Raw genomic sequence first — 57,671 nt, 5'->3', positions numbered from 1 at the left:
GGTATGACATTCCCAAGTGTTTTACCGGAGGTCATGATGGCTCAAACCCGCACCGAAACCGACAGCTTTGGCCCGCTCGAAGTTCCCGCAGACAAGTATTGGGGCGCTCAGACACAGCGCTCGATCATGAATTTCCCCATCGGCTGGGAAAAGCAGCCTGTCGCCATCGTGCGCGCGCTCGGCGTGATCAAACAGGCTTGCGCCATGGCGAACAAGGCCTCGGGCAAGCTCGACGCCACGCTCGCGGACGCCGTCATCCAGGCCGCATCCGAAGTGGTTGCCGGCAAATTTGACGACAACTTCCCGCTGGTCGTCTGGCAGACAGGCTCGGGCACCCAGTCGAACATGAATTCCAATGAGGTCATCGCCAACCGCGCGATCGAAATTCTCGGCGGTGTGATCGGCTCCAAAGATCCGGTCCACCCCAACGATCACTGCAACATGGGTCAATCCTCGAACGACACTTTCCCGACCGCCATGCACATCGCCACCGCGATGTCGGTACGTGACGTGCTGATGCCCGGCCTGACCAAGCTGGCCGAAGGGCTCGAGCAGAAGTCGGAAGAATTCAAGGACATCATCAAGATCGGCCGGACCCACACCCAGGATGCCACCCCTCTCACCCTGGGTCAGGAGTTCTCGGGTTACGCCCATCAAATCCGCCAGGGTATCGCCCGCGTCGAAGCAGCCCTGCCCGGCATCTATGAGTTGGCGCAAGGTGGCACCGCGGTCGGCACGGGCCTCAACACCCAGAAAGGCTGGGGTGAAACCGTGGCGGCCAACATGGCCGAGATCACCGGCCTGCCCTTTGTCACCGCTCCTAACAAATTCGAGGCGCTGGCCGCCCATGACGCCATGGTCTTCATGTCCGGCGCCCTCGCGACCGTGGCCGGGGCCATGTACAAGATCGCCAACGACATCCGCTTCCTCGGCTCTGGCCCGCGCTCGGGTCTTGGCGAACTGATCCTGCCGGAAAACGAACCCGGCTCCTCGATCATGCCGGGCAAGGTCAACCCGACCCAGGCCGAAGCCATGACCCAGGTGGCCGCACACGTCATGGGCAACAACGCAGCCATGACCTTTGCCGGATCGCAGGGTCACTTCGAGTTGAACGTCTACAACCCGATGATGTCTTACAACCTGCTGCAGTCGATCCAGCTTCTGGGCGACGTCGCTGACAGCTTTACTGAACGGATGCTGCTGGGCATTCAGGCCAACGAGCCGCGCATCGACAAGCTGATGAAGGAATCGCTGATGCTGGTCACCGCGCTGGCGCCGACCATCGGCTATGACAACGCGACCAAAGTGGCCAAGACCGCGCACAAGAACGGCACCACTCTCAAGGAAGAGGCCATCGCGCTGGGTTTTGTCGACGCCGAAACCTTCGACAAGGTCGTGCGCCCCGAACAGATGATCGGGCCCAAAGACTGATGTCCGAACCGGTCAACCTGAACCGGTTTCGAAAACAAAAGGCGCGGGCTGACAAAAAGGCCCGCGCCGACGAAAACGCGGTCAAATTCGGCCGCACCAAATCCGAAAAGCAACGCGACAAGGCCGAAGCGGACAAGGCCACCCGCCATATCGACAGCCACAAGCGTGACGACACATGAGCGCCCGGCCCGTCAAACGCTCCCTCACCCTCAAAGGGCACCGCACCAGCGTTTCCCTCGAAGATGACTTCTGGCGCGCCTTCCGGGATATCGCGGAAGAAAAGAACATGCCAATCAACGCGCTCGCCGCCGAGATTGATGCAGAACGTGATCTGGAAACCGGATTGGCCACCGCGATCCGGCTTTATGTCCTGGCCCATTTTCGCGCCCGGCCCTGAGCTTCATTTTGCCAAAAATACTCGCGCCGCAGGCATCCGCCAAAGGCGGATATCAACCCGCCGCCGCGACTGTGCGGATGCGTTCGATCATTGCGCGCAGCCCGTTCGAGCGTTGAGAGGACAAATGCTCGTTCAACCCCAACCGCGTCATCTCGGCACGGGCGTCCACATCCAGAACTTCGGCAAGCGTCAACCCATTGTAAAGTTTGCGCAGCAGCGCGATCAGCCCCCGCACGATCATCGCGTCACTGTCGCCGTCAAACTGGAATACGCCCCCCTCGATACGGGGATGCAACCAAACCTGGCTGGCACAGCCATCAACTTTGGTGGCAGGCACCTTCAGAGCGTGGTCCAACGGTTGCATCTCCTTGCCCTGCTCGATGACATAACGATAGCGGTCTTCCCACTCTTCGATGAAATCGAAATCATCGACAATCTCTTCGAATGCTTCCGTTGCCATGCCCGGCCTCCTTCACTTACCCATCACCTAAGTTGGACTGCGCAAAAGGTCCAGACCTGCCATTGACGCTTTTCAAGATGGTTCCGATGCGCTAACCCATTGAAGCAACGAAAGAGGCCTGATTGATGCGTATTGTCCTGTCCCTTCTGCTGATCTCCACACTGGCTCTGACGGCCTGCCAGTCCCGCTGGAATCCGGTCAACTGGTTCGGAGCAGACGAACCGGCCCCCGAAGGAACGGCGAACCCGCTTTTGCCGGGTCAGGAGGACACCGGCGTCTTCGCCAAGCGGCCTGTTGCGGTTTATAGCGGCATTCCTATCCAGACCGTCAAATCAGTGACTGTTCAGAAGGTGCCCGAAGGCGCCCTGGTCACAGCCGTCGGTGTGCCTCGCGTACACGGCGTCTTCGCGGTGAAACTCAAACCGCGCAATGGTGGCGTGCCGGAAAACGGCGTGCTGACCTACGATCTTCTGGGCGTTCACCCGGCTGGCGCCCCCTATGGCGGCCCGGAACGGTCGCGTGAAGTCACTGTCGGACATGTCGTGACCACGCAGCAGCTCAAAGGCGTGCACACCATTCGCGTCGCAGGCCAGCAAAACGCGCGTCAGGCCCGGCGCCGCTAAAGGCACCGACACAATACCGACGTTTTACCGATGTGATACCGAACCCGGTATTTCGCGGTTTTTCGCGGTTTTTCAGAGCTTGATGATCCGGACGGAACCACCTTTTGCCGCCAGCGCAACCTGACCGTCGCACAGGCGTAGGGCGTCCTCGCCGAACACTTCTTTACGCCACCCCTGCAGCGCCGCCACGTCACGTTCGCCAGAGGCCAGCGCATCAAGCTCCGAAGCCGTCGCAATCAGTTTCGGCGCCACGCCCGAACTCTCCGTCTTGGCCTTCAAAAGAACCCGCAGAAGGTCCGCCAAAGCCGGATTGACCTGCTGCCGATCATTCTTGGCTTCCACCTTCGGCATGTCTTCCGGCGGGCATTCCAGTCCGACCTGGATTGCACTGAGGATGCCTTCGGCAATCTCCCCCTTGCGCGCTTCGCGCAGCAACAGACGAGACCGTCCAAGATCGTTCATGTTACCCGGCTTGGTCGAGGCAAGCTCAACCAGCGCATCGTCCTTGAACACGCGGTTGCGCGGCACGTTGCGACTTTGGGCGTAGCCTTCTCTAAAACGGGCCAACTCCCTGACAATGCTCAGGAACTTGGGGGAAGTTGTCCGTGTCTTGACCCGCTGCCATGCCTCGGATGGCTTTATGACATAGGTATCAGGGTTGGTCAGGATGGCCAGTTCTTCCTCAACCCAGTGGCTGCGCCCGGTTTCCTTCAACTTCGCCGAAAGAAACTCGTAGATCTTGCGCAGATGCGTCACATCCGCCAGCGCGTATTTCATTTGTGCTTCAGTCAGCGGGCGCCGCGACCAATCCGTGAATCGGCTTGTCTTATCAACACCCTGTTTGGCAATCTTGCGGACGAGTGTTTCATACCCGGCCTGTTCACCAAAGCCGCAGACCATCGCCGCGACCTGCGTATCAAACAGCGGATCGGGGAACACGCCAGCCTCTACAAAAAAGATCTCCAGATCCTGCCGCGCGGCGTGGAACACCTTGACTACGGATGTGTCGCGAAACAGCTCATAAAGAGGCTCAAGCGACATTTCGCCCACCAGCGGGTCAATAAGGACAGCGCTGTCCTCACCCTCTTCGGGCACGGCCATCTGGATCAGGCACAGCTTGGAGTAATAGGTCCGCTCACGCAGGAACTCGGTGTCGATGGTCACATAGGGGTACCCGCGCGCCATCTGGCAGAATTGCGCGAGTTCTTCCGTGCTTGTCAGGGTTTTCATATGCGGCAGTTCTTCTTCGTTTCTGTGCGTGCCTTGCGTGCCCACCAAGCTCTACGCACAAAGCGTGGGAAATGCAAATTTGCCCGGCTCACAGGTACACCGGCGTCCTGTTACCTTCGGCAAACCTACGTAAAACAGCTGGATACAGTTTGTGCTCCATAGTCAGAACGCGCGCCGCAAGTATTTCGGGCGTATCGTCCGCTTGGACCGCGACCTTCGCTTGCCCAAGGATCGGCCCGTCGTCCAACGCAGGAGTAACAAGATGCACTGTGCAACCGTGCTCTGTATCCCCAGCTTCCAAGGCGCGGGCATGGGTATGCAGGCCCTTATACTTGGGAAGAAGCGACGGGTGGATATTGATCATACGTCCTTCCCAAGGGGCAACGAACCCTTCGGTCAGAACCCGCATGAACCCCGCCAGACACAGGATATCCGGGCGCACCTTGTCGAGTTCAGCCTGAAGGGCCTGCTCAAAGGCAGGCCGATCCCCTTTGAAGGGACGGTGATCCACGACAGCGGTTTGCACGCCCATCCCTGCGGCTTTTTTCAGCCCGCCAGCCTCCGCGTCATTGGCCAAAACCAATACGGGTTCCGCCGGGTGGTCCGGTGCGGCCATGTCTTCCAAAAGGCGCACCATGTTCGATCCGCCTCCGGAAATGAAAATGGCAACGCGTTTCTTCACAGGAGCTTGCCCGAATAACGCATTCCCGCCCCCTTGGTCACGTGACCGAGCCGGTAAACGGTTTCGCCTTCGTCACGCAGCAACGCCTCAAGCGCGTCGGCCCGCGCCGCGTCCACCGACAGGATCATGCCGACGCCGCAATTGAAGGTCTTGAGCATTTCCGCCTCTTCCATGCCGCCGGTTTTGGCCAGCCATTTGAAGACGTCGGGCAGATCCCAGGAATCAAGGTCCACATCCGCGCCCAAATCTTCCGGCAGCACCCGCGGTAGGTTCTCGGTCAATCCGCCGCCAGTGATGTGGGCCAGCGCGTGAACGCCCCCTGCCCGCACCGCCGCCAGCGTCTGTTTCACATAAAGCCGGGTCGGCGCCAGCAAGGCCGCGCCAAGCGTTCCCTCGGACCATGGACAAGCATCGCCCCAACCAAGGCCCGAAAGGTCCACAAGTTTGCGAACCAAAGAGTAGCCGTTCGAATGCACGCCGTTGGACGCCAATCCAAGCAGCACATCGCCCTCGACCACACCATCGGGCAAGTCCGCACCGCGTTCCATCGCGCCGACGGCAAACCCCGCTAGGTCGAAATCACCCGCTTCGTACATGCCCGGCATTTCGGCGGTTTCGCCACCGATCAACGCGCATCCCGATTGGAAACAACCCTCTGCAATCCCTTCGACGATCCGTGCCGCCTGCTCAGTCTCAAGCTTTCCAGTGGCAAAATAATCCAGGAAAAACAGGGGTTCGGCGCCTTGACACACGAGGTCATTCACACACATCGCGACAAGGTCGATCCCCACGCCATCCACATTTCCGGTATCAATCGCAATACGTAGTTTGGTGCCAACACCGTCGGTCGCGGCAACAAGGATCGGGTCGACATAGCCCGCGTCCTTGAGATCGAACAGGGCTCCAAAACCGCCAAGGCCCGCCATTACACCACTGCGCGTGGTCCGCTTTGCGGCGGGCTTGATCCGTTCCACCAACGCATTGCCCGCATCAATGTCTACACCTGCATCCGCATAGGTAATGCCGTTCTTGCCGTCGCTCATGGCCCACTCCATTTTTCGCTTGCGAGAGGCACTAGACCATCCTGGCGTCAAGGGCAACGGTATCCCTTGACGCGCCTGTCTGTTCTGTTAGCAAATGGCCTCAGGCGGGCCTGTAGCTCAACGGTTAGAGCAGAGCGCTCATAACGCTTTGGTTGCAGGTTCGAATCCTGCCGGGCCTACCACCGCCAGCCAGTCACCCTTCCTGTGCCTCGGCCTTGCCCTGTCCTTTGACCCATTCACGTGCGCCTTGCAGCAGAACGTAAAGGACAGGCACGATGATGACCCCGATCACGGTCGCCGCCAACATGCCACCAAAGACCGCGATACCGATCGCCTGCTGCGACGCCGCGCCGGCGCCGCTGGCCACAACCAATGGAACCACCCCCAGAAGGAAGGACAACGCGGTCATCATCACGGCGCGGAAACGCTGGGATGCGGCCTCTATCGCGGCTTCGCGAATGGACAGGCCGGATGCCCGGCGTTCCATGGCGAACTCCACGATCAGGATCGCGTTCTTGGAAGCCAGACCAATCAGCATGATCATCCCGATCTGGGTATAGAGGTTCACATCCCCACCGGCGATGGCCACCGCCGCCAAGGCCCCGAAAAGCGCCACCGTCACCGACAACAGAATACCAATCGGCATGGTCCAGCTTTCGTATTGCGCAACAAGGAACAGGTACCCAAAGATGACCGCCATCGCGAGAATGAGCGCCACCAGCCCCCCGGCAGCCTGTTGCTGCTGGGCCGTACCGGTCCATTCGAACGCATAACCCGGCGGCAAGGCATTCGCGGCCTCTTCCTCGAGCACCCGGATCGCATCGCCCGTCGACAATCCTTCCTTGGGAACCGCCGTCACCGTTGCCGAGCGGAACATGTTGTAGCGATTAAGCGCAACAGGCCCCAGTTCCTTTTTCACCGTGACCAGTGTGCCCAACGGCACCATTTCCCCCGATTGCGACCGCACATACAGGCTGTTGATATCCTCGACCCGGTCGCGATATTCACCCTCGGCCTGGATCATGACGCGATAGACCCGCCCGAACAGGTTGAAATCGTTGACATAGATCGATCCCATATAACCTTGCAGAGTCTGGAATACGTCCGCGACGGATACATTGAGAGACTTGGCCTTCTCCCGGTCAAGATCAACGAACACCTTTGGCACATTGGCCCGGAACGTAGAATAGGCCTGCGCAAGCTCGGGCCGCTGGTTCGCTGCATAAACAAGAGATCCCACAGCTGCGGAAAGATCCTGTGCCGAGCCACCTCCGGTCTGTTGCACTTTCATTTCCACACCGGCGCTCATGCCCAGGCCCGAAATGGGCGGCGGGTTGAACGCGATGACGCTGGCGGCCACTTCCTGATTGGCGATGCCAAGGATGTTTCGCAGAACCCCGTTGGCACTCAACTCCGGCGTTTCCCGCTCAGTCCATGGCGCAAGGTTCGCGATGATCATAGCGCCGTTTGAGCTACCGCCACTCAACAGACTGAACCCGTTCACAAGAACAGTCGACACCACGCCGGGCACTTCCATGATCTGTTCGTTCAGCCGGTTCGTCACCGCTTCGGTACGCTCAAGCGAAGCCGCGTCGGGCAGTTGAACATCGACAAAGAGATAACCGTTGTCTTCAAGCGGAATGAACCCGGCCGGAAGCGCCTTCATCAGAGACCCGCCACCAAGGATAAGCCCGCCAAGGATCGCCAGAGCGATCAGGGGAATGCGCACCATGCGCTTGACGATCCCGACATACCCGCCGCGCACGCCTCCTATACCCCGTTCGAACACCGCCAGCAGCCCCTTGGGCGGACCCGAGCGCGCCTTGAGGATCAACGAGCACAACGCTGGGGACAAGGTCAGCGCGTTCACTGAGGAGATCACGACAGCCGTCGAAATCGTCACAGCGAACTGGGAATATAGCCTCCCCGTGATTCCCGGCATGAAGGTCACGGGGACAAACACCGCCAGCAGAACCAAGGTGGTTGCAATCACCGGACCAGTGATCTGTTGCATCGCCTTGCGGGTCGCGTCCGGCGGACTCAACCCCTCTTCGGCAATGATCCGTTCGACGTTTTCAACAACGACGATCGCATCATCCACCACGATCCCGATCGCCAAAACCAGCGCGAATAGCGAAATCGTGTTCAGCGACATCCCGAATGCCAGAAGAAATGCAAAGGTCCCGATTAGCGACACCGGAATTGCGACTGCTGGAATGACCGTGGCTCGCACACTCCCGAGGAAGATGAAAACAACCGCGATCACCAGAACGAAGGTCTGCATCAGAGTGACCATCACATCCTTCAGCGACTGGTTCACAAAGCGCGTGGAATCGAACGGAACCGCAAATTCCACATCATCCGGAAACGCGAGGGACAGGCGCTCCAGTTCGGACATCACGCCATCGCGAACGGCCAAAGCGTTCGCGCCAGGCGCCTGGTAGATCGCAAGAACCGTCGCGGGATTGCCCGAAAAGCGCCCCGAGGCGTTGTAGTAGCTTGATCCCAGCTCAACCCGCGCAACATCCCGAATTCGCACGATGCTTCCGGCGTCACCAGTCCGAAGAACGATGTCTTCGAACTCCTTGACCGTCGTCAGGCGCCCTTTTGACTTGATCGTATACTGAAATTGTTGCCCGGTCGGCACTGGCGGGGTTCCCACCTGCCCTGCAGAGACTTCAAGGTTCTGCTCGCGAATCGCTGCCACAAGGTCTGTCGGCGTGAGCCCCAACCCGGCCATGCGGTCTGGATCCATCCACATCCGCATGGAGTATTCGAAATTGGTCATGACGTCGGCCTTGCCGACCCCGCCAACACGCGCCAAAGCATCCTTGAGGTTGATCGACGCATAGTTGGACAGAAAAACTTCATCATACGTCTTGTTGGGGGAGGCCAGCGTAACGATCAACAGCATGTTGGATGACGATTTCTGTGTCACAACACCCGAGTTGGTCACTTCCGTCGGCAGAGAGGCGACCGCCTGAGCCACCCGGTTCTGGACGTTCACCGACGCAATATCCGGATCGGTACCGACTTCGAATGTGACTGAAAGATTGTAGGACCCGGTATCCGTGCTGTCCGAGGACATGTAAATCATGTCATCCACACCATTGACCTGTGCCTCGATCGGCGCTGCGACGGTATTTTCAACGGTTTCCGAGTTGGCACCGGTATAGTTGGCGCTGACATTCACCACCGGCGGCGTGATCTCTGGGAATTGTTCCACCGGCAGCGCGACAAATCCGATGATCCCCATGAGGGTCAGAACCAGTGAAATCACGAACGACGTCTTGGGACGCGCAATAAAGATCGAGGAGAACACGGTGTCTTACTCCTCTTTCGACGTGCCGGCGAGCACTGCGTCAACCGCAACGCCCGGACGCACACGCTGCAAGCCTTCGACAATCACGGCCTCGCCTTCGCGCATCCCGTCCTCAACTACAACAGCCGTTTCAACCTGACGTCCAAGAGTGACATAGCGCTGTTCCACCGTGCCCTGCTGACCGACCACCAGGACAAAATCGCCCCGCTGATCCCGCTGGACAGACGCCTGAGGGATCATCAGCACCTGCCGCGGTTCCGGATCCTCGACCCGCACGGTCAGGAAGGATCCGTCAACGATAAAGCCCCGCTTGTTTTCGAATTGCGCCCGGATGGTGATGGTCCCGGTGGACGGATCGATACGGTTGTCTGCAAAGACCACGCGCCCTGCCTCATCCAGCTCTTCACCGTTGGGCAAAACCACAAAAACATCCGGCATTCTCGGGTTGTTGCCCACCTCGGCAATGGTCGCGTCAAATTGCTCCATGATGTTCATCAATTGCCGTTCGGTAAGCGAAAACTCGACATAAATCGGCGCAAGCCGCACCAGATTGATCAATGGAGGGCTGCTTGGTCCAACCAGTTCACCGACACTGGCACTCGTTCGCCCGACGCGACCGTCAAACGGTGCATGTACTTCCGTGTAGTCCACGTCCAGCTGTGCCATACGCACGGCGGCTTCCGCAATCTGCACACCGGCAATCGCGACCTGGTTGTTCGCATAGGCCACATCTCGATCCGCCTCAGTGCCGACTTGACGTTCGAAAAGCTCTTCCTTCCGCGCAAGCTCAACTTCAGACAGATGCAGGTTCGCATGCGCCTGCGCCAGATCTGCCTCACGTGCGGCAAGCGTGGCGGAATATGTGTCATCCTCAATCCGATAGAGAACATCGCCCTTTTTGACGAACTGCCCGTCCTCAACCAGCACCTCTTCGACAAATCCGCCGACCCGCGCGATGATATCCACCTTGTCGATGGCCTCACCTTTGCCGATGAACTCGGCCGTATCGATCAGCTCGTCCATATATGCGGCCGCAACAGCCACTTTCGGAGCGGCCGCGTCCTGAGCAAACGCAACTGCCTGAGACAACATCAAGGCCGCCAGACCATTCAACCCGAATTGCAGGACTTTCTTCATCAATAGAAACCTCTTTTTTGCAGCGATCCTGGTGCAGGATTTCCAGCAACAAACCTTTGGGCATTCAAACACGGCATACGGATTCCCACAATGGTTGTCGCTAAGGAACCACCGGACAAAAAACGTCACGAAACAGACAAGTTAGCGGGCAAAGACCAAATCGGCGCACAGACCGCCAAGCCGCTCGCTCCTTTCTAGCCGCAGCACGCCACCATGCGCGCGCGCGACGTCCGCGGCAATGGACAGGCCAAGCCCGACCCCCAATCCCCGGTTCTGATTGCGACCCGGTTCCAGACGGGCAAAAGGCTTGAGCGCCTCTTCCCGATCCTGTGGCGCGATTCCAGGCCCGCAATCTTCCACGCGGATTCGCACGGATTTTTCGGTGATGCGAAGCGAAACTTCTGCCCGCTCACCATATCGAACAGCATTGCCGATCAGGTTCTCGACGGCACGACGTACAGCCAGAATACGCCATGACACTTCGCCATGACCCTCACATTCAATCAGGGTCACATCCTGCCCGCCACGGGCACAGTCCTCAACGATACGCTCTATCAGCGTTCGCGGATCAACCGTTTCCGGTTCTCCCTCATAAGCCCCGCGTGCGAAACTCAAGAAAGCGTCTAGCATCCGCTGCATGTCCTCCACATCCCGTTCCAGCGGCTCACGGTCTTCGTCTTCCAGCATGGACAGGCCAAGCTTCAGCCGGGTCAAAGGTGTGCGCAAGTCGTGGCTGACCCCTGATAACATGAGGGTGCGTTGTTCAATCTGACGTTCGATCCGGTTACGCATGTCCAGAAATGCATTTCCGGCGGCACGCACTTCGACCGCGCCACCCGGTGAATAAGGCACGTTCCGTCCCCGTCCAAAGGCTTCGCTCGCGGCAGCCAGTTTGGTGATCGGACGCAGCTGGTTGCGCAGATAAAGATATGCCACAAGCGTCAGAAGCCCGCCAAAAAACACCATGTTCACCAGAAGCTGATGAGAGTTTGATGCCGACACCCGTGACCGGTCGAAGGCGATAACCACGGGTCCGGTATCATCAGAAATTCCCAAGCGAACCCTCTTGTTTTCGGCAAGCTGCACAAATTCCAGCCCAGGCACTTTTTGGTAGAGATTGCGCCCCACGATCAGAGCCGAGAAATCGTACCAAATCCGCGTGTCTTCCCCGGATAAATCATCCGGGAAGGACATCTCCATGGCCAATGTGTCCGTTATTCTCCGAAACTCCTCTGGATCTTCATTCCGGCGTTCCGCTGCAACCAGAACAAGCGAAATCTCTCGCGCCACGGCGCGGGTCATCTGATCGGTCACGCCTTCGAAATGGCGCTGAATGAAGACGAATGAAACCACCAGCTGCAAGAACACAACCGGGAAAATCAGGATAAGTGCGGCCCGTCCATAAAGGCTGCGGGGCATATAGCGTTTGAGCCATTTGAAAAACATGTCTAAGTCTTGCCGCGACCCGCCAAGGAAGGAAAGCCCATGGATGCCGAAATTCTTGCATTTGATCCGGAACCCGGTCTTGTCGAAGCGCTGTCGCCGAACGTGCGCCGGGTATTGGCGCCAAATCCATCGCCAATGACATTTCGCGGAACCAACACGTATCTTGTCGGCACGGACGACATCTGCGTCATTGATCCGGGGCCGGACATGGCAGACCACAACAGCGCCATTCTCGCCGCATTGGAACCCGGACAGCAGATAACCCATATTCTCGTCACGCATGCGCATGTCGACCACTCCCCGCTGGCCGCCCGCCTGTCGCGGGACACCGGTGCGCCGGTCTATGGATTCGGAGACGCCTCGACGGGGCGTAGCCCCGTTATGCAGGAGCTTGCCGCCAAGGGTCTTGCCGGCGGAGGAGAAGGAGTTGATGCGCATTTTGCTCCCGACCACCTGCTCAAGGAAGGCGACATCGTGCAAGGGGGCGGCTGGTCACTCGAAGCGATCCACACCCCCGGCCATTTTGGAAACCACCTGTCCTTCGCCATGGGCGATGCCTGCTTTGTGGGGGATCATGTCATGGGCTGGGCCAGTTCCCTTGTCTCTCCCCCGGATGGCGACCTGACCGACTTCATGGCATCCTGCCGAAAACTCCGGTCGCGGGACTGGTCCGTCTTCCACTCAGGTCACGGCGCCCCGATCACCGCCCCCTCTGAACGCCTCGATTGGCTCATTGCGCACCGCTTGGGACGTGAAGCCGAGATTCTCGCGGCCCTCGGACAGGGACCAGCCCGCGCATACGACCTCGCATGCTGTATCTACACCGAAACACCCACGGCCCTGATGGGCGCTGCCACTCGAAATGTGTTTGCACACCTCGTTGATTTGACAGGAAAATCAATCGTTTCACCACAGGGCGAGTTACATTCCGAAGCAGTTTTTGCGCGTCTCTGATTTTTTTCTCCGAAATTGGAAAAAATGTGAAAGAACCCTCTGGACGTCCTCAAAAACCAAGGCTATACCCCGCTCCACATTCCGGCGTAGCTCAGCGGTAGAGCAGTTGACTGTTAATCAATTGGTCGTAGGTTCGATCCCTACCGCCGGAGCCAAAGTTTCCAGAGCCCAGTGTGAAAGCACTGGGCTTTTTTGGTTTTTCCAGATCATTTCGGCACAGTCTCGGCAGAAAATGACCTGTTTCCCGGCATCACAACGCCATTTCATTTGGCCATGCTTCCTTCACCAATGCGGCGCAGCTGAAACGGATCGGCGGCAGATAATAAGAGAGCAGAGAGATGCCTTTTGTGACGAACATCAAACCGACTCCACGCCCAGAACCGGAAAAGAACGATCAGAATCCGGGCACGTCAAAACAACAACCTGTCAAGAAATACGTATTCACCGACTGGGCCATGATCTGACGGTCTTGCAGGCGCGGTGACATGGATTAATCTGGCCCACATGACAGACCCCGTCTCCTCGATCCGCAATCTTGGTCCGGCCTTCGAACAGGCATGCAACCGGGCAGGTATTCACTCAGCCCAGGAACTTCGTGCGCTGGGGGCGGACACTGCCTACACCCAACTCCTGAAAAGTGGCGCCAGACCGCACTTCATCGGCTACTACTTACTCGTGATGGGTCTGCAGGGCCGGCCGTGGAATGACTGCAAAGGCAAGGAAAAGGCCGCCCTGCGCAAACGTTTTGATGCAATCAAGGCCGCAGCCCACGACAAAGGCCGCTCCAAACTCGAAGCGGCCCTCGACAGGATCGGCGTCATCGAAAAACGCCCCTGATCTTTCTTTTTCCAGAAATACCCCGGGGGCGTGGGGGCTGGCCCCCACTTGGGCATGTGTGTCGGGGCTGGCCCCAACGTCGGCCGGATCGCGTTAGCGATCCGAAACCCTTAGCCCACCAGTTCAAGGCCCGAGAAGAAATATGCGATTTCAACTGCGGCTGTTTCAGGAGCGTCCGAGCCGTGCACCGAGTTCTCGCCAACCGACTCGGCGAATTCAGCGCGGATGGTGCCGGGTGCCGCGTCGGCAGGGTTGGTTGCACCCATGACTTCGCGGTTCTTCGCAATCGCGCCTTCGCCTTCCAGAACCTGTGCAACGATCGGAGCCGAAGCCATGAATTCGCACAGTTCGTCATAGAAGGGGCGTTCCTTGTGCACGGCATAGAATTCGCCGGCTTGTGCCTTGGTCAGGTGAATGCGCTTCTGGGCAACGATGCGTAGACCGGCTTCCTCGAACTTGGCATTGATCTTGCCAGTCAGGTTGCGGCGGGTGGCATCGGGTTTGATGATCGAAAAGGTGCGTTCCAGCGCCATTGTGTATCTCCTTATTGAGCGGAGCGGCCTGCTCCACTGATGTTCGAATTGGCGCTCCGATAACATGGGTTCTCCCCCATGAAAAGCGATGATTGACGCCGCTCTCTTGTTCAGTCAAACGGTCTCACATGCTCAAGATTTCAGATATCAGCTACTCCGTCGAAGGCCGCCCCCTGTTTCAGGACGCTTCCGCCACGATTCCCCCCGGTCACAAGGTGGGACTGATCGGTCGTAACGGGGCTGGCAAAACCACGCTTTTCCGCCTGATACGTGGCGAACTGGCCCTAGAAGGCGGCTCGATCACCCTGCCCCAGCGCGCGCGCATCGGTGGTGTGGCTCAAGAGGTGCCGGGCAATGAGGTGTCGCTGATTGACACGGTGTTGGCCGCCGATACCGAACGCGCGGCCCTGATGGTCGAAGCCGAAACGGCAACCGACTCCAATCGGATCGCTGAAATTCAGACCCGACTGGCCGATATTGATGCCTGGAGCGCAGAGGCCCGCGCAGGTTCCATCCTCAAGGGGCTTGGCTTTGACCATGCCGAGCAACAGATGCCCTGCTCGGCCTTCTCGGGCGGGTGGCGGATGCGGGTTGCCTTGGCGGCGGTCCTGTTTTCACAGCCCGACTATCTGTTGCTGGACGAACCGACAAACTACCTTGATCTTGAAGGGGCGCTTTGGCTGGAAAACTATCTGGTCAAATATCCCCATACTGTACTGATCATCAGCCACGACCGAGAGCTTTTGAACCGTTCCGTCGGGGCGATCCTGCACCTTGATGAACGTAAACTCACCTACTACTCCGGCCCCTACGACCAGTTTGCCCGCCAGCGCGCCGAACAGCGCGCCGTGCAAACCGCAGCGGCCAAAAAGCAACAGGCACAGCGCGAACATCTTCAGGCCTTCGTGGATCGTTTCAAAGCCAAGGCCAGCAAGGCAAAACAGGCCCAGTCGCGCGTGAAGATGCTTGAAAAGATGACACCGATCACCGCCCCGGAAGATGCGGCACGTGTCGTTTTCACCTTCCCAAAACCAGAGGAACTCTCGCCGCCGATTATTGCCATGGAGGGCGGATCGACCGGTTATGGCGATACGGTGGTGCTCAAGAACCTTAACTTGCGCATTGATCAGGACGACCGCATTGCTTTGCTTGGCAAAAACGGTCAGGGCAAGTCCACGCTGGCCAAACTCCTCTCCGGGCGCCTCGCTCCGATGAGCGGCAAGTTCACAACCTCCAGCAAGCTGCGGATCGGCTTTTTTGCCCAGCATCAAGTGGACGAACTCTACATTGATGAAACCCCGATCCAGCACCTGATGCGCGAACGTCCCAGCGAAGCGCAAGCCCGGCTGCGCGCCCGCCTTGCCGGGTTCGGACTGGGGGCCGCTCAGGCGGAAACCGAGGTCGGGCGTCTGTCGGGGGGGCAAAAAGCCCGCTTGTCTTTGTTGCTGGCCACGCTCGACGCACCGCATCTCCTGATCCTTGACGAACCGACCAACCACCTTGACATCGAAAGCCGTGAAGCGCTGGTTGAAGCGCTCACAGCCTATTCCGGAGCCGTCATTCTTGTCAGCCACGACATGCACCTTCTCACGCTGGTCGCAGATCGTTTGTGGCTGGTTCAGGGCGGCACGGTTAAACCCTATGAAGAAGACCTTCCCGCCTATCGCAAACTCCTGCTCAGCGCTGACAAACCCGTGGGTAAAACCAAGGAAAAACCCGCCGCCAAGCGCGCCTCGCGCACGGATATTCAGGCCCTGAAGACCGAAATTCGTAAATGTGAAGCGCGGGTGGAAAAGCTCAACGAAATGAGCGACAAACTGGCGAAAAAGCTGGCCGATCCGTCCATCTACGAGGACGGAAAGCAGGGGGAACTGGAAGTCTGGCAGCGCAAATACGCCGAAGTCCGCGACGCTCAGGACCGCGCCGAGGATTTGTGGATACGCGCCTTGGAAAAGCTTGAAAAAGCCGAAAGCTGAGGGCTAGGGTTCCCGATGGACACGTCTGCGCTGATAACTGCCTTCGTCACGCTCTTCGTGATCATCGACCCCATCGGGTTGATGCCTTTGTTCGTGGCTCTGACTCAGGGTGTTCCCACCGCGCAGCGTCGTGCCATTGCCTTCCGCTCCTGCCTGATCGCTTTTGCCCTTCTGGCAATGTTCGCCTTTCTGGGCGAGGCCGTCCTGGGGTTCGTGGGCATTTCCATGCCCGCATTCCGTATTGCCGGTGGCGTTCTCCTGTTTCTGACTGCGCTTGACATGCTATTCGAACGACGTAGCAAGCGTCGCGAAGATCAGGCGGGCGATGCCGACGAGGACGATCACCCCGATCCATCGGTTTTCCCGCTGGCCATTCCCCTGATCGCGGGACCGGGTTCGATCGCAACGATCATCCTCCTGTCCGGTCAGTACCCCGGAGTGCAATCCACGTTCCTCGTGCTGGGCGTTGCCATGGCGGTTCTGGTCGTGGTGCTGGGACTCTTCCTCATGGCCGGACTATTTGAACGGGCGTTGGGGCGCACCGGTATCAACGTCGTCACCCGGCTTCTGGGCATGTTGCTGGCGGCCCTTGCGGTTCAGTTCATCCTGACGGGTCTGCGCGATTTTGGTTTTGTCACCTGACCCTTCCCGACAGATCCGTTCACGCCTATATGCTCCACATGAGCAATATCGAAATCGGAAACCTCGCCTACCTCGTCCTCCTGACCGCCGCCGTCGGTTTCTGGTTTTTTGTCAGCAATCGCAACTCATTGGGAAAGACGCTCCAGCAGGCCGTGATCTGGGGGCTGATTATCCTCGGCATGATCGCGGTCGTCGGCCTGTGGGACGATATCCGCTCGACGGTCAGACCCACGCAGGCGGTCTTTTCCGATGCTGGCAGGATCGAGATTCCACGGGGGCCGGATGGCCACTATCGCCTGACACTGGATGTGAACAACACACCGGTCACGTTCATCGTGGACACCGGCGCGTCCGATATCGTTCTGAGCAAACAGGATGCGCGCCGGGTGGGGTTCGATCCGGACGCCCTGCCCTATTATGGACGCGCCATGACCGCAAACGGAGAGGTGCGCACCGCACCGGTCCGGCTTGAGTCCGTTTCACTGGATGGCATCCAAGACCACAACGTTGCCGCCCGCATCAATGGTGGCGAGTTGCAGCAATCCCTGCTCGGCATGTCGTATCTTCAACGCTACGAGCAGATCACCATCGCAGGCAATCGAATGATCCTCATTCGCTAGCCGCGCCTAGCCGCTTTCTGCCTTCTTCTGCCAGGCACCGCTTTCTTCGCTCCAGTATTGAGCGCTGCAGCCTGCATCCACCAGCGCCTTCCATTGCCCCCGTGCATGCTGGACCGCGCCCGGGTCGTGTCCATCAAACAGGATACACACCCGCTCAAGCGCATTCACTTCGTCTGCCGCAACATCCGCCCCATCAATCGCCATGACACAGGCGGCATTGTTCGGGCGTGCATCGCCAGAGGTCAACAGGACTGGCTGCAACGCGTCGTGGGGCCCGCCTTCGAGCCCATGTGCCAGAAAACTCTCGTCGCCCAGTAACCAGAGTTTCTGGTCGAGCCATTCCATGCGCTGCGGATCCCGTCCGCGCACGGCGATTTTCCAGCCCGCCCCACGCGCCTTTTCAATGAGGCGCGGCAAGGTCGCCTCCAGCGGCGCACGGGTCAGGTGATAGAAATAGGCTGCGCCCACGCCTCTATTCCCCAGTTTCGAACTGGTCCGCCACCAGCCGGTTAAGCGCCATCACCCCCCATCCCGTTGCCCCTTTGGGCGCATAGGCGGTGTCGGTTTTCACGCTGGCAACCCCGGCAATGTCGAGATGTATCCACGGCACGCCCTCCTGAACGAACCGGTGCAGGAATTCTGCCGCCGTCACCGACCCAGCCGGACGCCCGCCAGTGTTCTTGAGATCGGCAATACGCGATTTCAACTGATCGGCATAAGCCTGTCCCAGCGGCATACGCCACGCCCCCTCGCTCTCGGCATCCGCGGCCTTGAGGAATTGATTGCACAAGACATCATCATTGGCAAAAACACCGGCCTTCTCATGGCCGAGACCGATGATAATCGCCCCTGTCAGCGTGGCCAGATCAATCATCGCAGCCGGTTTGAACCGATCCTGTGCGTAATGCATCACATCACACAACACCAAACGCCCCTCGGCATCGGTGTTGATCACCTCGATCGTATCGCCTTTCATTGACGTCACCACGTCCCCCGGACGGGTCGCCCGCCCCGACGGCATGTTCTCGACCAGACCGACAAGCCCCACGACATTGGCCTTGGCCTTGCGCAGCGCAAGCGCGCGCATCACGCCCGCCACAACACCGGCGCCGCCCATATCCATGGTCATATCTTCCATGCCGGCCGCCGGTTTGAGCGAAATGCCGCCGGTATCAAAAACGACACCCTTGCCAACAAGCGCCAGCGGAGCGGCCTCCTTGTCGCCGCCATTCCATTGCATCACGGCCACTTTGGACGGGCTGTCCGACCCTTCCCCAACCGACAACAGCGCACCCATCCCGAGGTCTTCCAAGGCCTTTTCCTCAAGGATTTCGACCTCAAGACCAATGCCCCGCATCGCCTCCAGCCGCGCTGCGAACTCACTGGTTGTAAGAACATTGGCCGGTTCATTCACCAGATCACGCGTGAAAAACACACCCTCAGCAACCGACAGGAGTGGTTCCGCTGCTGCCGAAACCTCTTCGGGCTTGGAGACCATGAAGCGCACTTTGCGCGTGTCCGGGGCAGCATCGGCGGTCTTGTGGTCGTCGAAACCATAGTCGCGCAGTGCCAAACCCATTGCAATTTCAGCGGCTTTCGGATGATTTCCCGCCAGAACCAGCATGTCCTTGCCGCCCCGCTGCTGCGCCAATTTCGCGCCGGCCTTGCGTGCCTCTTCGACGGTACAACGGCGCGGAAGGAAAACCACGTCGACGGCCTGCGCCGCCAACCCCATCGGCCACGCAAGCGCGGCATGATCCCCGACCTTGGCCTTTTCTCTCTGCGCTTCGCGCATGCGCTCGATGCCCCCCCGGCTCAGCCGGTTCACCCGTCGCGCTTCCTGGCCCAGGTTCCCCTCCAACGGAACCAACACGCAAATCCGGCCTTCTGCCGCCGCCACAGCATCCAGATTTGTCTCCTCAAAGGAAATGCTCACAGGTTTCGACACGTCTCAACTCCCCTACATTTTGCGTGAGTCCTAGCCTGCACAGACTGTATTTGCCAGATAGCAGTTTTCCCAGTGTTCCAATTCCTCTAATGTTCGCTCAAAACAAGATGCTTTGGGGGATTCTTGGGCAGTGAGCAGAATTCGACAGATATATCCTGTCGCAGCTCCTGACTCTGTTCGGCTTTTTTTCACTGGTTCTGGTGTCGGTCTACTGGGTCAATCGCGCTGTCGTCCTGTTCGATCAACTGATCGCCAGCGGTCAGAACGCGACCGTCTTTCTTGAACTCACGATCCTCAGCCTGCCGAACGTCATTCGGTTGGTGCTGCCCATGTCCGTCTTCGCTGCAACGGTCTATGTGATCAACCGTTTGAGCAGCGAAAGCGAACTGACCGTGATGCAGGCAACCGGGTTCAGCCCCTGGCGCCTCGGGCGGCCCGTTCTGTATTTCGGTATCATTGTTGCGGTAATGATGTCAGCCCTCACTCATTTTCTTGTCCCGGCAAGCCTTGTCCAGCTCACCGAGCGCCAAAAGGAAATCGCCGAGAACGTTACCTCTCGGCTGTTGACCGAGGGAACATTTTTGCATCCGACCTCCGGTGTCACGTTCTATATCCGCCAAATCTCCAATGATGGCGTTTTGCGCGACGTTTTCCTTTCGGACCGGCGCAACCCGGCGCGCACGACAACCTACACAGCAGAAGAAGCCTATCTGGTTCAGGACGACTCCGGCCCCAAGCTGATCATGGTCAGCGGCCTCGCTCAGATTCATTCAAGCAAAGATGGACGTCTGATCACCACCAATTTCTCGGATTTCTCATACGATATCGGTACCGTTATTAACCGCGATGCCAAGCCAAGACGCGAAATCAAACACCTTCAAACCACCGAGTTGCTTTTTGATAGCCACAGGCTTGCGCGAGAAACGAATATCGACCGGGGCGTCATTGTCTACGAAGGTCACGGCCGCTTTGCTCAGGCCCTTTCCACAATCGTCTTCCCGTTGGTCGGATTTGCCGTGTTGCTCGTCGGAGGATACAGCCGCTTTGGCGTCTGGAGACAGATTCTGATCGCCTTCGTCCTCCTGGTCATTCTTGAGTTGACAAAGAGCGCCATGACGGACCCGGTTCGAAACCATCCGAACATGTGGCCACTCGTTTATGCCCCGGCCTTGCTCGGCACCGTTCTGATCTTCGGCATTATGCGCTTGGCATCGAATCCGATCCATTGGCGGCGGAGGTCCCGCGCATGACCATTCACTTCTATTTCGCCCGCAAGTTCCTTTGGATCCTGCTTGGCCTGTTGGGCATCTTCTTTGTCTTGATGGCGCTGATTGACTTGATGGAACAACTGCGCCGTTTCGATGTCGATCAGGTTGGCTTTTCGTCCGTCGTGTTTCTCACGCTGCTCAAAACGCCGGAGGGGCTGTATCAGCTTCTTCCGCTCATCATCATCCTGGCAACCATCACTCTCTTCATCAGCCTGGCGCGCACGTCCGAACTTGTTGTGGTTCGTGCAGCAGGGCGTTCAGCCATTCTTTCACTACTGTCCCCCGTGACCGTGGCGCTCATGATCGGTATCTTGGCCGTCACCACACTCAACCCGCTCGTGGCCGCGACCAGCGTGCGCTACGACGAGTTGTCCGAACAAATGCGCGTCGAAGGACGCAGCGCCCTGTCGCTGTCCAGCGAGGGCCTCTGGCTGCGTCAGGGAGGCGCTCAAGGCCAGGCGGTCATTCACGTGGCGCGAAGCGACCCGGATGCGTCGATCTTCTATGACGTCACCATCGTGAGCTATGCCAAGGATGGCGGGCCCAAAACGCGCATCGAGGCCGCATCTGCGCAGCTCATCGAAGGCGCCTGGGAATTGCGCAACGCCAAGGCCTGGCCGCTCGTGCACGGCATTAATTCCGAATCCAATGCCCGTGAACATGAGCTCTTGCGCCTGCCAAGCACGCTTACCCCCGACCGCATCCGCGACCGCTTTGGAACCCCGTCCGCCATTTCCATATGGCATCTTCCCTCCTTCATCGAAGAACTGAAGGAAGCCGGGTTTTCCGCCCGTCGCCACATAGTCTGGCTCAACATGGAGCTTGCCCAGCCGCTGTTCCTGATGGCGATGGTTCTGATCGCTTCGGCGTTTACCATGCGCCATACCCGTTTCGGCAACACCGGGGTTGCCGTGCTGGTTTCGGTTCTCATTGGTTTCGCTCTCTATTTCGTCCGAAACTTTGCCCAGATCCTGGGGGAAAACGGGCAGATATCGCCCGCGCTCGCGGCTTGGGCGCCACCTGTTGCAAGTGTCATGTTGGCACTGGGTTTGTTGTTGCATATGGAGGACGGATGAACGCTGCCTCCCGTTTTCTGTCCGGCTGTCTGCTGTCGGTTACTCTGGCGTTTTCCGCCGGGGCTCAGACTGTTTCCGACCCCGGAAACGTCATGCTTGTTGCGGACCATGTCTATGTGTCGGGTGAATCTGTCCTGACGGCGCGCGGCCATGTCGAGGCCCTCATGGACGATGTGCGCCTGATGGCGACCGAAATCCAATATGACGCCAATGCCGACAAGATCACCCTGAAGGGCCCTATCCGGATCATTCAGGGGGACGAGGTCACGATTATTGCCTCTTCGGCAGAGCTGGACAGTGCTTTCAACAACGGGCTTCTTCGTAGCGCTCGCATGGTGCTTGACCAACAAGTGCAACTTGCCGCCAACCAGCTCAACCGCGTGGATGGTCGCTACTCGGTGCTCAGCAAAACCAGCGCGTCCTCGTGTCGGATCTGCCAAACCGGAGAGCCGCCCCTTTGGCAAATCCGTGCCCGGCGCGTGGTGCACGACCAGTTGGAGCGCCAGCTCTATTTTGACCACGCCAGCCTTCTGATCCGGGACGTCCCGGTGCTCTACTTTCCGCACTTGCGCCTCCCGGACCCCACGCTGGATCGGGCCACAGGCTTCCTGATCCCGACCGTGCGCACCACGAGCCAGTTGAGCTACGGCCTCAAGATGCCGTATTTCATTACCATCGGTAATCACCGAGACATCACCCTGACGCCCTATGTCTCCTCTGAGACAAGGACGCTAGAGTTCCGGTACCGCCAAGCCTTCAAGAAAGGACGGATCGAACTGAATGGAGCCGTGTCTGACGACACGATCCTGCCCAGCAAGACCCGTGGCTATCTCTTCGCCGAAGGCCGTTTCGACCTGCCACGCGACTTCAAACTCAGCTTTGATCTCAAGGCTGTCAGCGATGACAGTTATATCACCGACTACGATTATTCGGATGACGACCGTCTGGTCAGCAATATCACGGCGCAGCGTTCCTACCGTGACGAGGCGACGCGCGTTGCATTGCTGCACTATCAATCTCTTCGCCCGAATGAAGATAATAACACTTTGCCGACACTTGTTGCGGTAGCCACCACCGAACGGCGGTATTTCCCAAACGCGATTGGCGGAGAACTGCGCACAAATGTTGAGTTGCACGGCCACCAGCGCCGGTCCCACGCCGATATCGTGGGCCGGGATGTGGGACGCGCCCATGCTGACATGTCCTGGCGGCGCAACTGGATTCTGCCAAGCGGTGTACGCACTGGCGTGACGGGCGAACTGGCCTTTGACGCTTTTTATACCAACAACGACTCGACCTACCCTGACTATACCAGCCAGCTCACGCCCACCGTTGCGGCCCATGTCCGTTATCCCATGAGCAAGATCGGCTCTGATGGCGCCACCTATGTCATCGAACCCGTTGCCCAAATCGCCTGGACCGGCGGCAGTAATCTTGACGTGGCCAATGACGAAAGCACGCGCGTCGAATTTGATGAGGGCAACCTTCTCGCCTTGTCTAGATTTCCTTCATACGACCGCCGCGAGCGCGGCTTGGCCGGCGCTGTCGGGTTCAACTGGTCTCGTTACAGCGCGGCAGGCTGGCAGGGCAATCTCACGATTGGCCAGGTGTTCCACGAAGAGGACCAGGTGGATTTCACCCGGACATCCGGTTTGGACGATGTCGTTTCGGACCTTTTGCTCGCCGGGCAGATCAAAACCCGAAACGGTTTGTCCTTCACCGCGCGCACGATCTACGACTATGACGCCGGTATCAGGAAAGCCGATGCGCGGGTCGGCTGGAGCAATAGCAAGCTCTGGCTGGACGGACGTTATGTCTGGCTCGCGCCGGACGTGGCCGAAAACCGAACATCAACCCTTTCGGAATGGGCGCTGGACAGTCGCTATCGCCTGGCCCGCCACTGGACCGGCCTGTTTGATTGGCGATACGATGCCGGCAACAACAAAACCGCCGAAGCGGGTGTCGGACTGGAATACCGCAACGAATGCGTCAAGGTCGAGCTTTCGGTCTCGCGCCGCTTCTCAACATCCACTACGGTGCAATCGAGCACGAGTTTTGGCCTGACGGTCGCCTTGCTGGGCTTCTCGGTCAAATCGAGCCAGAAAAGTTACGACCGCACCTGCGGCTAGACGTAAATGAGCAGGAAGAACCACATCATGATATCCCGCCTTTTCACTGGAATAGCAGCCGTTGCTTTTGCTCTGTTCACGTCTCAGACCGCGCAGGCACAAAGTGCATTTTCGCCTGCCATCATCGTGAACGACCGGGTCGTCACATACTACGAAATCGAACAACGCGCTCTGTTGCTCGCGATCATGAACACGCCGGGCGATGTCCGCAAACTGGCGCGTGAACAGTTGATCGAGGACCGGCTCAAGCTCGAAGCCGCCGAGATTGCCGGCATCACCCCAAGTGAGGACGGTATTCAGGCCGGTATTGCAGAGTTTGCACAACGCGTGAACATGCCGCCCGAAGACATGATCAAGGCGCTGGCCGCGGAAGGTGTGGACGAGGAAACTATGCGGGCCTTTACCTTTTCGGGACTGGCCTGGCGCGGCGTGATCCAGACACGGTTCGGATCACGGGTCCAGATTACCGAAGAGGAAATCGACCGGGCCATTGCCTCGAACAGCGGCGCCGGCGGAATCCGCGTTCTCCTGTCTGAAATCGTTATCCCGGCCACGCCCCAGACCCGCGAGCAGGTCACGTCGCTGGCCGCGCAACTCTCACAGATCCGCTCGTTTGCAGATTTCGAAAATGCCGCGCGCACATATTCTGGCGCCCCGACGAAACAGGACGGCGGCAAGATCGACTGGATGTCGATCACCAACCTGCCTCCGCAGTTGCGCCCGCTGATCTCGGCACTTGGCCCCGGAGAGGTTACCGATCCGGTGCAGCTCCCCAATGCGGTTGCGATCTTCCAGATGCGGGGCATCGAGGAAACCGGGCGCCGCGCGCCCTCATATTCGGCAATCGACTACGCGATGCTCCACATTCCCGGCGGACGCACCCCGGAAACACTCGCCCGCGCACAGAAAATCCGGGACACCATTGACCGCTGCGACGATCTTTATGGTCTGGCCAAAGGGCAACCTGCCGGAACACTTGTGCGCGAAGCGCAAGCCCCCGGAAAGATTCCGCGCGATATCGCGCTCGAACTTGCCAAGCTTGATGATAACGAAGTCTCGACCGCACTTACGACGGCCAACCGCCAATCATTGATTTTCCTGATGCTTTGTGGCCGCACAGCGCAGCTTGGCGAAGAGCTTTCCCGCGAAGACGTCGCCGGGGCCCTGCGCCAGCAGCGCATGCAGTCCTTTGCAGACAGCTATCTTGAACAATTGCGCGCCGACGCGATCATCGTCGAAAAATGACCGCGGCCCCTATTGCTCTTACCTGCGGTGAACCCGCAGGTGTCGGTCTAGAACTGGCCGAGAAAGCCTGGCGGGCCCTGCGCGACGAGCTTGCGTTTTTCCTCATCGCCGACCCGGACCACCTACCGGGCACCGTTCCGGCCACGATCATTCAGGATCCCGGCGAGGCGTGTGCCATCATGCCCGGCTCCCTGCCCGTTCTGCCACATCCTTTTTTTGGTAAGGCCGTACCCGGTGAGCCCGACCCGGACAATGCCGAAGGCGTGATTGAGGCGATCGCGCGTGGGGCTGACCTCGCGATGTCCGGTGCCGCTTCTGCGCTCTGTACCGCGCCAATCAACAAGAAGGCGCTCAAGGTTGGCGCCGATTTTCCGTGGCCCGGCCATACGGAATACCTTGCCTATCTGGGGGATGTCGAAAACGTGGTTATGATGCTCGCCAGTGACGAGTTGCGCGTTGTGCCGAGCACCATCCACATCCCGCTGTCCGATGTACCGGCGGCCCTGACGCCGGACCTGTTGCGCCAAACCATCCGCATTACCGCAGAGGGGCTGCGTGCGCATTTCGGCATTCCGAACCCGCGCATCGCCGTGGCCGGCCTCAATCCGCATGCCGGCGAAGGCGGAACCATGGGCCAAGAGGATGCTACGATCCTTGCGCCGATCATCGAGGAATTTCGCGCCGGAGGGGTCGATGTCACCGGCCCCCTGCCCGCCGACACCATGTTTCACGCCGCCGCACGAGCCCGCTACGATGTCGCGATCTGCGCGTATCACGATCAGGCACTCATCCCGATCAAAACGCTGGCTTTCGATCGCGGGGTCAACGTGACGCTCGGCCTGCCATTCATCCGCACGTCCCCAGACCACGGAACCGCCTTCGACATTGCCGGGAAAGGTATCGCCGCCCCCACCAGCACCATCGAAGCCCTGCGCCTGGCCCATCGCATGGCCTCGCGCGCCTGACGAACGCACGCGTGTCGGCTCAACGGCGCTCCAGACGCAGCCGAATGCCATCTTTGGAGCGGACTGTCAGATAGGCCACCGGCACAGGCGAAGGCCCCTCCGGGGTGATCCGGAAATGTCGAAGGATCATGGAGAGGATCAGAGGCCCCTCGACCATCGCAAAGCCGGCCCCCGTGCAGACACGCGGTCCCGCAGAGAACGGCATATAGGCATCCCGTGCGCATTGACGGCCGTTCTCCGTCTGCCAACGCGTCGGATCGAACCCGTCCGGGTTGTCCCACAGCCGTTCATGCCGGTGCAGGTGCCATGGTGACAGCACCATCTGAGCACCCGGTCTGATCTCCCGGCTCCGGAACGTCTCGGGACAGGTGGACTGGCGCACCATCATTGGCACAGGGGGATAAAGCCTCAACGCTTCGCGAAACACATCCCGGCTCATTTTCAAACGCGAGACCGCCGAAAAGCTCTCCTCCAAATCAACGGCCTCTGCCGCGATCATTTCCTGCCAATCCGGGTAAAGCGCCATGAGATACAGCGCCCAAGCCAAAGCCGAAGCGCTGGTTTCATGACCCGCGAGAAAGAAGATCGCCACCTGATCGACCATTTCATCCGCGTCAAATGTGTCGCCGGTCTCCGGGTCGCGCGTCGTCATAATCTTGGTAGCAAGATCATCCGGTGCTGTCCCTGCACGGATAGCCGCCATACGCTCTTCCGTGAGTTGTTTGATCAACCTGCGGATCGCCGCTGCCGTCGCCTTTGTCTCTGCACGAAAGAACCGCGGCACCCACCGAGGCAGCGGCACAAAGGCCCCAAGGTTCAGAATGGGCTGACTGCGCTGGTAGTCCCTGAACTGCGAAAACACCTGGCTGGCGATCTCGTGTTCGATCGGGATCGAGAACAACGTGCGGAAAATGACGTCCGCCGCCGCGTGGCTGGTTTCTTCCTCGATCTCGACAACCTGCCCTTCAAGTTTTGCCAGACGCGTGATGGCAGCTTCGCTCGCCGCCCACATCGCGCCAAACGTGTCACGCAGCCGCCCGCCTTCAAAAGCCGGGTCAATGATCCGACGCTGACGTTTCCAAACCTCCCCATTGGTCAGGAACACCGAATCCCCCAACAAGGGGCGCAATCCCTCACTGATGCGGCTTGACTTGGGAAAATCATCGGGGCGTTCCTTGAGCACCGTCTTGATCAACTCGGGTTGGTTCAAAAGATAGGATCGGAAGAACGGTGTGCGAAACTCGGCCATCCAGGCGCGGTATAGCTTTGCTGGCTGCGCGGAAAGAATGTCCTCGCGAAAGAGCTTCACGTATTGGCGCAAGGATACCTTTTCGGGCCTCGAAGCGGGCTTTGGCGGCAATGTCATGGTGCGATTTGCGGAAACTTGTTTACCGCCCCCTCAATCCTAGATTTCGACGGGCTGCGCCCTTCGTAGCGCACCGCCAGCGTTTTCGGACCGGCCGTAATGCGGAAATAGTCATAGTCACCCGGTCGATCGAAGGCGCAAAGATACTGGAAATGCAGCCGGAAAAACCGCCACCGCAGCTCTTGCCAACGCTCGGGGCTCAGCGTCTGGGTAAAGGCTGCCGACACGACAAGCGGCCAACGCTTGTCTTCTGGCGCAACACCGCTCACCGACACGGGATCACACAATGCAAAGGCACAGCCATCCCCCGGCGCGGTCACATCCACCCATGTCAGCTCAGTGCGCGCCGACAAGTAAGCAAGATCCGCCCGCAACCGAAAGGCGCGCGGCAGGAAAGACACCATCGGCACCACCTGCCCCAAACTCAGGAAAGACAATGCCGGGCCATCCTCGGGCACCAGCCCCGCCCGGATGACATCCGACAGGATCGACACCGCCAGATGCGCACCCGACGAATGACCGACGACCAGCACCTCATCGACATCCTCTTTCAGGGCCGCTGCGATCCGCACACCGAACTCGGACATACGCGCCTCGAGCTCGGGAGGGTTTTTCCCCTTGCTTGCCGCCGAATAGGCATAGTCATGCATGAGGTAGTAGGCAAAGAACTTGCCGTCCTTCTTGCGAAACCACATCAGGACTGGCGGCACTACGGCAAGCCCGGCAAAACCGAACCACCATGGAAGGAAAAGGGCAATCACCTGACCCAGACCCCAAGCCAGCAAAAGCGCCAGGGCCAATTGCCCAATCAGGAACAATACAGGATATAGCGCCGCGATCACCGGCCCCTTGCGCAGCCGCATCAGCCGCCCCAGTGCCCCTGTTCCGATATAGGTCCAAGCGGTCCGGGCTAACTGCACATAAGTCGCCGGGATCGAATTCGACATGCTGTCCCGCACGATGTCCGACCAGACCAGCACCTCGACATCCGTCCCGGTTTCGCCGCCCTCTATGCGCCCCGCGACATGCCAGCCATACGGCCCGCCCTTGGTCTTCTTGGTCGTCAACGCAATCTCATAACCCGAGATGTCCGCCTGTGCGGCGCTTTCCGTGCGATAAAGCTCGCGATAGCGCCTTGGGTGAATGGGATCATAGCCGGGAATGTAAAACACCCGGCGGCGACGCACAATTGCGTGGCTGCTCTTACCCATTTGCCTGCCCTTTCTTTTCTGGCAGACTACCTCACTTCTGGGGCAAGAATATGCCCCTAACCAAGCGTTGCCAAGGCAGGGAATGTCTCAAGCAACCACCAGCTAAAGGTTGAGAATGCGCCTGTTACCAACATGATACCGACAAACAGAAGCAATCCGCCCATTATCTTCTCAATAAGCCCCATATGGCGTTTGAGCTTGTTCATGACCCCCATGGCCCGGCTGAGAAAAATCGCGGCCAAAAGGAAAGGAATACCCAAACCTGCCGCATAGACGCCAAGCAAAAGCGTACCCCGCGTCACCGACTGTTCTCCGGCCGCCATCGACAGGATTGCCCCCAGCTGCGGCCCGATACAGGGTGTCCAGCCAAAGGCAAAGGCCAACCCCAGAACATAGGCCCCAAAAGCCGACCCACCGGACTCCCCGGCATCAATACGCGCTTCGCGATCGAGGAAAGGAATGCGGAACACATTAAGGAAATGCAGGCCGAAAATAATCACGACGACCCCTGCAATCTGCCCAAAAAGCGTTTGATTCTGCAGGAAAAACGCTCCGAACGCCGACGCCGTGAACCCAAGGAACAGGAACACGGTCGAAAGCCCCATGACAAAAAACAGCGCCGCGATAATCGCCTTGCGCCGTGCCGCGCTTTCGTCGGTCAATTCGGCCATGCTGACCCCGCTCATATAGGCGAGATAGGGAGGCACAATCGGGAGCACACAGGGGCTGAGGAACGAGATCACGCCTGCAACCAGCGCGACCAGCATGGCGGGGATCAGGCCCGCGTCGATGATATCGATTCCGAACATGGCTCACCCTTATCCCATCCCAAAACCAAGGTCACGTGCACACCCGGTCACAGCTGCGTCACATCTCGGTTTACACAACAAATCTCGCGGAATATGTCATTGTCATGGATCATGAAATCGACGCAATTGGTCTCCTGTGCCCGCTACCAGTCCTGCGGCTACGCAAACGGATGATCCCGCTTGCGTCCGGCACCCGTATCCGACTGCTCGCGGATGACCCCGCTGCCATTATCGATGTTCCGCATTTTTGCAACGAATCCGGACATATGTTCCATGGCATGAGCGAACAGGACGGTCACATGATCTTCATCGTCGAAAAGCGATAGCGCAAAAGAAAACGCCGGGGTCTCCCCCGGCGCTTCTTGTTAAACTCAGCGGCCCATGGACCACCATCCGCGGCGCTTGGGCTTGGGCGGTTCGGCAGGCGCTTCAGGCGCAACCGTTTCTTCTTCCTTCGGCGCCGGAACCGGTTCCAAAACCTCTTCCGCAACCTCTGCGTCTTCGACACCGGTCTCGTCTGCTTCATCGGTCGCAACCTCGGCCTCAACCGCAGGCGCTCGCGCATCGACATCCTTACCGTTCACCACTTCGTGCGCAGCTTCGGCGGTTTCCACCTCCGGGGCCTCTTCCACCGTTTCCGGTTCGCCTTCGCCAGCAGTTGCTTCAACCGCAACAGTATCTTGCGACTCCGCCACTTCTTTAGAAGGTGTCTCGGATTTCTTCGACCGTGAGCGGCTGCGCGAACGGCTTCTTGACCGAGATTTGGGTTTTTCCTCTACCTTAACCGCTTCTGCGACCTCGGCTTCACCCTCGGCATCCGACTCGCTTTCACCAGCTGCGCCGTCGTGATCTTGGATCTCGTCGACTTCGTTGGCATCCGAAGCCTCGGCGTCATTTTCGGAAGACCCGCCCGACGATTTGCTCCGGCGGCGGCGGCGACGGCGGCGCTTCTTGGGTTTTGCCTCCTCCTCACCTGCTTCGGGCGTTTCCGGGGTTTCACTTGCCGCAGCGTCCATCTCGTCAATTTCGTCCATCAGGGACGTATCGACCGACACGACCGGGGCAGCGACCTCGGCAACCACGCGTGTCGCCGTCTTGAATTTCTCAAGCGTAAACTCAGGAGAGATCAGATGCATGTCGCCTTCGATGCGGACCGAAAGCCCATAGCGTGCCTCGATCTGCGCCACGTGCTCGCGCTTCTGGTTCATGATGTAGTTGGCAATCGCAACCGGACATTTCACCAGAACTTCGCGTGAGCGGCGGCGCGTACCCTCTTCCTCGATCTGGCGCAGGATTGACAGCGCAAGGTTGTCGTCCGATCGGATCAGCCCTGTGCCATGGCAGGCCGGGCAAGGCTGGGTCGTGGCCTCGATCATACCGGGCCGCAGACGCTGACGGCTCATTTCCATCAGGCCAAAGCCCGAGATGCGGCCAACCTGTATACGGGCGCGGTCGGTCTTCAGCTTGTCCTTCATGCGCTTTTCGACGGCAGCATTGTTCTTGCGTTCGTCCATGTCGATGAAGTCGATCACGATCAGACCCGCAAGGTCGCGCAGACGCAGCTGGCGCGCCACTTCGTCAGCGGCCTCAAGGTTTGTCTTGAGCGCGGTTTCCTCGATCGAGCCTTCCTTGGTGGCACGGCCCGAGTTCACGTCAATTGCCACCAGCGCTTCGGTCACGCCAATCACAATATAGCCGCCCGACTTCAGCTGAACGGTCGGATTGAACATGCCCGACAGATAGCTTTCCACCTGATAGCGCGCCAAAAGCGGCAGCGGATCGGTGTATTGTTTCACGTTCTTGGCGTGGGACGGCATGATCATCTTCATGAAGTCCTTGGCGATGCGATAACCACGCTCGCCTTCCACCAGAACCTCGTCGATCTCACGGTTGTAAAGGTCGCGGATCGAGCGTTTGATCAGGTCGCCTTCCTCGTAGATCTTCGCAGGTGCGATCGACTTCAGCGTCAACTCGCGGATCTGCTCCCAAAGCCGCTTGAGGTAGTCATAGTCGCGCTTGATCTCGGTCTTGGTCCGCTTGGCACCCGCCGTGCGCACGATGAGGCCGGCGCCCTGCGGCACTTCGATCTCCGACGCAATTTCCTTGAGCTTCTTGCGGTCCGCCGCGTTGGTGATCTTGCGACTGATGCCGCCGCCACGCGCCGTGTTGGGCATGAGAACGCAATACCGACCCGCCAGCGACAGGTAGGTCGTCAGCGCAGCACCCTTGTTGCCGCGCTCTTCCTTGACCACCTGCACCAGCATGATCTGGCGTACCTTGATCACTTCCTGAATCTTGTAGCGGCGCGGGCGCGGCTTGCGCGGCGGACGAATATCTTCGCTATCATCCTCCTCGGCGACGGATTCGATGCTGTCATCTTTGGCAGCGGCATCCGCCCCTTTTGATGGCGTTTCATCGCTTTCATCCACACCATCCACGTCTTCCGATGGCGCGTCCGTGTCAGAAGAAACATCTTCCGCTTTGGCATCCAAAACCGTGTCCTCTGCCGATGGCGTGCCGTCGGTATCAGCAGCCTCCTCGACGTCCTCATCCGGTGCGCTTTCCTCGGCTTCCGCCGTTTCTGATGCTTCCGCCGTTTCCACGACTTCTGCTTCGGAATCGTCGCCCTCAGATTCGGACGCGGCCGTTTCTGCAGGTTCCGGTTCTTCCGAATCCTGCGCTTCTATCACGGTCTCTTCGCCGGTCTCCGGGTCCTTCGTGGCCACCGAATCCTCGGATTCAGACTTGGCGGCCATGGTTTTGCCGCTGTCTTTGCCGTCGTCTTCTTCCTTGTTGCCCTCATCCGTCGTCTCATCTTCAGACGCCGCTGTAACTTCGGGTTCCTCGACTGACTCTTCCACCACCTCAGGCTCTTCTAACACCTCAGGCGCTGCCTCTTCTTCGACGACTTCCACCGTCTCAGTCGCGTTTTCAGTTACTTCGGAGGGCTCATCGACCGGCTCTTCAACCGGTGTTTCCGCGACAAGCTCCATCGGGGACAAACCTTCGGTGTCCTCCGCATCTCCCTCATCAAGGTCGATGGTCTCCATGCCGGCAATCGGCGCAGCTTCGGCCTTGTCAACAGCCTTGGAGGCTTCGTCCGCCGTTGCGACCGACTTATCCTCGGTGGCCTCGTTAACCGCGGTGTCCTTGGACTTTCTCGAACGCGAACGCGAGCGCGAACGGGACCGCGAGGATTTGGGTTTTTCCTCTTCCTCGTCGCGGGTCTTCAGCGACTCTGCATAGGCGCGCTCCTCTTCAAGCAGCGCTTCACGATCCGCAACTGGGATCTGGTAGTAATCGGGATGAATTTCCGAAAAAGCGAGGAAACCGTGCCTGTTTCCGCCATAGTCAACAAAAGCGGCCTGAAGCGACGGCTCCACGCGCGTGACTTTGGCGAGATAGATGTTTCCTGCTAGCTGACGTTTGTTTTCCGATTCAAAGTCGAACTCCTCGACCTTGTTTCCGTCCACCACCACGACGCGGGTTTCCTCCGCGTGGGTGGCATCAATGAGCATTTTCTTAGCCATGTTATCCGTGTGCACCCACGCAATCGTCCGCGCCCTGGTGGGGCGTTGAGGGCAAATTCCGAAGGGTGGCTTGTCTGTGCAATGTCAGGCGCGCGGACAAGAGGGCCGCTGGCGGCCTCTGCTCTGTCCAATAATTTGATCGCGCGCTTCATCGCGTTTCTTCTCCGACGCATCAGGCCTGCTTTGGCCCCGCGCCTGTTATTTGCCCTCCGCCATGCGGAGAGGCATCTCATTGGCCCCTTTTGAGGGCCTAATCGGTCTGAACAATGCGCCCGGCCATGGGCCTCATGCGTGACACTGTTCAGCGAAACTCATCTGGTCAGACTGAAAAACCCAAGTCTGCCGTGTATCTACATAAGACCAGCCAACTAGAAATTACAATGCCGAAACGACACCACCGACACGGGGAAGTCTGCATTTGACCTGACAGGGCCGAAATTCAATGCGCATGCGCATGGTCAAGCACGACACGCCGCGTCCGCTCAAAGATAATCCGCCCGTTGCAATCCGTATTTTGCCATTTTCTCGTTCAGCGTTCGGCGCGGCAGGCAAAGCTCTTCCATGACCGACGCAATCGACCCGCGATGCCGCCGCATGGTGTTGTCGATCAACATCCGCTCAAAGGCTTCCACATATTCCTTGAGCGGTTTGCCTTCGGTTGTCATCACCGGCTGCATGTCTTCGTGGTCGCTCATCAACAGCGACGCGATAGTCCCCCCACCCCGGCGCGATTGAAGCACGGCGCGTTCCACGAGGTTTATCAGCTGACGCACATTTCCGGGCCAAGGTGCCTGCAAAAGCTGCGCGGCTTCCTGCGCACTGACCTGGGGCGCATCACACCCGTACTCCTCGGCAAATTGTTCGCCCAATCGGGTAAACAGCGTCAGAATATCTTCACCTCTCTGACGCAGAGGGGGCACGGTGATCCGCAGAGCGGCCAGCCGATAGAACAGGTCCGGTCGCAGGGCGTCTTCGCAGGTGCGATCCTGCTCCTGCATGTTGCAAATCGCGATGATCCGGGTTTCGGCAGGCGTGCCCTGTTCGTTGATCACGTTGAGCAACTTGGCCTGGAGACCATCGCTCAGCATTTCCACGTCTTCCAGAACCAGCGTACCACCGCGCGCTTCTTCGATCGCGGGCAACTGGCTATCCTCGGGCTGCATCGGGCCGAACAAACGCCGCCCCAGCGACTCTTCCTCGAAAGCACCACAACTGACCAGCACGAATTTCTTCCCGGCGCGGCTTCCGACGGCGTGCAGCGCATGCGCGACCAGCGTCTTTCCGGTTCCGGTTTCCCCGTCGATCAGTACATGTCCATCGGCCTGACCCAGGTCGAGAATGTCTTCCTTCAGCCGCTCCATCACCGGGCTGGCCCCGATCAGCTTTTTCATGATCTGACCGCCATCGCTCAGTTCCCGGCGCAGGGCCCGGCTGTCCAGCGTCAGACGACGTGCATTGGTGGCCTTCTTGGCAAGCTGGCTCATGCGATCCGGGTTGAACGGTTTCTCGAGGAAATCATAAGCCCCGACCCGCATCGCCTCCACGGCCATCGGCACATCCCCGTGACCGGTAATCATGATCACCGGAAGCGCCGAATCCGCCCCCATCAACTTCTTGAGAAACTGCATCCCGTCCATTCCGGGCATCTTGATATCCGTAATCACGATACCCGGATAGTCCGACCCCAGCGCCTTGAGCGCATCCTCGGCGCTGGCAAAGGTCTCCGTGTCATAGCCCGAGAGGGCCAGCCACTGGCTGATCGACTGACGCATATCCTGTTCGTCATCCACGATCGCAATCTTCATACCTTGTGCCACGCGTTTACTCCGCTGCTTCCATATCTTCACTCAAGATAGGCAGCTGCACTTCGAATACAGCCCCCCGTCCATGACCATTGCGCGCGGTCAGCCGCCCGCCCAGGTCGTTCACAATTCCCGATGAAATCGCCAGCCCCAGCCCAACGCCTTCGCCCGGCTGCTTGGTGGTAAAGAAGGGCTCGAACAGATCATCAAGGTTTTCGATTCCGGGGCCGTTGTCGCGCACCGTCAGCGTCGCGGTTTCCCCCGCCGCAAGGATGATGTCGATTTCGGGGTCATCCACGCCTTCGGTCGCATCCAGCGCGTTGCGCAGCAGGTTGATCATCACCTGTTCGATCCGCACCCGGTCCCCCATCACACGCACCGGTTCATCCGGCAGGATGGGGCTGATACGCACCTCGCGCTGGCGCAATTGCGGCTCCATCATCGACAGGGCCGAATTCAGCGCATCCAGCATGTTGACGGGGGCAAAGTCATCGCCGCCTTTTCGGGCATAGGATTTCAGCTGCTTGGTAATGGCCCCCATCCGCTCGATCAGATCGTCAATTCTCTGGAACGAGGACAGTGCCTCTTCCGGGCGATTGCGCCGTAACAACAACCGCGCCCCGGCAAGATAGGTCTTCATCGCCGCCAGCGGTTGGTTCAACTCGTGGCTCACCGCCGCCGACATCTCTCCCAACGCGGCCAATTTGGAACTTTGCGCAAGGCTGTGCTCGGCCACTTCAAGGCTCTGCTGCATCCGTTCCCGTTCGGCAATCTCGCGCTGCAGGCGCTGGTTGAGGGCACGAAGATCGGCCGACTCCCGCTGGAACAACGCCATGCGCACCGCGCTTTTGCGGCTCAGCACATAGAAAGCCAGCGCCAGAAGAATAGCGAACCCCATGATCTCCAGTGCCAGAACCGCGTTCACCTTTTCCCGCACGCTGGCATAGGTCGTGAACGAGGTCATGCGCCAGCCGCGGAACGGAATCCGCACGTCCTTGCGCATGACCGCTTCGCCCTGAAGATAGGCATCCGCAGGCACCTGCGTCCAATCCGCAGTTGCCTGAATGGCGCGCTCGATCGCCCCCTGCGCGGGTTGACGCGCCAGCGCCTCGGCCTCGGTCCGACCACGCCAGCGTGGTTCCGACGCCAACAGGATCGTCCCTTGGCTGTCGGTGACATATACCGCATCCGAAATCCCGGCCCAGGCCCGCTCGAACTTGTGAAGATCCACCTCAACAACGATCACGCCGATCGCCTGCCCCTGGCTGTCCAGACGCCGAGAATAGGTGAACCGATTGGCCCCCGCATCGTCCTGCGTCGCCGAAAACAGGGTGGCATTCGAACGCAGCGCATTGACAAAGAACTCACTGGATCGGTGATTGACCCCAAGCCGCGTTCGATCCGTCGCCGCCACTGTGCGCCCGCTTTCATCCAGCAACAACAGCGATGCCGCCCCGATTTCATCGACAAAGGAAATCAGCCGCGCGGTGGATTGCGAATAGTCGTCGGAATTGAGCGCCCCGATCAACGCCGGGTCCTTGGCCAGAAGCTGCGGCACGATAGCGTTGCGGCGCAATTCCGAAAGCAGGTTTCCCGAATAGAGCGCCAACCGCAGCTCTGCGCGATTGCGCGTGTTCTGCGTGAACCGGTCCGTCAAAAGGCTGTTCGTAACCCAGATCGTCACCCCGGCAAATATGCAAAGCGCCGCCAGCGCCGCGCGCACGCGCCAGCTGGCGGCTCGCGGCCGAGGCATATCCGGAATTTTCACAGGGGGCGGGCTCATGCCCCCCAGATTACGGACCACGGTGGCTGATCTCAAGTCAGGCGGTGGCCAGCTGATCCATCAACGAGCGGAACATTGCCACCCCATCGGTGCCGCCGTGGCCTGCATCCGCCGCGCGTTCGGGGTGCGGCATCATGCCAAGAACCCGGCGGTTCTTGGAAATCACACCCGCAATATCGGCCACCGACCCGTTGGGGTTGTCGGTGTAGGTAAAGGCGATCCGTCCCTCGTCCCGCAGCTGCGCCAGCTTTTCGTCGGTGACAAAATAGTTTCCGTCATGGTGCGCGATCGGAATGTCGATCACCTGCCCCAGGTCATAGCCGCTGGTAAAGGCAGTTTCGTTGTTCTCAACTTTCAAACCCACCGTGCGGCAGATATATTTCAGCCCCGCATTGCGGCGCAGCGCCCCCGGTAGAATGCCGGTTTCGGTCAGGATTTGGAAACCATTGCAAACGCCAATGGCATATCCGCCCCGCTCGGTGTGGCTGATCAGCGACTTGCAGATCGGAGAGTTCGCCGCGATCGCACCACAGCGCAGGTAATCGCCGAATGAGAAACCGCCCGGCACGCCCACGATATCCAACCCTTCGGGAAGTTGCGTGTCCTTGTGCCAGACCATGGTCACATCCATGCCAGCCTGCTCAAAGGCAACAGCAAGGTCACGATCACAGTTCGATCCGGGAAAAACGATGACAGCAGCGCGCATTTTGGCGTCTCCTAGTTCTGAAAATCGGTGATGACCGCCACGCCCGGCGGGGCCGGACGGTCAAAAGCGGCAAGTTCCGCGCTGACATCTGACAGCGCAATCGTACGGGTCACGAGCGGGCTCAGATCAACCTGCCCCCCCGCGATCAGGTTCAACAACGACGGGTATCTCCAACTCGGCATACCGCGCGTGCCATGCACGCTCAATTGCCCGGAGTAAAGCACATCCATCGGCAGGCGCATCTGTGCATGATCTCCAGCAGGCATGCCGATCTGCACCATGCGCCCCATCTTGCGCAGGGACCGCATCGCCGCCACGGTGGTGGTCTCGATGCCAAGCGCCTCGACCGACACATGCGCGCCCCCGCCTGTAATCTCGCGCACCGCGTCCACCGATCCCTGCTCGGCCGCATTGACCACCGCATCCGCACCCAGCGCGCGGGCATAGTCCAGTTTTTCGGGAACCACGTCGACCACGACAACCCGCGCGCCCAGAGCCCGGCCGAGCAAAAGCGCGGAAATCCCGACGCCCCCGCCACCAAATACGGCCAGCCATTCGCCCGGCTTCAACTCGGCCCGCCCGACCAGCGCCTGCCAGGCCGTCGTCACCCGGCAGCCAAGACCGGCGGCAATCTCTGGCGCAAGCGTGTCCGGCAAAGCGGTCAGGTTGGCATCGGCATGCGCAACCGCGATCATCTCGGCAAAAGCCCCGTCACAGGTGAAACCAGGCACAACCTGCGTTGCACAGGTTGTCTGGTTGCCCGCCGCACAATCGCCGCAGCGTCCACAGGCAAGAATGAAAGGTGCAATCGCTCGGTCGCCAACACGCCAGCGCGTAACTTCGGAACCCACGGCAACCACCTCGCCGCAATACTCATGACCCGGCACCATCGGGAGCACCACATCCGGGTCTGCCCCGCTCCAGGCATGCCAGTCCGACCGACACACGCCGCACGCCAGAACACGCAGGACCACGCCATCCCGTAGCGGCTCCGGATCCGGGATCGTGGCCAGCGTCAAAGGCTGTCGATAGGCTGTCAACTGGGCGGCTCTCATGGGCTTCCCCTAGCCTATCTTGCCCTTGGGTTCCAGCCCCAAGAGGGCGCTCAGAGCCAGTTGCCCATCAACACGAAAGCCGACCAGAAATAGGGGTGCTGAAAGCCGCTATCACCAAACTCCTCGACAAGCCCCTCGGCAGTCCGGGTCGCGCCCGTCACTTGCCCCTCACTTTGCAGCATCTTGATCTGAGACCGGCGCAGCGCCTCGGCCTTATCGAGTCCCTCTTCGATCATGCCGCGATAGAAATCCTGCATTAGGATCGGCGTCGCCGAATCCGCCACCGGCCAGAGTGACGCCATCACCGAACTGGCTCCGTTCAACTGTGCCGTCGCGCCGAACCCGTCGATTTCCGACCCATCCCCGCCCCGCGCCGTCTGGCAGGCAGACAGCGTCAACAGGTCCACGCCGCGAAACCGAAAAGCGCGGGTTTCCCGGATTTCACTCAGGCTCAGATGCGACCCATCCCCCAGCAGCAAAAAGGAATCGTCCTCCTGCCCCGGCAAAAGAGCAAAATGGCTGGCGATGTGGAGGATGCCGGGCTTACGCATCAGCACCCGGCGCAGGCTTTTGGTGTCAAATCCCTCGTCCAGCATCGCGTCGCCGTGCAGCACGCCCTGCCCGTCGCTGGCCGCAAAAATCGTTTCAATTTCATCCGCAACACCGGGCAAAGGCGAAAACCCCGGATGGGCGCGCGTCACCCCGAACCCCGCCGCCGCATCTGCCACACGGGGACCACGGGCGAACTGGGTCGGTACCGCCGTCGAATAGAGCGAAAACGCAAAGCTCTCGACCAGATAGCGTTCGCCATCATGCAGCGCTGCAAACGGCACGTATCGCAGGAACCCTTCGAGGTTGAGCATGACCACCTCGGTTCCAGCGGCATCCAGCGACCCGCGCACCGGCGCAAAGACCACATCATGCAATGTTTCCAACCGGGCTTGCGCCTCCGGACTCTGCCCTTCGATCGCCTGCAAAACATCCAGCACCTGCTGCGCCAATGCTCCTTTGGAAAGTGCAACCTCTTCGTGCAACGTCACCCCCGGTAAGGTGAGGAAAAGGTGCACGGCCTCGTCAAGGGCGGCGACCTGAAGGATTGCGGTCGGACGATCCAATCCAGCCAGCACATCCTGATAGGCGCCCACCGCGTCAAACTGGTCTTGCAGACCTGCCTTCGCCGCCTCGTCTTCAACCTGTTCAAGAAACGCATCCACCGCGGCGTTGAACTCATCCGATGCCACCTGCAAGGCGTCTTCCAAAAGCATCAATTGCTCTTCTTCGGCTTCGGTCGCCGTTCCCGCATCGAGCTTGGCATAAAGCCCATGCAACGCCTGTTCGGCCTGGATCGGGATTTCGGCAAGCGCCGCCAGCCGCGCCTCAACACTCAACTCACCGTCGGTCAAAATTGCGCGCGTATTGCTCAACTCCGCCCCGCCATCGCGGCGCAGGAATTCGAAAACTTCCTCTTCCTTTTCCATATTGAGCACAGCCTGCGCTTCGCTGATCCGGCCTTCGGCGATCAGCAGATCGGCAAGTTCCTCGTATAGCCGCCGCCACTCGGCACGCAAATCCTCGGTCCCGCTCTGGCTTAAGGTGGCGTTCAGTGCGCGCAGCTCCTGCTGTGCATTGACCGCCATCTTTCCAAAAAAGATCGCCCGTTCCCGGTTCCCCTTGGCCGCAAATGCGCGCGAGAACATCTCGAACAGCCACCGCTGGTCACTCAGCGACTGGGTCCGGTTGGCCGCGATATAAGGCATCGCCGACATGCCCCACCGGATCGCCTCGTCATAGCGCCCGGTTTCGGAAATCACGATGCCGATATTCATCCGCGCCTTGCCCGTGGTATCCGAAAGCGGCCCGTCGACGCGCTCAATGACCGGCAACGCCCGCTTGATCCACGCTTCCGCCGCCTCGAACTCCTCTAGCTTCCAGTAGCTTACGCCGATATTGTTGGCGATATAGGCCGCAATGATCTCGCTCTTGTTTCCCTTCTGCCCAATACCGCTATCTGCCTCGAACACCTCAAGCGCGTCTTCATAAACCGCGATCGCTTCGCGAAAGCGCTTCAGGCCGTCCAGGCCCACGCCCTCGTTCAAAAGCGTATTCGCCGCAGACAACTCCATGCCTTCGATCGTGTCCTTGTGCGCGAGGTAAATGCGCCGCGCCTGCCCCAAGTAGTCAAGGCTCGCTTCGTGGCGCTCCAGAGCCTGCAGGGTGATCGCCATGTCCTCGTAACATTGCGCAAGCAACACTTCGTTGCCCGGATCGTCCAGATTGAACAACAGGATACGTACCGCGATGCTGAGCCATCTGAGCGACTCGGCATGTTCCGACAGATGCCCCAACGACTGACCGATCTGGCGCGCGGCATAGGCGGCATAGACCTGCTCCTGGTCCGATCCCCCACTCCAGCCCTCATAGGCAATTTCCAGATACGGCAGCACTGCGCGCAGCGTGGCTTCACTCATGCGCGGACCGTTGAAGATCGGGATCACATAGTTGTAGGCCGCATAAGGATCACCCGCATCCGCCCCCGCTCGCTGGCTGTGGTCGGCCAGCGCGAGCGGGTCATCGGGTGCAACGGGTTGACTGTCCTGCGGGTCTTCCGCCCGGACTTGCTCCGAAGCGGTTCCCCTCTGGGTCGTCCCCGTGCCGTCCTGTGCTGTGGCGCGACCACCCTCACCGCCATTTTGCGCAGCCGCGCTGCCGCCAGAACCCTGCGCCAATACCACGCCACCCGCAGTCCAGACGAAAGCAGCACAAAATACAACGCTCAGAAATGCGGTACGATGGATCATCCGCGACCCCCGGCCCCTTTGAAAATTGGTTCAAAGGCTAGGCCAAGCGCGCGTTTGACGCAATCAAAACTCTACGAGGGGGCCTCAGCCCATTTCCACGCGGTAGCTTTCGATCACAGTGTTGGCGAGCAGCTTTTCGCACATCTCGGTCACGGTGGCCTCTGTGGTGCCATCGGCCAGATCAAGCTCGATTACCTTGCCCTGACGCACGCCTTCCACGCCATCGAACCCGAGGCTGCCAAGCGCGTGCCGCACCGCTTCGCCCTGCGGATCCAGAACCCCGTTTTTCAGCATCACATAGACACGCGCTTTCATGTTCTTCTTCTCCGAATGGAAGGCACCGTTCCAAGGTGTCTTCATCTTGCCAAAATACTCAATTCCGTCGCGCGCCATGCACGCGACCGGGTCAGTTGACCAATGTCGGTTTGCTCGGCCCCGAGTTCTTGGGCATCACGCCCAGTCGCCGCGCCACTTCGGCATAGGCATCCGTCAGGCTACCCAGATCCCGGCGGAACACGTCCTTGTCGAGCTTTTGCCCGGTCTCGATGTCCCAAAGGCGACAGCTGTCCGGGCTGATTTCATCGGCGACGACCAAACGCTGGAAATCCCCTTCATAGACGCGACCGATCTCGATCTTGAAGTCGATCAGCTTGATACCGACGCCATACATCACACCCGACAGGTAATCATTCACCCGAAGCGCAAGCCCGAGGATATCGTCCATGTCCTGCTGCGTGGCCCAGCCAAAGGCCGCGATATGCTCTTCCGTGACCAGCGGATCACCAAGCGCGTCGTCCTTGTAGCAATACTCCACGATCGGGCGCGGGAGTTGTGTGCCTTCCTCGATGCCAAGACGCTTGCTCATCGACCCGGCGGCAAAATTGCGCACGATCACTTCAAGCGGAATGATCTCGCACGACCGCACCAGTTGCTCGCGCATGTTCAGTCGTTTTAGGAAATGCGTAGGCACGCCGATCTGGTTCAGGCCGACCATGAAATATTCGCTCAGACGGTTGTTCAGAACGCCCTTGCCATCAATCACGTCTTTCTTCTCGGCATTGAACGCGGTGGCGTCATCCTTGAAATACTGCACGATAGTGCCCGGTTCGGGCCCCTCAAACAGGATCTTGGCCTTGCCTTCGTAGATTTTCTTGCCGCGCGCCATGGCTGCCCTTCCTCATGTGCCGGGCTGAGTCCCGGAGTCAGGCGCTCTCTTACTGGATGGGCGGCATTGTCGCAAGCATACCCGACCCTCTTGCAGCATCCGCGCCCAAAGGGCATATCTGGGACAACTTCAACGCTTTCAGGGGAATCTTCTGATGACCACCTTCGACGACCGCGAAAACGCCTTCGAGAACAAATTTGCCCATGACGAGGAAATGAAGTTCAAGGCCGAGGCGCGCTGCAACAAGATGCTGGGCCTCTGGGCTGCCGAGCAGATGGGCAAGTCCGGCCAAGAGGCTGACGATTATGCAAAAACCGTAGTGATTGCCGATTTCGAAGAAGCTGGCCACGAAGACGTGATCCGCAAGGTTGTCGGTGATCTCGAAGGTCACGTGACCGCAGAGGTGATCCGCGCCAAACGCGCCGAGCTTCTCGCGCAGGCGCAGGAACAGATCATGAATGAGGTCTGATCCCCCGGGATCGCTTCATGACACTGATGTGACAATGGCGCGCAGGCAGCAGCTTGCGCGTTTTTTTTTGCGCGGATTTTCGACATTAAGCGGGCCGAAACCCTGACCTCTCATAGTGAGAGTCGACAAGGGACAGTCGGAGTCGCCCAGATGGCCATGCAATCTCTCCATCGAACCCGTCAGGTGCTGCGCCATGCGCTGCCCCTGCTTCTGGGTGTGGCGTGCTGCGTATTCCTTGCACATCAACTGGACGGGTTCGACATGTCCGCTATGTGGGCTGGTGTTCAACAAGTCACGCCATGGCGCTGGGGCCTCGCGCTGGCCTTCACCGGGTTCAGCTTCCTCGCCGTGGCCCGCTATGACGTGATTGCCCTGCGCCACTTTCAGATGTCCCGCCCATCTTCCCAGGCCATGCGCGCCGGCGCGACGGCCATCGCGCTGGGTCAAACGCTTGGCGCGGGCGTCGTCGTTGGCGCCTTTGTGCGCTGGCGGATGATGCCGGGCCTACCGCTCAGCGATGCGGCGCGCCTCGCCGGTTTCGTGGCAGTGACATTTCTGGCTGCCCTGTCCGTGGTGATCGCCGCTGCCGCGCTGGTTCTGCCGACCCCGCACATTCCCACACTCCTGCCACCTCTGATCCTGATTGGTGCGGCGCTTTTGGTGCTCGTCGCCTTTTTCTTCCCGGTTCTGGGACGGGGGGGGCGCGTGATCAGCCTCCCGACTCTGCCCGCGCTCCTCGCCCTGCTCTCCCTTTGTGTTCTTGACACCGTCTTTGCCGCCCTCGCGCTTTACGTCCTGCTGCCCGAAACCCTGACCCTTGGTTTCGCCACACTTCTTCCGGTCTTTCTGATCGCCCTTGGCGCAGCCATCTTTTCCGGCACACCGGGTGGGGTTGGTCCGTTCGAACTCACCCTGCTTGCGCTGTTGCCCCATGTGCCCGAGGCCGAACTGCTGGCCGGGGTGCTGGCCTTCCGCGCGGTCTACTACGCCCTGCCCGCTCTGATTGGCGGCGCCATCCTGCTGTCGCGCCTTGCCCGCAAATCCGCCACCGATCAGGCCGCCGCCGCTCCGGCGCTCTTTCTGCCTTTTGAAACACTGCCAGACACACCGCAGGCTCGGGCCGAACTTGGCGTTTTACGTCAGAACGGCGGCGCCATCCTGCGCTGTGAAACCGGCAGCTGCGGAATCGTGCGCACGGGCCAGACACTGACCGCTCTGTTCGATCCGCTGGACGGACATTCCGGTTCTCTCGCTGCCCCGCTTCGCCGCGCGGCACGGGCCCAGAACCGGATTGTCTGCAAATACAAGATCACCGCCCGCCAGGCCGTGCACGCCCGCAGCGCGGGCTGGTCCGTTCTTCACATTTCGGACGAGGCCGTTCTGGATCCCTCCCTGCACGCGCTCGATGGCCCTGCTTACCGTCAGCTGCGCCGCAAGATCCGCCAGGCCGAAAAAGCGGGCATTTCCCTGAGCGAGGCCAACACACCTTTGCCGCTCGAAGCCATGGTGCAGGTATCGCGCGCCTGGGAAGACAAACACGGTGTCCCGCGCGGCTTTACCATGGGGCGGTTTGATGGCCCTTACGTATCCGGTCAACGCGTCTACCTGGCCCATGACAACGGACAGTTGATTGGTTTTGTAAGCTTCCATGTCTCCCAGCGAGAGTGGTGTCTCGATTTGATGCGCGTCTTGCCAGAGGCTCCTGATGGCACCATGCACGCGCTCGTTCATCTCGCCATCACACGAGCCGCCGCCGCAGGGGCGGCACGCCTCTCGCTCGCAGCCGCCCCCGCACTACCCGGAGGAGCGACGCTGCTCGAACGCGGTCTGCGCCGGCGCTTCCACGTGCTTGGGGGCGGCCCGGGATTGCGTCAGTTCAAGTCCTGCTTCAACCCCGAATGGCAGCCGCTTTTCATGGCCGCCCCCGGTTTTGCGCAACTCACACTCGCAGCGCTTGACCTGATCCGTTCGGTTCGCCTGCGCAGCGCCCCGGCCACCCCGATCACAGTAGCGGTACAGCCCTCGATTTCGCCCGCCTCATAATCTTCCTGCAAAGATTGCGATTGCGCTGCGTGGCCGCGCGTGCCAAACCCGCGCGCAAATCTTACGCGCCCCAAGGAGTGTCCAATGACCAATGCCCTGAGCAAACTGCTGGAAACCCGCGACTGGCTCATGGCCGATGGCGCCACGGGCACGAACCTGTTCAACATGGGGCTCAGCTCGGGCGACGCCCCCGAAATGTGGAACATCGAGCACCCCGACCGCATCAAGAAACTCTACAAGTTCGCCGTGGACAATGGCTCGGACATCTTTCTGACCAACTCCTTCGGTGGCAACAGCTCGCGCCTGAAACTGCATGACGCGGGTCACCGCGCCCGTGAGATCTCGCGCGTCGCCGCGGAGCTTGGACGCGACGTGGCAGATGCCGCCGACCGCCCGGTCATCGTGGCGGGCTCGGTCGGACCGACCGGCGACATCATGGAACCGGTCGGCTCGCTCAGCCATGCCGACGCCGTCGAAATCTTCCATGAACAGGCCGAGGGTCTCAAGGAAGGTGGCGCAGACGTGCTCTGGCTGGAAACCATCTCCGCCCCCGAAGAATACCGCGCCGCCGCCGAAGCCTTCGCGCTTGCCGATATGCCCTGGTGCGGCACGATGAGCTTTGACACCGCCGGGCGCACCATGATGGGGGTGACCTCGGCCGACATGGTCCAACTGGTGCAATCCCTGCCCAATCCGCCGCTTGCCTTCGGCGCAAATTGCGGCACCGGGGCCGCCGATTTGCTGCGCACCGTGCTCGGCTTCTCGGCGCAGGGCGTGGAAATTCCGATCATTGCCAAGGGCAACGCCGGGATTCCGAAATATGTTGACGGGCATATCCACTATGATGGCACGCCGGAACTGATGGCCGATTATGCGGTCATGGCGCGCGATTGCGGGGCAACCATCATCGGCGGCTGTTGCGGCACCATGCCCGAACACCTGCACGCCATGCGCGCCGCGCTTGAAACCCGCCCGCGCGGCCCGCGCCCGACGCTGGACAAGATTACCGCGGCCCTTGGTGCCTTTTCCTCGGCCAGTGACGGCACCGGAGACGACACCCCGCCCACGCGTGAACGCCGCCGTTCCCGGCGCCGCGGCTAACCCAAGCGCGTTCTTTCTTTTTCCGAAAATACCCTGGGGGAGTCTCGGCCCTGCTGAGACGGGGGCAACGCCCCCTGGAACAGGTCCATCTGCCCGCCGCGCGCCAGCGGCGGCGCAAAACGGTCACAGCGTAGCTCGGGCAGTGTCCGAACTAGACCGTAGCGCTTCATCGCCATCTCGAACCGGCGTGCAATCATCTCTGCATAGACGCCCTCACCGCGCATGCGCCGCCCCCAGCGGGCATCGTAGTCCTGCCCGCCATGCATTTCGCGCACTCGCGCCATGCATTTCGCGCACTCGCGCCATGACCCGCGCGGCGCGCTCCGGGAAATGTGCCGACAACCATTCCTGGAACAACTCCGAAACCTCCAGCGGCAAGCGCAGCATGATCCAGCTCGCCGCTCGCGCCCCGGCTTCGGCCGCGGCCCGCATCACCGCTTCAATCTCCACATCCGTGATCGCGGGCACCACCGGTGCCATCATCACCCGAACCGGAATACCCGCCGCACTCAGACGCTCGATGGTCTGCAGTCGCCGCTCCGGCGCGGGCACGCGCGGCTCCATCAACCGCGCCACCTTCCGATCCAGTGTCGTCACCGAAATGCCGACCTGGGCAAGTCCCTCGCTCGCCATCTCCGCAAGAATGTCGATGTCGCGTTCGATCAATGCCCCCTTGGTCACGATCGCAACCGGGTGGCGAAACGCCTGCAGCACCTCGAGCACGCCGCGCATCACCTCATATGTGCCTTCGATCGGCTGGTAGGGATCGGTATTTGTCCCAATGGCCAGCGGGGCGACCTTGTAGGATTTCCGGCGCAACGCAGTCGCCAGTATCTCCGGCGCGTTTGGCCGGGCGACCAGCCGGGTTTCGAAATCCAATCCGGCCGAATAGCCAAGATAGGCGTGGGTTGGCCGGGCAAAACAATAGATGCAGCCATGCTCACACCCGCGATACGGATTGAGTGATCGGTCAAAAGGCACGTCCGGTGACGCGTTGCGCGTGATCACGCTGCGCGGCTCCTCGATCTCAACGCTGGTACGGAATTCTCCAAAAGCCTCGGGCATGCCCCAACCATCTTCCATGTCCTCGCGCAAAAGGTCGAACCGCCCGCTTCGATTGCTCTGCGCAGCCCGCCCGCGACGTCTTTCCGGTGCAATATCGACCCATTTCATTCAGTTTCTCCGCTTCCGACACCCCAAAATGGAACAAAACGGGAACAATTGCAACAAACCCCATATTCGACATGAAAAACTTTCACGCCCGCCCTTCATTTTCCGACTTACAAGTCGGAACCGGCGTCGGCTATGTCGCTATTCAGACAGTCTGAATGGTCCATTCGGACAATGTAGAGACAGAAAAACACTCAACAGGCGCGCGCGCCGGCAAGCAAGGAAACGGCCATGTCGGAAGAAGAAGACGATATCATCCTGTCGGAACTTGATGACGAAGAACTGGTCCAACAGATGTTCGACGACCTTTACGACGGTCTCAAGGAAGAGATCGAAGAAGGTGTGAACATCCTGCTCGAACGTGGCTGGCAGCCCTACCGCGTTCTGACCGAAGCCCTCGTGGGCGGCATGACAATTGTCGGAAACGACTTCCGGGACGGTATCCTCTTCGTGCCCGAAGTTCTTTTGGCGGCGAACGCGATGAAGGGTGGCATGGCCATTCTCAAGCCGCTTCTCGCGGAAACCGGTGCCCCGCGCATGGGCTCCATGGTGATCGGCACCGTCAAGGGCGACATCCACGACATTGGCAAGAACCTTGTCTCGATGATGATGGAAGGCGCCGGGTTCGAAGTGGTCGACCTCGGGATCAACAACCCGGTGGAATCCTATCTCGAAGCGCTTGAAGAGCACAAACCCGACATCCTCGGCATGTCGGCCCTGCTGACCACCACCATGCCCTATATGAAGGTGGTGATCGACACGATGATCGAACAGGGTCTTCGCGATGACTATATCGTTCTCGTGGGCGGCGCGCCGCTGAACGAGGAATTCGGCAAAGCCATCGGCGCCGATGCCTATTGCCGCGACGCCGCCGTCGCGGTCGAGACCGCCAAAGATTTCGTGGCCCGCAAACACAACCAGATGAACGCCTGAAGCGGGCATCTTCTTCTCATTGGCCCGCCCCTGACCGGGCGGGCCTTTTTCATTCAAGGCGTCCCATGCCCCTGCCCACGGATTCGGAACTCACGACCAAGGGACTGGCCCCGGAAAAGGGTTCCGGGCGCGTGCTTTTGCTTGCCTGCGGCGCGCTCGCCCGCGAAATTCTCGCACTCAAAAAGGCCAACGGCTGGGATCACATGGATCTCACCTGCCTGCCTGCGATCCTCCACATTCATCCCGAAAAAATCCCAGAAGCCGTGCGCGACGCCGTCGTGAAGCACCGCGACGCCTATGCCGACATCTTCGTCGTCTACGCGGATTGCGGGACCGGCGGGCTCCTGCAGAAAACCTGCGAAGAACTGGGTGTCGCCATGGTCGACGGCCCCCACTGTTACAGCTTCTTCGAAGGCAACGAGCGCTTTGCAGAGATCGCAGAGTCCGAGTTCACCGCTTTCTATCTCACCGATTTCCTCGTGCGCCAGTTCGACGCCTTCGTATGGAAACCGATGGGGCTCGATCGTCACCCCGAGCTGATCGACATGTATTTCGGCAATTACGAGAAGCTGGTCTACCAGGCCCAGACCGACGATCCCGACCTGACGGAAAAGGCCCGCGTCTGCGCCGACCGGCTCGGACTTGCCTTCGAACGCCGTTTCACCGGCTACGGCGACCTTACCAACGCTCTGGAATCCCTCTAAGGCTCAACGGTGTAGCCGATCTGTTCCATCAGCGGACCCAAATGGGCGCGATAGGGCTGCCATGCCCGCGAGCTGCCCTGGTACACTTTTTCTCGCACCTGAATCATGCTTGCTGTGCGCGCGGTGCGCCGCGTTTCGTGAAACGCGAGACAGGCCTCTTCGAATGGAAGGCCACAATCCTTGAGCAACTGTCGCGTGCTCTCCTCCGGCGCCTGCGTAAAGGCGTCGTAGTCCAGATCCAGAATGCGCCCGGGAAAGGTCTCGTGCCAGAACGCCATTTGTGCGCGATACATCAGGTAGAACGCCGCGATGTCGTCCAGATCATACGAGAAGTTGATCAACCCGCCCGAAAAACTATGCTTGAAGATCGACCAGCAAACGGCCATCGCATCACGCCGCATATGGATCACACGCGCTTCGGGGAAAGCTGCAAGAATGACGCCTATATCCCTGAAATTCATCAGGTTCTTGTCGGTCACGACCCGCTTGGGTGCGGCAAGTCGGGCAACCTCACCAAGATAGGCATCCCGAATGTCGCGCAACAATGGCTTGTCCAGACGCGCGCCTTCGGGCCGTTCCCGAACAACTGTCGCCATGATCGCGTCGAACACGCCGATCTCACCCGCGCCATACACGCGCGAATGGCTTGCCAACACCTGCTCGATCAGCGAACTGCCCGAACGCGGCATTCCGACGATAAAGATCGGAGATACAGCGCCATGCCCCACCTCGGGCAGCACAAGCTGCTCAGACGCCCCGCTTTCGAACCATGACCGCACCTGCGCCATCCGCCGGGCATCCCCTGCCCGATCATAGGGCCGCGCGCGCCGTGCCGCCTTGTTGGCCGCCACGAGGCTTGAAAAAGACGAGTCGATCTCGCCCAGATCGGCCTGCGCCTTGCCCAACGCAAACCGCGCCTCGGCCTCGCGCACATTGGACAACCGCCCCTTGCGCAAAACACCTTCAAGCCGCGCCAAAACCGGATCGCCCGCTTCGAACCGGCGCAGCGCACCAATCCGCACATAGGCGTCGGTTTCCTCGGGATGACGCGCCACCAGCTCCTCGTACTGCGCCAGCGCCTGTTCCGTCTGCCCCGTCGCAGAATATACCGCCCCCAGCCCGGACAGGGCAGTGACGTGATCAGGGTGCGCCTTCACCACCTGCTCGAAACAGGCACGCGCTGCATCAAATGCGTCCATATCCGACAAGACAAGGCCCAGCGTCGCGCGCAAATCCGGATCCAGCGGTTCACGTTCCACCGCCGTCTCCAACACCGCGCGCGCCTCGTCAAACCGCCCCGCCTCGCGCAGGCAAACCCCGAGATTGTGTCGCAGGTCAGTGCGCGCCGGATCGCAGACCACCGCCTGATCGAACAGCGAAACCGCCTCCGCCAACTGGCCCCTGCCATGCGCGGCAACCGCCCTTTTGGCCAACATTCCCGCGTCCGCGCCCTTGGACGGCACCGCGCCGGGCGTCAATGCCCCAAGGCTCTGGGGCTGGGGCGCCGTCGCCACGGGCTTGGCCGGAACGGCAAACGGGTCCTCGATCCCGGAAAGCCGCGCGCCAGAAAGCGCGGCCAACGGATCGGGCGTGACCACCTGTTCCAACCCGGCCGGAAAACCATCCCCCTTTTGCGACCCGACCCTCTTAAGCCCGGCCTTGGCCTTGGCATTTCCGGGAAAGCGCGCCACAACCTCGGAAAACAAGGCGCGCGCCTCGTCCAGCCGCCCCGCCTTTTCCGCCGCTGCTGCCGCGCGAAGCTTGTCACCTGCCTTGAAGGATTGTCCTGCCACCGCGTCGCACCCGCCTCTTAAACCAGCGACGTCACCCACAGGATCGTGGCGTCCTCGTCGCTGACCGACACCACGTTATGCCCCATGGCGCCGTCATAATAGGCGCTGTCACCCCGACGCATTTCAACCGGCTCGTAAAACTCGGTATAAAGCCGGATCACCCCCGTCAGCACATACAGAAACTCTTCCCCGTCATGACGCACCCAACCGTCGAATTCCTCGACATTGCGTGCCCGGATACGAGCGCGGTACGGCAGCATTGCCTTCTTGCGAAGCCCCTCGGCCAGCAACTCGTGCTCATAAGTCACCGTGGCCTGATGCACCCCCTCGCCGGATTTAACCACGGACATACGCCCCATGACCTGATCCTTCTTGGGGGGCGTGAAAAGCTGGGGCACCGAAATCTCCAGCCCCACGGCCAGTTTCTTGAGCGCCTCATAGGTCGGAGACATCTGTCCGTTCTCGATCTTGGAGAGGGTCGAACGGGCCAGCCCCGCCTGCTTGGCCGCCTGTTCCAGCGTCCAGCCATGCGCCTTGCGCAATTCGCGCACCCGCACCCCAAGGTCGAGCGGCTCGACATGGTCCTGCACCCCGTTTTCGCGGGCGATCCGGATCAGCGATTTCGGGTCTTTGTCCACATTCATACCCGCGCTTCTAGCGCAGCGGCGCAAAGACTTGCAACCTTCTCCACACGGGCTTAGCTACGCCTCATGACCTCCCTTTTCGACCAAGGCCCGCCCCCGCCCTGCCCAGCCTCCTTCAACATGGCCGCCCATGTTCTGGCACTGGCTGATTCACAGCCCGACAAGATCGCGCTTTCGGTGCTGTCTCTTTCCGGCTCCGAACGCTGGAGCTATGCCCGCATGAAGGCCGCCGTGCTCGGCACCGGCACCGGGCTTTTGCAGGCGGGATTGAAACCCGGCGACAGGGTGCTCATGCGCCTCGGCAACACGGTCGAATTTCCCATCGCCTATCTCGGCGCCATTGCCGTCGGCCTGATCCCGGTGCCGACCTCTTCGCAACTCACCGAAGGTGAGGCCGCCAAGATGATCGCCGATCTCAGCCCCGGCGCCATCCTGCGCGACCCGGATATCGCCTGCCCGGACACGCCCGGCATCCCGCAAATCCTGCTCGATGATCTGGAAGACATGCGCGATCTGCCCCCCGCAGAGTTCGACATGGGCGATCCCGACCGCATGGCCTATATCATCTACACCTCCGGCACCTCCGGCATACCCCGCGCCGTGTGCCACGCGCATCGGGCCATCTGGGCGCGCCAGATGATGCACGAGGGCTGGTACGGTCTAAAATCCACGGACCGCCTCTTGCATGCTGGGGCCTTCAACTGGACCTACACGCTGGGCACCGGCCTCATGGACCCGTGGTCCGTTGGTGCGACCGCCCTCATCCCGGCCCAAGGCGTCGACATCAAGGCCCTGCCCCTGCTGCTCAAGCGCCATCAGGCCACGATCTTTGCCGCCGCACCGGGGGTCTACCGCAAGATGCTCTCGGATCACCCCGACATCCATCTGCCAGACCTGCGCCACGGGCTGACGGCGGGCGAAAAACTCTCCGAAACCATCCGTGAAGAGTGGTTCGAGGCAACAGGCACAGCGCTCTACGAAGCCTACGGCATGTCCGAATGCTCGACCTTCATTTCCGCCAGCCCGTCCAATCCCGCCCATCCCGGCACGCTGGGCCGCCCGCAAACCGGGCGCCGCATCGCCATCGTGGACGAAACCGGCCCCGTACCACTGGGCACCGAGGGCACCATCGCCGTGCATCGCTCCGATCCCGGCCTGATGCTGGGCTACCTGAACGCCCCCAAAGAAACCGCCGCCAAGTTTCAGGGCGACTGGTTCCTGACAGGGGATCAGGGGGTCATGCATGATGATTTCTACATCACCTATGCGGGCCGCGCCGATGACATGATGAACGCCGGGGGCTATCGCGTCTCCCCGCTCGAGGTCGAAGCTGCGCTCTCGCGCTTTCCCGGCATCACCGCCGTTGGCGTCACCGATGTTGAAATCAAACGCGACGCCCGTATCATCGCCGCCTTCTATACGTCTGCCGGTGAACTGGACGAAACCGCTCTGAAAGCGTATGCCGAACAGACGCTGGCCCGCTACAAGCAGCCCAAACTCTTTCAACGGCTCGACGCCCTGCCGACCAATCCCAACGGCAAGCTCAGCCGCCGCGCCCTGCGCGACCAATTCGAGGCAAAGTCATGATCAAGCTCGACATTCTCTCCGACCCCATCTGCCCGTGGTGCTATATCGGCAAGGCCCGGCTGGAAAAGGCGATGGAGGCCGAGCCCGATCACCCCTTTGCCATCGAATGGCACCCGTTCCAGCTTAACCCCGACATGCCGCCAGAGGGCATGGACCGGCGCCAGTATCTTGAAGCCAAGTTCGGTGGAAAGGAAAACGCCGTGCGTGTCTATGCCGAGATCGACCAGCACGCCCGCGACGAAGGGCTCGACATCGACTTTGCCGCGATCAAACGCACCCCCAACACAATAGACGCCCATCGCCTGATCCACTGGGCCGGGATCGAGGGCAAACAGAACGCCGTCGTGGACGCGCTCTTCAAGGCGTATTTCAAGGAAGGCCGCGATATTGGCGACAGCGAAGTCCTCTGCGACATCGCCGACAGCGCCGGACTGGATGCCGCGGTCATTGGCAAACTGCTCGCCTCGGACGCCGACGTGGACAACATCCGCCAGCGCGATGCCCACAGCCGCGAGATGGGCGTGAACTCGGTACCGACATTCATCGTGGCCAACCAGCATGCGGTTCCCGGCGCGCAACCCACCGATCTCTGGCGCAAGGTGATCGGCGAATTGCGAGACCAACAGGCCGCCGAATGACAACACTTGAGCGGCTGATCACCCTGCTTCTTCTGCTCGCCCCCGTCATCGTGGGCGGTACGGTCTTCTTTCATTTTGTCGAAGGCTGGAGCTGGGTCGACAGTTATTTCTTCTCGGTTGTGACTCTGTCCACCGTCGGCTACGGCTCGCTGGTGCCGGCCACCACGCTGGGCAAGATCGGAACCACCATTTTCATCTTCGTCGGTCTGGGCATCTTTGCTTTCGTAATTCAGCAGATCGGACATATTGCAGCCGAGAAACGCGCGGCCCACACCGAATGGCTCGTTGCACGGCTTGGGCATCACAAGGCCGAACACGAACCGCAAGCCGACAACATGGACGACCCGCCCAGGCCATGACCAAAGATAACATGCCCATGAGCCGGGTCGAATTCATCGCCATGTGCGCGATGCTCTTTGCGACCGTGGCCTTTTCCATCGACGCCATGTTGCCCGCACTTCCCGAGATCGGACAACAGCTCAGCCCCGACAACATCAACCGCGCGCAGCTGATCCTGACTTCCTATGTTCTGGGCATGGGCTTGGGCACGTTTTTCACGGGGCCGCTGTCGGACCGTTTCGGGCGCAAACCCGTGCTGATCGGCGGTGCGGTGATCTATTCGGTCTGCGCCTTTGTCGCTTATGTCGGCCAGACACTCGAAATCATCCTGATCGCCCGCGTCGTCCAGGGCATCGGCACGGCCGGTCCCCGCATCGTCACCATGGCCATCGTGCGCGACCTCTATTCCGGTCGCGAAATGGCGCGCATCGTGTCCTTTGCCATGATGATCTTCACGCTGGTTCCGGCCATCGCCCCGGCACTGGGCGCGGTGATCATCGACTTTTCCGGCTGGCGCGGCATCTTCATCGCCTTCATGCTGTTTTCTCTGATCACGGTTCTCTGGGTAAGCCTCCGCCTGCCCGAACCGCTCGCCGTGGAAAACCGCCGTCCATTTTCGCTGGGCAAGCTGATCTCCGGTGTCGGTGAGATGTGGCGCATCCCCGCCGTGCGTATTTCGATCCTCGTCCAATCCCTGATCTTCGGGTCCCTTTTCGGAATGATCAGCTCCGTGCAACAGGTCTATGACCTGACATACGGACGCGGGGATCAATTTCCGCTCTGGTTTGCCGGGGTCGCTCTCGTGTCCGGGAGCGCGAGCTTGCTCAACGCAAAACTCGTCATGCGCCTTGGCATGCGCTTCCTGATCACGGTGGCCACGGGTGTCCAAATCGCCCTCGCAGCCGCCATGGCCTTGGCCGCCATCGCCCTGCCCGTAGGCGAGGCACAGTTCTATGCCTTCGTTCTCTGGCAAACCACAGTGTTCTTTAGCGTCGGGATGACACTGGGCAACCTCAACGCGCTTGCCATGGAACCGCTGGGCCACATGGCGGGCACCGCCGCGTCGATCATGGGCGCCATTGCCACCGTCCTTGGCGCGGCCATCGCTGCCCCCATCGGGCTGGCTTTTGACGGTACCGCCCTGCCGCTGGCGGTGGCGCTCTTCGTGCTGTCCACCCTCAGCTTTCTACTGATGCTGCGCATGCGCCGCGTCGAAGCTCTGTCCTGACCTCCAGCAAACAATCGAAAACCGTGCTATACTGCCCCTTGACATGAGGGGGCAACGACCATGGATACTTACGATTATGACCTCGGACAACACAGCTTTACCGTCTCCACAACCAGCCCCGACGCCCAACGCTGGTTCGATCGCGGCCTGAACTGGACCTATAATTACAATCACGAAGAAGCCGTCGTCTGTTTCCAAAAAGCCGCCAAGGCCGACCCGAATTGCGCAATGGCCCACTGGGGCATCGCCTATGCGGCAGGCCCCAACTACAACATGTGGTGGGAACATTTCGATGACGCCGGACGGGCCGAGGCACTCGCCACCAGCTTCGCCGCCACACTGGCCGCCATGGATTGCCTTGCCAACACCACCGAGGTGGAAGCCGCCCTGATCCGCGCCCTGCCCGCCCGCTACCCGCAAGAGACCGTCACCGACATAGACACCATGGAAACGTGGAACGACGCCTTTGCCGACGCCATGCGCACGGCCCACGCCGCACTTCCCGACAGCCTTGAGGTCACCACCATCTTCGCAGAATCCCTGCTCAACCGCTTTCCATGGAACATGTGGAACCTGCCCGCCGCCGCCCCGACCGAAGGCGCCGACACACTGGAATGCGAAGCGATACTAGAACGCGCGATGGCCAACAACCCGGCCGCCATGCATCACCCGGGCCTTTTGCACCTCTACGTGCACCTGATGGAGATGTCGCCCTATCCCGAAAAGGCGCTCAAGGCTGGCGACGTCCTGCGCACGCTGATGCCCGATGGCGGCCACCTGATCCACATGCCGACCCATATCGACGTGCTGTGTGGCCACTACGAAAACGTCGTGCGCTGGAATCAGGCTGCGACCGTCGCGGACATGAAGTTCTACGAACGCGAGGGCCCCTACAACATTTACACCGGCTACCGCATCCACAACTACCATTTCGTGATCTACGGCGCGCTTTTCCTTGGACAGATGCAGCCCGCGCTCGACGCCAATCAAGGCATCCTGGACACCTGCCCCGAGGAAATGCTCCGCGTCCCATCGCCCCCCATGGCGGACTATTTTGAATCCTACTGCGCCATGTACCCGCATATCCTGATCCGGTTCGGCAAATGGCAGGAACTTACCCAGCTTGAGCCGCCCGAAGACCCCGACCTTTACTGCACGCTCAACGCCTACACCTACTACGCGCGCGGCGTCGCCAACGCCGCCCTCGGCAATGTCGCACAGGCAGAGATCGAGGCCGCCGCCTTTGCCAAAGCCCGTGCCGCCGTGCCTGAAACCCGCCTTCTGCACACCAACACCGTCGTCGACCTGCTCGAAGTTGCGCACCACATGCTGCATGGCGAACTGGAGTACCGCAAAGCGAACTACGACCTTGCCTTCGACCACCTGCGAAAAGCGGTGCATTTTGAAGACAACCTGAACTATGACGAGCCATGGGGCTGGATGCAGCCCGTCCGCCACGCCCTTGGCGCGCTTCTCTTTGAACAGGGCCACGTGGCCGAGGCCGAAGCCGTCTATCGCGAGGATCTGGGGCTGGGCGGTCAACTCTCTCGCGCCACGGTGCATCCCGACAATATCTGGGCGCTGCGCGGATTGCATGACTGCCTCAAGGCGCGCGGCGACACCGCGGAACTGCCCCACATCCGCCAACGCCTCGATCTAGCCGAAGCTCGCGCCGACGCCTCGGTCAAAGCCTCCTGTGCCTGTGCGCAGGCCGCAATCGCAGCCTCCTAGGCCGCCACCGACGTAATACCGACACGATACCGACGTTATACCGACGTCGGTTTCTGGCCTTTCGCCTTGGCCCGCTTGCGCTCGTCGCGCACCTTCACGGCGAGGTCACGCGCAATCGCAAACGCGCCCTTGATCTTGTCCGCTTCGCTCTTCCAGTCACGCCGCACCACGATCTTGTTATCCTTGACCTTGGCCAGCCCCTTCTGGTTCTGGATGAACTCCACAAGCCCCTGCGGCGAGGCGAACTTGTCATTGTGGAACTGGATCGTCGCCCCTTTTGGCCCACCATCCAGCTTGGCAATCCCGGCCTTCTTGCACATCTCCTTGATGCGAACAACGAGCAGCAAAGTGTTGACTTCTTTTGGCAATTTCCCAAACCGGTCGATTAGCTCCGCAGCAAAACCCTCAAGCTCGACCTTGCCCTGCAACCCGCTCAGACGCCGGTAAAGCCCAAGGCGCACATCTAGATCGGGCACATAGCTTTCCGGGATCAGAACCGGCACCCCAAGGTTGATCTGCGGTGCCCATTGGTCATCGGCATCCGACAACCCTTCCATTTCACCCGCCTTGATCTTGGCAATCGCCTCTTCCAGCATCGACTGGTAAAGCTCATAGCCGACATCGCGCATCTGGCCCGACTGTTCCTCGCCCAGCAGGTTCCCGGCCCCGCGGATGTCAAGATCTTGAGAAGCAAGGGTAAATCCGGCTCCCAGCGTATCAAGTGACCCCAGAACCCGCAGCCTTTTTTCCGCCGCCGGGGTCAGCTTCATTCGTGGTTTCGTGGTCAAATACGCATAGGCCCGCGTCTTCGAACGTCCCACACGCCCCCGGATCTGATAAAGCTGTGCAAGGCCGAACATGTCTGCACGATGCACCACCATCGTATTGGCCGTCGGGATATCCAGCCCGGATTCAACAATGGTTGTTGCCAACAGAACGTCATACTTGCCGTCATAGAAGGCGTTCATGCGATCATCCAACTCGCCCGCCGCCATCTGGCCATGCGCAGTGATGACCGACACCTCCGGCACTTGATCACGCAAAAACGCTTCAATATCAGGCAGATCGCTGATCCGCGGCACAACATAGAAACTCTGCCCGC

Annotated in this window: 49 protein-coding genes, 2 tRNA genes and 1 pseudogene (1 of these 52 running past the window's edge); 27 read left to right on the top strand and 25 right to left on the bottom strand. The window is 60.1% G+C overall.

Annotated features, from left to right (window positions below; translation table 11 throughout):
* Positions 1–36 precede the first annotated feature (36 nt).
* Genes fumC through ACS3QZ_RS04105 form a run of 3 tightly spaced genes read left to right on the top strand, consistent with a single transcriptional unit; the run spans position 37 to position 1,828 of the window.
* Complete coding sequence (fumC, locus tag ACS3QZ_RS04115) at positions 37–1,431, top strand: class II fumarate hydratase (RefSeq protein WP_456036692.1); 1,395 nt, start codon at positions 37–39, stop codon at positions 1,429–1,431.
* A complete protein-coding gene (locus tag ACS3QZ_RS04110; protein ID WP_456036691.1) occupies positions 1,431–1,610 on the top strand; it encodes a DUF4169 family protein in 180 nt (59 codons plus the stop codon). Before fumC ends, ACS3QZ_RS04110 begins: the two co-directional genes overlap by 1 nt.
* A complete protein-coding gene (locus ACS3QZ_RS04105; protein ID WP_456036690.1) occupies positions 1,607–1,828 on the top strand; it encodes a ribbon-helix-helix domain-containing protein in 222 nt (73 codons plus the stop codon). Before ACS3QZ_RS04110 ends, ACS3QZ_RS04105 begins: the two co-directional genes overlap by 4 nt.
* A 52-nt stretch (positions 1,829–1,880) precedes the next feature.
* On the opposite strand, the gene ACS3QZ_RS04100 is transcribed toward ACS3QZ_RS04105, so the two are convergent.
* Positions 1,881–2,288 (bottom strand): SufE family protein, encoded by a 408-nt coding sequence (locus tag ACS3QZ_RS04100; protein WP_456036689.1) that lies wholly within the window; start codon positions 2,286–2,288, stop codon positions 1,881–1,883.
* A gap of 122 nt (positions 2,289–2,410) precedes the next feature.
* On the opposite strand from ACS3QZ_RS04100, the gene ACS3QZ_RS04095 reads away from it, so the two are divergent.
* A complete protein-coding gene (locus tag ACS3QZ_RS04095; protein WP_456036688.1) occupies positions 2,411–2,911 on the top strand; it encodes a hypothetical protein in 501 nt (166 codons plus the stop codon).
* Positions 2,912–2,983: 72 nt separating this feature from the next.
* Here the strand turns inward: ACS3QZ_RS04095 and rnd are convergent, their stop codons facing one another.
* From rnd to purM, 3 genes are all read right to left on the bottom strand, one after another.
* Positions 2,984–4,141 carry a ribonuclease D gene (gene rnd, locus ACS3QZ_RS04090; protein ID WP_456036687.1) on the bottom strand — a complete coding sequence of 386 codons (1,158 nt, stop codon included), beginning with the start codon at positions 4,139–4,141 and terminating at the stop codon, positions 2,984–2,986.
* An 88-nt stretch (positions 4,142–4,229) separates the two neighbouring features.
* Positions 4,230–4,823: a phosphoribosylglycinamide formyltransferase gene (gene purN / locus ACS3QZ_RS04085; RefSeq protein ID WP_456036686.1), complete on the bottom strand. Its 594-nt coding sequence runs from the start codon at positions 4,821–4,823 to the stop codon at positions 4,230–4,232.
* A complete protein-coding gene (gene purM / locus ACS3QZ_RS04080; RefSeq protein WP_456036685.1) occupies positions 4,820–5,866 on the bottom strand; it encodes a phosphoribosylformylglycinamidine cyclo-ligase in 1,047 nt (348 codons plus the stop codon). Before purM ends, purN begins: the two co-directional genes overlap by 4 nt.
* 106 nt (positions 5,867–5,972) lie before the next feature.
* Between purM and ACS3QZ_RS04075 the strand changes: the two genes are divergently transcribed.
* Positions 5,973–6,048 (top strand) — tRNA-Ile (locus ACS3QZ_RS04075).
* A gap of 11 nt (positions 6,049–6,059) precedes the next feature.
* Here ACS3QZ_RS04075 and ACS3QZ_RS04070 read toward each other — a convergent pair.
* From ACS3QZ_RS04070 to ACS3QZ_RS04060, 3 genes are all read right to left on the bottom strand, one after another.
* Positions 6,060–9,188, bottom strand: coding sequence for an efflux RND transporter permease subunit (locus tag ACS3QZ_RS04070; RefSeq protein WP_456036684.1), 3,129 nt, complete (start codon positions 9,186–9,188; stop codon positions 6,060–6,062).
* 6 nt (positions 9,189–9,194) lie between these two features.
* Entirely contained in the window at positions 9,195–10,325 is a 1,131-nt protein-coding gene (locus tag ACS3QZ_RS04065; protein WP_456036683.1) for an efflux RND transporter periplasmic adaptor subunit, read from the bottom strand.
* Positions 10,326–10,466: 141 nt separating this feature from the next.
* Complete coding sequence (locus ACS3QZ_RS04060; RefSeq protein WP_456036682.1) at positions 10,467–11,771, bottom strand: ATP-binding protein; 1,305 nt, start codon at positions 11,769–11,771, stop codon at positions 10,467–10,469.
* Positions 11,772–11,810: 39 nt separating this feature from the next.
* On the opposite strand from ACS3QZ_RS04060, the gene ACS3QZ_RS04055 reads away from it, so the two are divergent.
* From ACS3QZ_RS04055 to ACS3QZ_RS04045, 3 genes are all read left to right on the top strand, one after another.
* A complete protein-coding gene (locus ACS3QZ_RS04055; RefSeq protein ID WP_456036681.1) occupies positions 11,811–12,725 on the top strand; it encodes an MBL fold metallo-hydrolase in 915 nt (304 codons plus the stop codon).
* An 80-nt stretch (positions 12,726–12,805) separates the two neighbouring features.
* Positions 12,806–12,880 (top strand) — tRNA-Asn (locus tag ACS3QZ_RS04050).
* Positions 12,881–13,229: 349 nt separating this feature from the next.
* Entirely contained in the window at positions 13,230–13,562 is a 333-nt protein-coding gene (locus tag ACS3QZ_RS04045; protein ID WP_456036680.1) for a TfoX/Sxy family DNA transformation protein, read from the top strand.
* 110 nt (positions 13,563–13,672) lie between these two features.
* On the opposite strand, the gene ndk is transcribed toward ACS3QZ_RS04045, so the two are convergent.
* Positions 13,673–14,095 carry a nucleoside-diphosphate kinase gene (gene ndk / locus ACS3QZ_RS04040; RefSeq protein ID WP_093094134.1) on the bottom strand — a complete coding sequence of 141 codons (423 nt, stop codon included), beginning with the start codon at positions 14,093–14,095 and terminating at the stop codon, positions 13,673–13,675.
* Between the two features lie 128 nt (positions 14,096–14,223).
* Between ndk and ACS3QZ_RS04035 the strand changes: the two genes are divergently transcribed.
* The 3 genes from ACS3QZ_RS04035 to ACS3QZ_RS04025 are packed head-to-tail and all read left to right on the top strand — an operon-like array spanning position 14,224 to position 17,333.
* Complete coding sequence (locus ACS3QZ_RS04035) at positions 14,224–16,071, top strand: ABC-F family ATP-binding cassette domain-containing protein (protein WP_456036679.1); 1,848 nt, start codon at positions 14,224–14,226, stop codon at positions 16,069–16,071.
* Between the two features lie 15 nt (positions 16,072–16,086).
* Entirely contained in the window at positions 16,087–16,713 is a 627-nt protein-coding gene (locus tag ACS3QZ_RS04030; protein ID WP_456036678.1) for a MarC family protein, read from the top strand.
* A 38-nt stretch (positions 16,714–16,751) separates the two neighbouring features.
* Positions 16,752–17,333 (top strand): retropepsin-like aspartic protease family protein, encoded by a 582-nt coding sequence (locus ACS3QZ_RS04025; protein ID WP_456036677.1) that lies wholly within the window; start codon positions 16,752–16,754, stop codon positions 17,331–17,333.
* Between the two features lie 6 nt (positions 17,334–17,339).
* Here the strand turns inward: ACS3QZ_RS04025 and ACS3QZ_RS04020 are convergent, their stop codons facing one another.
* Together ACS3QZ_RS04020 and ACS3QZ_RS04015 are read right to left on the bottom strand one after the other, a co-directional pair.
* Entirely contained in the window at positions 17,340–17,801 is a 462-nt protein-coding gene (locus ACS3QZ_RS04020; protein WP_456036676.1) for a DNA polymerase III subunit chi, read from the bottom strand.
* 4 nt (positions 17,802–17,805) lie between these two features.
* On the bottom strand, positions 17,806–19,281 hold the full coding sequence (locus tag ACS3QZ_RS04015; RefSeq protein ID WP_456036675.1) for a leucyl aminopeptidase: 1,476 nt from the start codon (positions 19,279–19,281) through the stop codon (positions 17,806–17,808).
* A 152-nt stretch (positions 19,282–19,433) separates the two neighbouring features.
* Between ACS3QZ_RS04015 and lptF the strand changes: the two genes are divergently transcribed.
* The 5 genes from lptF to pdxA are packed head-to-tail and all read left to right on the top strand — an operon-like array spanning position 19,434 to position 25,964.
* Positions 19,434–20,531: an LPS export ABC transporter permease LptF gene (gene lptF / locus ACS3QZ_RS04010; RefSeq protein WP_456039302.1), complete on the top strand. Its 1,098-nt coding sequence runs from the start codon at positions 19,434–19,436 to the stop codon at positions 20,529–20,531.
* Positions 20,528–21,625 (top strand): LPS export ABC transporter permease LptG, encoded by a 1,098-nt coding sequence (gene lptG / locus ACS3QZ_RS04005; protein ID WP_456036674.1) that lies wholly within the window; start codon positions 20,528–20,530, stop codon positions 21,623–21,625. The genes lptF and lptG overlap by 4 nt, the downstream gene beginning before the upstream one ends.
* Positions 21,622–23,754, top strand: a complete 2,133-nt coding sequence (locus ACS3QZ_RS04000) for an LPS-assembly protein LptD (protein ID WP_456036673.1) — start codon at positions 21,622–21,624, stop codon at positions 23,752–23,754. The genes lptG and ACS3QZ_RS04000 overlap by 4 nt, the downstream gene beginning before the upstream one ends.
* Positions 23,755–23,781: 27 nt before the next feature.
* Positions 23,782–24,999 (top strand): peptidylprolyl isomerase, encoded by a 1,218-nt coding sequence (locus ACS3QZ_RS03995; RefSeq protein WP_456036672.1) that lies wholly within the window; start codon positions 23,782–23,784, stop codon positions 24,997–24,999.
* Positions 24,996–25,964 carry a 4-hydroxythreonine-4-phosphate dehydrogenase PdxA gene (gene pdxA / locus ACS3QZ_RS03990; protein ID WP_456036671.1) on the top strand — a complete coding sequence of 323 codons (969 nt, stop codon included), beginning with the start codon at positions 24,996–24,998 and terminating at the stop codon, positions 25,962–25,964. The genes ACS3QZ_RS03995 and pdxA overlap by 4 nt, the downstream gene beginning before the upstream one ends.
* 19 nt (positions 25,965–25,983) lie before the next feature.
* Here pdxA and ACS3QZ_RS03985 read toward each other — a convergent pair whose 3' ends face one another.
* The 3 genes from ACS3QZ_RS03985 to ACS3QZ_RS03975 are packed head-to-tail and all read right to left on the bottom strand — an operon-like array spanning position 25,984 to position 29,350.
* Positions 25,984–27,330 carry a cytochrome P450 gene (locus ACS3QZ_RS03985; RefSeq protein WP_456036670.1) on the bottom strand — a complete coding sequence of 449 codons (1,347 nt, stop codon included), beginning with the start codon at positions 27,328–27,330 and terminating at the stop codon, positions 25,984–25,986.
* Entirely contained in the window at positions 27,327–28,541 is a 1,215-nt protein-coding gene (locus ACS3QZ_RS03980; RefSeq protein ID WP_456036669.1) for a hypothetical protein, read from the bottom strand. The genes ACS3QZ_RS03985 and ACS3QZ_RS03980 overlap by 4 nt, the downstream gene beginning before the upstream one ends.
* Positions 28,542–28,597: 56 nt before the next feature.
* Entirely contained in the window at positions 28,598–29,350 is a 753-nt protein-coding gene (locus tag ACS3QZ_RS03975; RefSeq protein ID WP_456036668.1) for a cytochrome c biogenesis CcdA family protein, read from the bottom strand.
* Between the two features lie 104 nt (positions 29,351–29,454).
* On the opposite strand from ACS3QZ_RS03975, the gene ACS3QZ_RS03970 reads away from it, so the two are divergent.
* Positions 29,455–29,676, top strand: a complete 222-nt coding sequence (locus ACS3QZ_RS03970) for a sulfurtransferase TusA family protein (protein WP_456036667.1) — start codon at positions 29,455–29,457, stop codon at positions 29,674–29,676.
* A 45-nt stretch (positions 29,677–29,721) separates the two neighbouring features.
* On the opposite strand, the gene ACS3QZ_RS03965 is transcribed toward ACS3QZ_RS03970, so the two are convergent.
* From ACS3QZ_RS03965 to purC, 8 genes are all read right to left on the bottom strand, one after another.
* Complete coding sequence (locus ACS3QZ_RS03965; RefSeq protein ID WP_456036666.1) at positions 29,722–32,880, bottom strand: Rne/Rng family ribonuclease; 3,159 nt, start codon at positions 32,878–32,880, stop codon at positions 29,722–29,724.
* Between the two features lie 482 nt (positions 32,881–33,362).
* Complete coding sequence (locus tag ACS3QZ_RS03960; RefSeq protein ID WP_093094119.1) at positions 33,363–34,697, bottom strand: sigma-54-dependent transcriptional regulator; 1,335 nt, start codon at positions 34,695–34,697, stop codon at positions 33,363–33,365.
* A gap of 4 nt (positions 34,698–34,701) precedes the next feature.
* Positions 34,702–36,435: a sensor histidine kinase gene (locus tag ACS3QZ_RS03955; protein ID WP_456036665.1), complete on the bottom strand. Its 1,734-nt coding sequence runs from the start codon at positions 36,433–36,435 to the stop codon at positions 34,702–34,704.
* Positions 36,436–36,502: 67 nt separating this feature from the next.
* Positions 36,503–37,171, bottom strand: coding sequence for a phosphoribosylformylglycinamidine synthase subunit PurQ (gene purQ / locus ACS3QZ_RS03950; protein ID WP_456036664.1), 669 nt, complete (start codon positions 37,169–37,171; stop codon positions 36,503–36,505).
* A gap of 11 nt (positions 37,172–37,182) precedes the next feature.
* Positions 37,183–38,226, bottom strand: coding sequence for a zinc-dependent alcohol dehydrogenase family protein (locus ACS3QZ_RS03945; protein ID WP_456036663.1), 1,044 nt, complete (start codon positions 38,224–38,226; stop codon positions 37,183–37,185).
* A 50-nt stretch (positions 38,227–38,276) separates the two neighbouring features.
* Positions 38,277–41,024, bottom strand: coding sequence for a CHAT domain-containing tetratricopeptide repeat protein (locus tag ACS3QZ_RS03940; protein ID WP_456036662.1), 2,748 nt, complete (start codon positions 41,022–41,024; stop codon positions 38,277–38,279).
* 84 nt (positions 41,025–41,108) lie between these two features.
* Entirely contained in the window at positions 41,109–41,339 is a 231-nt protein-coding gene (gene purS / locus ACS3QZ_RS03935; RefSeq protein ID WP_093094192.1) for a phosphoribosylformylglycinamidine synthase subunit PurS, read from the bottom strand.
* 91 nt (positions 41,340–41,430) lie between these two features.
* Positions 41,431–42,189, bottom strand: a complete 759-nt coding sequence (purC, locus tag ACS3QZ_RS03930; protein ID WP_093094114.1) for a phosphoribosylaminoimidazolesuccinocarboxamide synthase — start codon at positions 42,187–42,189, stop codon at positions 41,431–41,433.
* A gap of 154 nt (positions 42,190–42,343) precedes the next feature.
* Here purC and ACS3QZ_RS03925 point away from each other — a divergent pair, with 154 nt between their 5' ends.
* From ACS3QZ_RS03925 to bmt, 3 genes are all read left to right on the top strand, one after another.
* The gene (locus ACS3QZ_RS03925) at positions 42,344–42,658 is read left to right on the top strand and encodes a DUF1476 domain-containing protein (RefSeq protein WP_093094113.1); all 315 of its coding nucleotides are present in this window, start codon (positions 42,344–42,346) and stop codon (positions 42,656–42,658) included.
* A gap of 150 nt (positions 42,659–42,808) precedes the next feature.
* Positions 42,809–44,701, top strand: coding sequence for a phosphatidylglycerol lysyltransferase domain-containing protein (locus ACS3QZ_RS03920; protein ID WP_456036661.1), 1,893 nt, complete (start codon positions 42,809–42,811; stop codon positions 44,699–44,701).
* Between the two features lie 84 nt (positions 44,702–44,785).
* Entirely contained in the window at positions 44,786–45,802 is a 1,017-nt protein-coding gene (bmt, locus tag ACS3QZ_RS03915) for a betaine--homocysteine S-methyltransferase (protein WP_456036660.1), read from the top strand.
* 77 nt (positions 45,803–45,879) lie between these two features.
* Here bmt and ACS3QZ_RS03910 read toward each other — a convergent pair.
* Positions 45,880–46,975 (bottom strand): annotated as a pseudogene (locus ACS3QZ_RS03910) (PA0069 family radical SAM protein); the annotation flags it as partial.
* Positions 46,976–47,203: 228 nt separating this feature from the next.
* Between ACS3QZ_RS03910 and ACS3QZ_RS03905 the strand changes: the two are divergent.
* Positions 47,204–47,905: a cobalamin B12-binding domain-containing protein gene (locus ACS3QZ_RS03905; RefSeq protein ID WP_093094109.1), complete on the top strand. Its 702-nt coding sequence runs from the start codon at positions 47,204–47,206 to the stop codon at positions 47,903–47,905.
* Positions 47,906–47,970: 65 nt separating this feature from the next.
* The gene (locus ACS3QZ_RS03900; RefSeq protein ID WP_456036659.1) at positions 47,971–48,609 is read left to right on the top strand and encodes a DUF1638 domain-containing protein; all 639 of its coding nucleotides are present in this window, start codon (positions 47,971–47,973) and stop codon (positions 48,607–48,609) included.
* Here ACS3QZ_RS03900 and ACS3QZ_RS03895 read toward each other — a convergent pair.
* Both ACS3QZ_RS03895 and ACS3QZ_RS03890 read right to left on the bottom strand, forming a co-directional pair.
* Positions 48,606–50,402, bottom strand: a complete 1,797-nt coding sequence (locus tag ACS3QZ_RS03895; RefSeq protein ID WP_456036658.1) for a sulfotransferase family protein — start codon at positions 50,400–50,402, stop codon at positions 48,606–48,608. The genes ACS3QZ_RS03900 and ACS3QZ_RS03895 overlap by 4 nt on opposite strands.
* A 17-nt stretch (positions 50,403–50,419) precedes the next feature.
* A complete protein-coding gene (locus tag ACS3QZ_RS03890) occupies positions 50,420–51,046 on the bottom strand; it encodes a helix-turn-helix domain-containing protein (RefSeq protein ID WP_456036657.1) in 627 nt (208 codons plus the stop codon).
* Between the two features lie 66 nt (positions 51,047–51,112).
* On the opposite strand from ACS3QZ_RS03890, the gene ACS3QZ_RS03885 reads away from it, so the two are divergent.
* From ACS3QZ_RS03885 to ACS3QZ_RS03865, 5 genes are read left to right on the top strand one after another with little or no spacing between them, the layout of a single operon-like run.
* Positions 51,113–52,633, top strand: a complete 1,521-nt coding sequence (locus tag ACS3QZ_RS03885; RefSeq protein WP_456036656.1) for a class I adenylate-forming enzyme family protein — start codon at positions 51,113–51,115, stop codon at positions 52,631–52,633.
* Positions 52,630–53,271 (top strand): DsbA family oxidoreductase, encoded by a 642-nt coding sequence (locus ACS3QZ_RS03880; protein ID WP_456036655.1) that lies wholly within the window; start codon positions 52,630–52,632, stop codon positions 53,269–53,271. Before ACS3QZ_RS03885 ends, ACS3QZ_RS03880 begins: the two co-directional genes overlap by 4 nt.
* Positions 53,268–53,630 (top strand): potassium channel family protein, encoded by a 363-nt coding sequence (locus ACS3QZ_RS03875; protein WP_456036654.1) that lies wholly within the window; start codon positions 53,268–53,270, stop codon positions 53,628–53,630. The genes ACS3QZ_RS03880 and ACS3QZ_RS03875 overlap by 4 nt, the downstream gene beginning before the upstream one ends.
* A complete protein-coding gene (locus ACS3QZ_RS03870) occupies positions 53,627–54,838 on the top strand; it encodes a multidrug effflux MFS transporter (RefSeq protein ID WP_456036653.1) in 1,212 nt (403 codons plus the stop codon). The genes ACS3QZ_RS03875 and ACS3QZ_RS03870 overlap by 4 nt, the downstream gene beginning before the upstream one ends.
* A gap of 60 nt (positions 54,839–54,898) precedes the next feature.
* Entirely contained in the window at positions 54,899–56,569 is a 1,671-nt protein-coding gene (locus ACS3QZ_RS03865; RefSeq protein ID WP_456036652.1) for a tetratricopeptide repeat protein, read from the top strand.
* Between the two features lie 35 nt (positions 56,570–56,604).
* Here the strand turns inward: ACS3QZ_RS03865 and mfd are convergent, their stop codons facing one another.
* Positions 56,605–57,671: the final stretch of a transcription-repair coupling factor gene (gene mfd, locus ACS3QZ_RS03860; protein ID WP_456036651.1), read on the bottom strand. Its footprint extends 2,413 nt past the window's final position; only the last 1,067 of its 3,480 coding nucleotides appear in the window; its start codon lies off the right edge, out of view; its stop codon occupies positions 56,605–56,607.

It is taken from the genome of Shimia sp. W99 (assembly GCF_053851455.3).
Note: the sequence above shows the minus strand (reverse complement) of the source record. Positions and strands in the feature narration are given on the sequence as shown.

Bases quoted from the DNA above. Each gene is read 5' to 3' on its own strand.
- fumC (WP_456036692.1), top strand. From the start codon at position 37: ATGGCTCAAACCCGCACCGAAACCGACAGCTTTGGCCCGCTCGAAGTT.
- ACS3QZ_RS04110 (WP_456036691.1), top strand. From the start codon at position 1,431: ATGTCCGAACCGGTCAACCTGAACCGGTTTCGAAAACAAAAGGCGCGG.
- ACS3QZ_RS04105 (WP_456036690.1), top strand. From the start codon at position 1,607: ATGAGCGCCCGGCCCGTCAAACGCTCCCTCACCCTCAAAGGGCACCGC.
- ACS3QZ_RS04100 (WP_456036689.1), bottom strand. From the start codon at position 2,288: ATGGCAACGGAAGCATTCGAAGAGATTGTCGATGATTTCGATTTCATC.
- rnd (WP_456036687.1), bottom strand. From the start codon at position 4,141: ATGAAAACCCTGACAAGCACGGAAGAACTCGCGCAATTCTGCCAGATG.
- purM (WP_456036685.1), bottom strand. From the start codon at position 5,866: ATGAGCGACGGCAAGAACGGCATTACCTATGCGGATGCAGGTGTAGAC.
- ACS3QZ_RS04065 (WP_456036683.1), bottom strand. From the start codon at position 10,325: ATGAAGAAAGTCCTGCAATTCGGGTTGAATGGTCTGGCGGCCTTGATG.
- ACS3QZ_RS04060 (WP_456036682.1), bottom strand. From the start codon at position 11,771: ATGTTTTTCAAATGGCTCAAACGCTATATGCCCCGCAGCCTTTATGGA.
- ACS3QZ_RS04055 (WP_456036681.1), top strand. From the start codon at position 11,811: ATGGATGCCGAAATTCTTGCATTTGATCCGGAACCCGGTCTTGTCGAA.
- ACS3QZ_RS04045 (WP_456036680.1), top strand. From the start codon at position 13,230: ATGACAGACCCCGTCTCCTCGATCCGCAATCTTGGTCCGGCCTTCGAA.
- ndk (WP_093094134.1), bottom strand. From the start codon at position 14,095: ATGGCGCTGGAACGCACCTTTTCGATCATCAAACCCGATGCCACCCGC.
- ACS3QZ_RS04035 (WP_456036679.1), top strand. From the start codon at position 14,224: ATGCTCAAGATTTCAGATATCAGCTACTCCGTCGAAGGCCGCCCCCTG.
- ACS3QZ_RS04030 (WP_456036678.1), top strand. From the start codon at position 16,087: ATGGACACGTCTGCGCTGATAACTGCCTTCGTCACGCTCTTCGTGATC.
- ACS3QZ_RS04025 (WP_456036677.1), top strand. From the start codon at position 16,752: ATGAGCAATATCGAAATCGGAAACCTCGCCTACCTCGTCCTCCTGACC.
- lptG (WP_456036674.1), top strand. From the start codon at position 20,528: ATGACCATTCACTTCTATTTCGCCCGCAAGTTCCTTTGGATCCTGCTT.
- ACS3QZ_RS04000 (WP_456036673.1), top strand. From the start codon at position 21,622: ATGAACGCTGCCTCCCGTTTTCTGTCCGGCTGTCTGCTGTCGGTTACT.
- ACS3QZ_RS03995 (WP_456036672.1), top strand. From the start codon at position 23,782: ATGATATCCCGCCTTTTCACTGGAATAGCAGCCGTTGCTTTTGCTCTG.
- pdxA (WP_456036671.1), top strand. From the start codon at position 24,996: ATGACCGCGGCCCCTATTGCTCTTACCTGCGGTGAACCCGCAGGTGTC.
- ACS3QZ_RS03985 (WP_456036670.1), bottom strand. From the start codon at position 27,330: ATGACATTGCCGCCAAAGCCCGCTTCGAGGCCCGAAAAGGTATCCTTG.
- ACS3QZ_RS03980 (WP_456036669.1), bottom strand. From the start codon at position 28,541: ATGGGTAAGAGCAGCCACGCAATTGTGCGTCGCCGCCGGGTGTTTTAC.
- ACS3QZ_RS03975 (WP_456036668.1), bottom strand. From the start codon at position 29,350: ATGTTCGGAATCGATATCATCGACGCGGGCCTGATCCCCGCCATGCTG.
- ACS3QZ_RS03970 (WP_456036667.1), top strand. From the start codon at position 29,455: ATGGATCATGAAATCGACGCAATTGGTCTCCTGTGCCCGCTACCAGTC.
- ACS3QZ_RS03965 (WP_456036666.1), bottom strand. From the start codon at position 32,880: ATGGCTAAGAAAATGCTCATTGATGCCACCCACGCGGAGGAAACCCGC.
- ACS3QZ_RS03955 (WP_456036665.1), bottom strand. From the start codon at position 36,435: ATGCCTCGGCCGCGAGCCGCCAGCTGGCGCGTGCGCGCGGCGCTGGCG.
- purQ (WP_456036664.1), bottom strand. From the start codon at position 37,171: ATGCGCGCTGCTGTCATCGTTTTTCCCGGATCGAACTGTGATCGTGAC.
- ACS3QZ_RS03945 (WP_456036663.1), bottom strand. From the start codon at position 38,226: ATGAGAGCCGCCCAGTTGACAGCCTATCGACAGCCTTTGACGCTGGCC.
- ACS3QZ_RS03940 (WP_456036662.1), bottom strand. From the start codon at position 41,024: ATGATCCATCGTACCGCATTTCTGAGCGTTGTATTTTGTGCTGCTTTC.
- purS (WP_093094192.1), bottom strand. From the start codon at position 41,339: ATGAAAGCGCGTGTCTATGTGATGCTGAAAAACGGGGTTCTGGATCCG.
- purC (WP_093094114.1), bottom strand. From the start codon at position 42,189: ATGGCGCGCGGCAAGAAAATCTACGAAGGCAAGGCCAAGATCCTGTTT.
- ACS3QZ_RS03925 (WP_093094113.1), top strand. From the start codon at position 42,344: ATGACCACCTTCGACGACCGCGAAAACGCCTTCGAGAACAAATTTGCC.
- ACS3QZ_RS03920 (WP_456036661.1), top strand. From the start codon at position 42,809: ATGGCCATGCAATCTCTCCATCGAACCCGTCAGGTGCTGCGCCATGCG.
- bmt (WP_456036660.1), top strand. From the start codon at position 44,786: ATGACCAATGCCCTGAGCAAACTGCTGGAAACCCGCGACTGGCTCATG.
- ACS3QZ_RS03905 (WP_093094109.1), top strand. From the start codon at position 47,204: ATGTCGGAAGAAGAAGACGATATCATCCTGTCGGAACTTGATGACGAA.
- ACS3QZ_RS03900 (WP_456036659.1), top strand. From the start codon at position 47,971: ATGCCCCTGCCCACGGATTCGGAACTCACGACCAAGGGACTGGCCCCG.
- ACS3QZ_RS03890 (WP_456036657.1), bottom strand. From the start codon at position 51,046: ATGAATGTGGACAAAGACCCGAAATCGCTGATCCGGATCGCCCGCGAA.
- ACS3QZ_RS03885 (WP_456036656.1), top strand. From the start codon at position 51,113: ATGACCTCCCTTTTCGACCAAGGCCCGCCCCCGCCCTGCCCAGCCTCC.
- ACS3QZ_RS03880 (WP_456036655.1), top strand. From the start codon at position 52,630: ATGATCAAGCTCGACATTCTCTCCGACCCCATCTGCCCGTGGTGCTAT.
- ACS3QZ_RS03875 (WP_456036654.1), top strand. From the start codon at position 53,268: ATGACAACACTTGAGCGGCTGATCACCCTGCTTCTTCTGCTCGCCCCC.
- ACS3QZ_RS03870 (WP_456036653.1), top strand. From the start codon at position 53,627: ATGACCAAAGATAACATGCCCATGAGCCGGGTCGAATTCATCGCCATG.
- ACS3QZ_RS03865 (WP_456036652.1), top strand. From the start codon at position 54,899: ATGGATACTTACGATTATGACCTCGGACAACACAGCTTTACCGTCTCC.